The organism is Streptomyces sp. NPDC059443 (assembly GCF_042750105.1).
Lineage (GTDB): Bacteria > Actinomycetota > Actinomycetes > Streptomycetales > Streptomycetaceae > Streptomyces.
This window is the reverse complement of the sequence record NZ_JBHYVM010000008.1, coordinates 154,482-196,265: the sequence shown is the minus strand read 5'-3', so window position 1 is coordinate 196,265 and position 41,784 is coordinate 154,482. Positions and strand designations below refer to the sequence as shown.

37 protein-coding genes and 1 tRNA gene are annotated in these 41,784 nt (G+C 73.3%); 12 read left to right on the top strand and 26 right to left on the bottom strand.

Going from position 1 to position 41,784, the window contains the following annotated elements; all coding sequences use genetic code 11:
- Positions 1-145 precede the first annotated feature (145 nt).
- Positions 146-607, bottom strand: coding sequence for a GatB/YqeY domain-containing protein (locus ACFXDJ_RS10945; protein WP_384659177.1), 462 nt, complete (start codon positions 605-607; stop codon positions 146-148).
- 104 nt (positions 608-711) lie between these two features.
- Here ACFXDJ_RS10945 and ACFXDJ_RS10940 point away from each other — a divergent pair, with 104 nt between their 5' ends.
- The 3 genes from ACFXDJ_RS10940 (at position 712) to ACFXDJ_RS10930 (ending at position 2,494) form a co-directional block, all read left to right on the top strand.
- Entirely contained in the window at positions 712-1,650 is a 939-nt protein-coding gene (locus tag ACFXDJ_RS10940) for a metallophosphoesterase (RefSeq protein WP_384659178.1), read from the top strand.
- A gap of 22 nt (positions 1,651-1,672) precedes the next feature.
- Entirely contained in the window at positions 1,673-2,380 is a 708-nt protein-coding gene (locus tag ACFXDJ_RS10935) for a Pr6Pr family membrane protein (RefSeq protein ID WP_384659181.1), read from the top strand.
- A 40-nt stretch (positions 2,381-2,420) separates the two neighbouring features.
- A tRNA-Pro gene (locus ACFXDJ_RS10930) sits at positions 2,421-2,494 on the top strand.
- Positions 2,495-2,558: 64 nt separating this feature from the next.
- Here the strand turns inward: ACFXDJ_RS10930 and ACFXDJ_RS10925 are convergent.
- The 20 genes from ACFXDJ_RS10925 to ACFXDJ_RS10830 all read right to left on the bottom strand — a co-directional run bounded on the left by ACFXDJ_RS10925 (position 2,559) and on the right by ACFXDJ_RS10830 (position 24,154).
- Positions 2,559-3,503, bottom strand: coding sequence for an ABC transporter permease (locus ACFXDJ_RS10925; RefSeq protein ID WP_384659184.1), 945 nt, complete (start codon positions 3,501-3,503; stop codon positions 2,559-2,561).
- Positions 3,490-4,248 (bottom strand): ABC transporter ATP-binding protein, encoded by a 759-nt coding sequence (locus ACFXDJ_RS10920; RefSeq protein WP_384659187.1) that lies wholly within the window; start codon positions 4,246-4,248, stop codon positions 3,490-3,492. Before ACFXDJ_RS10920 ends, ACFXDJ_RS10925 begins: the two co-directional genes overlap by 14 nt.
- A 1-nt stretch (position 4,249) precedes the next feature.
- Positions 4,250-5,587 (bottom strand): sulfate adenylyltransferase subunit 1, encoded by a 1,338-nt coding sequence (locus tag ACFXDJ_RS10915; RefSeq protein WP_384659190.1) that lies wholly within the window; start codon positions 5,585-5,587, stop codon positions 4,250-4,252.
- A 2-nt stretch (positions 5,588-5,589) separates the two neighbouring features.
- Positions 5,590-6,531 (bottom strand): sulfate adenylyltransferase subunit CysD, encoded by a 942-nt coding sequence (gene cysD / locus ACFXDJ_RS10910; RefSeq protein ID WP_384659193.1) that lies wholly within the window; start codon positions 6,529-6,531, stop codon positions 5,590-5,592.
- Positions 6,528-7,094 (bottom strand): adenylyl-sulfate kinase, encoded by a 567-nt coding sequence (gene cysC, locus ACFXDJ_RS10905; RefSeq protein WP_384659196.1) that lies wholly within the window; start codon positions 7,092-7,094, stop codon positions 6,528-6,530. The genes cysD and cysC overlap by 4 nt, the downstream gene beginning before the upstream one ends.
- A gap of 3 nt (positions 7,095-7,097) precedes the next feature.
- Positions 7,098-7,922 carry a glycosyltransferase family 2 protein gene (locus ACFXDJ_RS10900; RefSeq protein ID WP_384659198.1) on the bottom strand — a complete coding sequence of 275 codons (825 nt, stop codon included), beginning with the start codon at positions 7,920-7,922 and terminating at the stop codon, positions 7,098-7,100.
- A 31-nt stretch (positions 7,923-7,953) separates the two neighbouring features.
- A complete protein-coding gene (locus ACFXDJ_RS10895; protein ID WP_384659201.1) occupies positions 7,954-9,225 on the bottom strand; it encodes an ATP-grasp domain-containing protein in 1,272 nt (423 codons plus the stop codon).
- Between the two features lie 5 nt (positions 9,226-9,230).
- Positions 9,231-10,046: a sulfotransferase family protein gene (locus tag ACFXDJ_RS10890; protein ID WP_384659204.1), complete on the bottom strand. Its 816-nt coding sequence runs from the start codon at positions 10,044-10,046 to the stop codon at positions 9,231-9,233.
- The gene (locus ACFXDJ_RS10885; RefSeq protein ID WP_384659207.1) at positions 10,043-10,894 is read right to left on the bottom strand and encodes a sugar phosphate isomerase/epimerase family protein; all 852 of its coding nucleotides are present in this window, start codon (positions 10,892-10,894) and stop codon (positions 10,043-10,045) included. Before ACFXDJ_RS10885 ends, ACFXDJ_RS10890 begins: the two co-directional genes overlap by 4 nt.
- A 1-nt stretch (position 10,895) precedes the next feature.
- Positions 10,896-11,654, bottom strand: coding sequence for a hypothetical protein (locus ACFXDJ_RS10880; RefSeq protein WP_384659210.1), 759 nt, complete (start codon positions 11,652-11,654; stop codon positions 10,896-10,898).
- On the bottom strand, positions 11,651-12,586 hold the full coding sequence (locus ACFXDJ_RS10875) for a Gfo/Idh/MocA family protein (protein WP_384659213.1): 936 nt from the start codon (positions 12,584-12,586) through the stop codon (positions 11,651-11,653). Before ACFXDJ_RS10875 ends, ACFXDJ_RS10880 begins: the two co-directional genes overlap by 4 nt.
- A complete protein-coding gene (locus ACFXDJ_RS10870; protein ID WP_384848871.1) occupies positions 12,583-14,157 on the bottom strand; it encodes an Ldh family oxidoreductase in 1,575 nt (524 codons plus the stop codon). Before ACFXDJ_RS10870 ends, ACFXDJ_RS10875 begins: the two co-directional genes overlap by 4 nt.
- Before the next feature lie 33 nt (positions 14,158-14,190).
- The gene (locus ACFXDJ_RS10865) at positions 14,191-14,586 is read right to left on the bottom strand and encodes a glyoxalase (RefSeq protein ID WP_384653757.1); all 396 of its coding nucleotides are present in this window, start codon (positions 14,584-14,586) and stop codon (positions 14,191-14,193) included.
- A 55-nt stretch (positions 14,587-14,641) separates the two neighbouring features.
- A complete protein-coding gene (locus tag ACFXDJ_RS10860; protein WP_384848868.1) occupies positions 14,642-15,928 on the bottom strand; it encodes an ATP-grasp domain-containing protein in 1,287 nt (428 codons plus the stop codon).
- A 29-nt stretch (positions 15,929-15,957) separates the two neighbouring features.
- A complete protein-coding gene (locus tag ACFXDJ_RS10855; RefSeq protein WP_384653761.1) occupies positions 15,958-17,286 on the bottom strand; it encodes an MFS transporter in 1,329 nt (442 codons plus the stop codon).
- A gap of 22 nt (positions 17,287-17,308) precedes the next feature.
- The gene (locus tag ACFXDJ_RS10850) at positions 17,309-18,088 is read right to left on the bottom strand and encodes a polysaccharide deacetylase family protein (RefSeq protein WP_384653763.1); all 780 of its coding nucleotides are present in this window, start codon (positions 18,086-18,088) and stop codon (positions 17,309-17,311) included.
- A 5-nt stretch (positions 18,089-18,093) separates the two neighbouring features.
- Positions 18,094-21,243 carry an amino acid adenylation domain-containing protein gene (locus ACFXDJ_RS10845; RefSeq protein ID WP_384653765.1) on the bottom strand — a complete coding sequence of 1,050 codons (3,150 nt, stop codon included), beginning with the start codon at positions 21,241-21,243 and terminating at the stop codon, positions 18,094-18,096.
- A 32-nt stretch (positions 21,244-21,275) separates the two neighbouring features.
- A complete protein-coding gene (locus ACFXDJ_RS10840; protein WP_384653767.1) occupies positions 21,276-22,649 on the bottom strand; it encodes a nucleotide sugar dehydrogenase in 1,374 nt (457 codons plus the stop codon).
- A 51-nt stretch (positions 22,650-22,700) separates the two neighbouring features.
- Entirely contained in the window at positions 22,701-22,868 is a 168-nt protein-coding gene (locus ACFXDJ_RS10835) for a hypothetical protein (RefSeq protein WP_384653768.1), read from the bottom strand.
- 290 nt (positions 22,869-23,158) lie between these two features.
- Entirely contained in the window at positions 23,159-24,154 is a 996-nt protein-coding gene (locus ACFXDJ_RS10830) for a helix-turn-helix domain-containing protein (RefSeq protein WP_384653770.1), read from the bottom strand.
- Between the two features lie 302 nt (positions 24,155-24,456).
- On the opposite strand from ACFXDJ_RS10830, the gene ACFXDJ_RS10825 reads away from it, so the two are divergent.
- Positions 24,457-26,211, top strand: coding sequence for a hypothetical protein (locus tag ACFXDJ_RS10825; RefSeq protein ID WP_384653772.1), 1,755 nt, complete (start codon positions 24,457-24,459; stop codon positions 26,209-26,211).
- Here the strand turns inward: ACFXDJ_RS10825 and ACFXDJ_RS10820 are convergent.
- Complete coding sequence (locus ACFXDJ_RS10820; RefSeq protein WP_384848865.1) at positions 26,151-28,313, bottom strand: NB-ARC domain-containing protein; 2,163 nt, start codon at positions 28,311-28,313, stop codon at positions 26,151-26,153. The genes ACFXDJ_RS10825 and ACFXDJ_RS10820 overlap by 61 nt on opposite strands.
- A 204-nt stretch (positions 28,314-28,517) precedes the next feature.
- On the opposite strand from ACFXDJ_RS10820, the gene ACFXDJ_RS10815 reads away from it, so the two are divergent.
- The 6 genes from ACFXDJ_RS10815 (at position 28,518) to ACFXDJ_RS10790 (ending at position 33,315) form a co-directional block, all read left to right on the top strand.
- Positions 28,518-28,934: a hypothetical protein gene (locus ACFXDJ_RS10815; protein ID WP_384656903.1), complete on the top strand. Its 417-nt coding sequence runs from the start codon at positions 28,518-28,520 to the stop codon at positions 28,932-28,934.
- A gap of 124 nt (positions 28,935-29,058) precedes the next feature.
- Complete coding sequence (locus tag ACFXDJ_RS10810) at positions 29,059-30,057, top strand: GlxA family transcriptional regulator (protein ID WP_384656906.1); 999 nt, start codon at positions 29,059-29,061, stop codon at positions 30,055-30,057.
- A 67-nt stretch (positions 30,058-30,124) separates the two neighbouring features.
- Complete coding sequence (locus tag ACFXDJ_RS10805) at positions 30,125-30,877, top strand: MBL fold metallo-hydrolase (protein ID WP_384656909.1); 753 nt, start codon at positions 30,125-30,127, stop codon at positions 30,875-30,877.
- Between the two features lie 115 nt (positions 30,878-30,992).
- A complete protein-coding gene (locus ACFXDJ_RS10800) occupies positions 30,993-31,652 on the top strand; it encodes an ATP-binding cassette domain-containing protein (protein WP_384656912.1) in 660 nt (219 codons plus the stop codon).
- Positions 31,649-32,539 carry a metal ABC transporter permease gene (locus tag ACFXDJ_RS10795; RefSeq protein ID WP_384656914.1) on the top strand — a complete coding sequence of 297 codons (891 nt, stop codon included), beginning with the start codon at positions 31,649-31,651 and terminating at the stop codon, positions 32,537-32,539. The genes ACFXDJ_RS10800 and ACFXDJ_RS10795 overlap by 4 nt, the downstream gene beginning before the upstream one ends.
- Entirely contained in the window at positions 32,482-33,315 is an 834-nt protein-coding gene (locus ACFXDJ_RS10790; protein ID WP_384656917.1) for a metal ABC transporter solute-binding protein, Zn/Mn family, read from the top strand. Before ACFXDJ_RS10795 ends, ACFXDJ_RS10790 begins: the two co-directional genes overlap by 58 nt.
- Before the next feature lie 58 nt (positions 33,316-33,373).
- On the opposite strand, the gene ACFXDJ_RS10785 is transcribed toward ACFXDJ_RS10790, so the two are convergent.
- On the bottom strand, positions 33,374-35,128 hold the full coding sequence (locus tag ACFXDJ_RS10785; protein ID WP_384848862.1) for a class I adenylate-forming enzyme family protein: 1,755 nt from the start codon (positions 35,126-35,128) through the stop codon (positions 33,374-33,376).
- A complete protein-coding gene (locus ACFXDJ_RS10780) occupies positions 35,125-36,987 on the bottom strand; it encodes a CoA transferase (protein ID WP_384848859.1) in 1,863 nt (620 codons plus the stop codon). The genes ACFXDJ_RS10785 and ACFXDJ_RS10780 overlap by 4 nt, the downstream gene beginning before the upstream one ends.
- Before the next feature lie 147 nt (positions 36,988-37,134).
- Between ACFXDJ_RS10780 and ACFXDJ_RS10775 the strand changes: the two genes are divergently transcribed.
- The gene (locus ACFXDJ_RS10775; RefSeq protein ID WP_384656925.1) at positions 37,135-38,307 is read left to right on the top strand and encodes an acyl-CoA dehydrogenase family protein; all 1,173 of its coding nucleotides are present in this window, start codon (positions 37,135-37,137) and stop codon (positions 38,305-38,307) included.
- 58 nt (positions 38,308-38,365) lie between these two features.
- On the opposite strand, the gene ACFXDJ_RS10770 is transcribed toward ACFXDJ_RS10775, so the two are convergent.
- Positions 38,366-39,475, bottom strand: a complete 1,110-nt coding sequence (locus tag ACFXDJ_RS10770) for a sugar ABC transporter permease (protein ID WP_384656928.1) — start codon at positions 39,473-39,475, stop codon at positions 38,366-38,368.
- The gene (locus ACFXDJ_RS10765) at positions 39,472-40,725 is read right to left on the bottom strand and encodes an MFS transporter (RefSeq protein WP_384656930.1); all 1,254 of its coding nucleotides are present in this window, start codon (positions 40,723-40,725) and stop codon (positions 39,472-39,474) included. Before ACFXDJ_RS10765 ends, ACFXDJ_RS10770 begins: the two co-directional genes overlap by 4 nt.
- 243 nt (positions 40,726-40,968) lie before the next feature.
- Between ACFXDJ_RS10765 and ACFXDJ_RS10760 the strand changes: the two genes are divergently transcribed.
- Positions 40,969-41,664: a hypothetical protein gene (locus ACFXDJ_RS10760; RefSeq protein WP_384656933.1), complete on the top strand. Its 696-nt coding sequence runs from the start codon at positions 40,969-40,971 to the stop codon at positions 41,662-41,664.
- Positions 41,665-41,784: the final 120 nt, after the last annotated feature.

Genomic DNA, 41,784 nt, shown 5'->3' with positions numbered 1-41,784 from the left:
CGCACCGCCCCTCCCCCTCCACCCCTCCGCGCCGCCGCCCGCGCGGGGCGCGGCCGTCTTCTCCCGGGCGGCCCACACCCCGCCCCGGCCCCCTCCCGCGGCTCTCCGGCCCGGCGCCCCCCCCCCCCCTTTGTGTCTTGTTGTGTCAGGAGAGGTGCTTCTTGACGGCGGCGGCGACGCGCCCGCCGTCCGCCAGCCCGGCGACCTTCGGGTTCACGATCTTCATGACGGCGCCCATCGCCCGCGGGCCCTCGGCGCCGGCCGCCTTGGCCTCCTCGACGGCCTGCGCCACGATCGCGCCGAGCTCCTCGTCGCCGAGCTGCTTGGGGAGGTAGGTGTCGAGGAACTCGCCCTCGGCGGTCTCGCGCGCGGCCTGCTCGGGACGGCCACCCTGCGCGAAGGCGTCCGCGGCCTCGCGGCGCTTCTTCGCCTCCTTCGCGATCACCTTGAGGACTTCCTCGTCGGAGAGCACGCGGGCTTCCTTGCCCGCGACCTCCTGGTTGGTGATGGCGGAGAGGGTCAGGCGCAGCGTGGACGAGTGCAGCTCGTTCCGTGCGCGGATGGCGGTGGTGAGGTCTTCCTGGAGCTTGGCCTTGAGCGTGGTCATGCGCCGAGTCTGCCAGGTACCACCCCTCCGGCGCCCGCCGGTTTCCCCGGAGGGCTGCATCCTCACCGGGTCAGGATGCCCACCGGGTCTGCGAACATGAGGACATGCGTGCGCGTTACGGAGTACCCCTGAAGGTCACCGCCGGGATCGCCGCGGCGGGGGCCGCCGGCGTGGCCTATGCCGCCGGCTTCGAAGCCCGGTCATTCCGCCTGCGCCGGGTCATGGTCCCCGTGCTCCCACCGGGGATGCGCCCGCTGCGGATCCTGCAGGTCTCGGACATCCACATGGTCGGCGGGCAGCGCAAGAAGCGCGCGTGGCTCCAGTCCCTGGCCGGTCTGCGGCCCGACCTCGTCGTGAACACGGGCGACAACCTCTCCGACACGGAGGGCGTGCCGGAGGTGCTCGACGCGCTCGGCCCGCTGATGTCCTTCCCCGGCGTGTACGTCTTCGGGTCGAACGACTACTACGGCCCCCGGCTGCGCAATCCCGCCCGCTACCTGCTGGAGAAGGCCCAGGGGCGGCACGGGCTGAACGGCAACGCGCCGGTCGTCGGCGCCGTCCACAACCCGTGGGAGGGCCTGCGGGACGCCTTCGACGCGGCCGGCTGGCTCAACCTCACCAACACCCGGGGCCGGCTCAAGCTCGACGGGCTGGAGCTGGCCTTCACCGGCCTGGACGACCCGCACATCAAGCGCGACCGCTACGAGCGGGTCGCGGGCGGTCCGGACACGGACGCCGACTTCTCGATCGCCGTCGTCCACGCCCCGTACCTGCGCGTCCTGGAATCCTTCACCGCCGACCGCTACCCGCTGATCCTGGCCGGCCACACGCACGGCGGGCAGCTGTGCATCCCCTTCTACGGGGCGCTGGTCACCAACTGCGACCTGGACACGAAGCGGGTCAAGGGCCTGTCGACGCACGAGGCGGAGGGACACCGCTCCTACCTCCACGTATCGGCGGGCTGCGGCACCAACCGCTTCACCCCGGTGCGATTCGCGTGCCCGCCCGAGGCGACACTCCTCACGCTGACCCCGAAGGCGTAACGAAGCCCAGTACGTTGACCCGATGCCCGCACTCAACACTCCGCTCACTCCGCTCGCTCCGCGCCTGCCGACCGCCGCCTTCCGCGCGCTCATAGCGGCCGCCGCCTTCACCGGCCTCGCCATCGAGTGCGCGTACGGCAGCGTGCCCGTCGTCCTGAGCTTCTTCACGATCTGGACGAACATCCTGGTCGCGGTCGTCTTCACCCTCTCGGCCGTCCGCACCTACCGCGGGGTCCCGGACGTGGCCCCCGTCTGGCGCGGCGGGGTCCTCCTCTTCATCCTGATCACCGGGCTGGTCTTCCACCTGGTCCTGGCCAACCCGTCCAGCCCCTTCAACGTGATCGAGGACCTGGACAAGCTCGCGGGAGCCCGCGCCGTCTCCAACCAGCTCCTCCACACGGTCACCCCCGTCGGCGCCGTCCTGGACTTCCTCCTCCTGACCGCCCCGCGCCGCCTGCTCCCGCGCCACGCCGCGCAGTGGCTGGCGTACCCACTGGCCTACGTGGTCTTCGCGCTGATCCGCGGCGCCCTCCTCTCCCCCGGCGCCCCGGCCCGGTACACGTACCCCTTCATCGACGTGGCCCAGTACGGCTACGCCCGGGTCGCCGTGAACTCCGTGGTCCTCGGTCTCGGCTTCTACGCCCTCGGCCTCGCCCTGGTCACGGCGGACCGCTACCGCCCGCCCCGCGAAAACCGGATTTCGTCTCCGGCCGAGGGTCCGCTAAAGTAATCGATGTCGCCAGGGCAGCAAGCGCTGCAAGGGTGGACATCGGGGTGTAGCGCAGCTTGGCAGCGCGCTTCGTTCGGGACGAAGAGGTCGTGGGTTCAAATCCCGCCACCCCGACTTCGTAAGACCAGGTCAGGGGCCTGATCCGCATCGCGGATCAGGCCCCTGTTTGGCGTTTGGCCTAGCCCTGCTGCTCCGGGTCGTCGTGTGTCAGGAGACCGCGAGTGCGCAGGACGCGCCGTTCGAGTGGGCGGAAGACGGATGCCTCTGTCACGACGCCGACGAAGAGGATGAGCGCCGTGGCTGCCAGTACCAGGCTCAGGCTGCCCGTCTTCTTGCCCGCGTCGAGCATCCGGCCGATACCGGGAAGCGGTGTGCTGGTGATCAGCTCGGCGGTCATGAGGGCTCGCCAGCCGAAGGTCCAGCCCTGCTTGAGGGACGTGATGATGCCCGGCATGGCGGCGGGGACCAGGATGCGGCGCGCTCCGGTGAGTCCGGTCGCGCCCATCGATCTGCCGGCCCGCAGCAGCAGGGGCGGGACCTGGTCCAGGGCGGAGAGGATCCCGACCACGATGGACGGGACGGCGCCGAGCAGCACGACGCAGAACACGGCGTTCTCGGAGTTGCCGAGGCAGATGACGGCCACCGGTACCAGCGCGGCGGCGGGCAGGGACTGGATGGCGTTCAGGACGGGGCGCAGGGGCAGGCGCAGCGCGGTGAACCCGAAGAGCAGCAGCGTCAGGGGCGCCGCTACGGCCACGGAGCAGAGGAAGCCGAGCAGGCAGCGCCGAATGCTGTGGAACAGGGCCGGAGCCAGCGTGCCGTGCCGCCAGGCGGTGGCGATGTCGTGCCATACGGCCGCCGGTGTGGGGAGGGTGGCCGACCAGTGGAGTGTGCAGGCGAGCTGCCAGGCGCAGAGCACCATGGCGAAGGCAGCCAGTGGTGCCGCCGCCTTGAAGGTGAGGTGGCGAAGGCGTGGTCCGGTGACTCGCCGCGTGCGAGCGAGGGGTGCGAGGGGTGTGGGTGTGCCGGCGGGGGCGGGCGGGGCGGCGGTCACGGCAGCGGGTCCTGCGGGGACCATCGTGAGCGTGCGGATCGGCCGGGGGATGGTGTCAGTGGCGGGCATCGCGGCCGATCTCCTCCTGTAGGCGGTCGGTGATTTCATGGGCGAGCGTGGTGACGGCGGGGTCGTCGGCCCGCCGGGGCCGGGGGGCGCCCACGGTCCATTCGCGGGCGACGCGGCCGGGGTGCGAGGACAGCAGCACGACGCGGTCCCCGAGGCGTACGGCCTCGTGGACGTCGTGGGTCACGAACAGCACGGTGAGCTGCCGGTCGGCCCAGACCCTGGTCAGTTCGCCGTGGAGCAGCTCGCGCGTGATCGGGTCCAGGGCCGCGAACGGCTCGTCCATGAGCAGGACTTCGGTCCCCTGGGCCAGAGCGCGGGCCAGCGCCACCCGTTGGCGCATGCCGCCGGACAGCTCGTGCACCCGCTGCCCGTACGCGTCTCCCAGCCGTACGAGGTCCAGCAGTCGCCCGGCCTCCGCGACCCGGTCGGCCTTCGCCACGCCGCGCAGCCGTAGCGCGAGCTCGACGTTCTCGCCCGCGGTCAGCCAGGGGAAGAGGGCGTGGTCCTGGAAGAGCATCGCCGGGCGGGGGCCGCACACGCGCACGTCGCCCGACGACGCCCGTTCGAGTCCTGCGACCAGGCTGAGCAGGGTCGACTTGCCGGAGCCCGAGGCGCCGAGGAGGCAGACGAACTCTCCTGCCGTCACCTTGAGGTCGACGCCGTCGATCACCGTCCGGCGCGTGCCGGCCGGACCGTACGCCTTGGACACGGTTCGCAGGTCGATCGCGATGCTGCTCGCCGTCATGTCAGAAGTCCCAGCTGTCATCGCGGACGGTGGTGGTGGCGGTGGTGGCTGCGAAGGCCTCGCCCGACATGCCCGCCGCCAGGGTCGTGCCGTCGGCCGGGTCGATCAGCAGGAAGGAGCCGGTGCGGCGCGAGTCGGCGTACGAGTCGAGGGCGAGCGGCTCGGCGGTGCGCACCAGGACGCGGCCGATGTCATTGGTGACCAGCTGCCCCGGGTTCGGGTGCTGGGAGAGGTCGTCCAGGGTCAGCCGCGAGGGGATCTCCTTGACGATGGCCTTGACCGTGCGCGTGGTGTGCTTGAGCAGCACCCGCTGCCCCACCGACAGAGGCCGGTCGGCGACATGGCAGACGGTCGCGGCCACGTCCTGAGTGGTGGCGGGCGCGCCACCGCTCGGCACGATCAGGTCGCCGCGCGAGATGTCGATGTCGTCCTCGATCAAGAGGGTGACGGACTGGGGGGTCCGGGCCTCGTCCACCGGCTCGCCGAGCAGGTCGATCCCGGAGATCTTCGAGGTGCGGCCCGAGGGCAGCACGGTCACCGGCTCGCCGACCCGGAACGTCCCGGCGGCGATCTGCCCGGCGTAGCCCCGGTAGTCGCGGTGCTGGGCGGTCTGCGGCCGGATCACGTACTGCACGGGCAGCCGGGCGTGGGCCCCGGTGAGGCCGTCGCTGACCGGAACCGTCTCCAGGTGCTCCAGAACGGTCGGGCCGCCGTACCAGTTCATGTGCGCGGAGGGCTCGACCACGTTGTCGCCCGCGAGCGCCGAAACCGGGATCGCGGTGATCTGCGGGATGCCCAACTCGCCCGCGTACGCGGTGAAGTCCGACACGATGTGCGCGAACACCTGCTCCTCGTAGCCGACCAGGTCCATCTTGTTGACGGCCAGGACCACGTGGGGGACCCGGAGGAGGGCCGCCACGGCGGCGTGCCGGCGCGTCTGCTCGACGACACCGTTGCGCGCGTCGACCAGGATCACGGTGAGGTCGGCGGTGGAGGCGCCGGTGACCATGTTGCGGGTGTACTGCACGTGCCCGGGGGTGTCGGCCAGGATGAACCGGCGCCGCGTGGTCGCGAAGTAGCGGTAGGCGACGTCGATGGTGATGCCCTGTTCCCGCTCGGCGCGCAGGCCGTCGGTGAGCAGTGCGAGGTCGGGGGTGTCCTGGCCGCGCTGGGCGGACACCGCCTCGACCGCGTCGAGGGTGTCGGTGAGGATCGACTTGGAGTCGTGCAGGAGGCGTCCGACGAGCGTGGACTTGCCGTCGTCGACGGAACCGGCGGTGGCGAAGCGCAGCAGGGTGGTGGCCGACAGGTCGGCGAACTGCTCGGTGGCGGTGGTCATTTCTAGAAGTACCCTTCGCGCTTGCGGTCTTCCATCGCGGCCTCGGACATCTTGTCGTCGGCGCGGGTCGCGCCCCGCTCGGTGAGGCGGGAGGCGGCGATTTCGGTGATCACGGCGTCCAGCGTGGTGGCGTCGGAGTCGACGGCGCCGGTGCAGGACATGTCACCGACGGTGCGGTAGCGGATGAGGCGGACTTCCGGGGTCTCGCCGCTCTTCGGGCCGCCCCATTCGCCGGCGGTCAGCCACATGCCGTTGCGCTTGAAGACCTCGCGCTCGTGGGCGAAGTAGATCTCCGGCAGTTCGATCTTCTCGCGGGCGATGTACTGCCACACGTCGAGCTCGGTCCAGTTGGAGAGCGGGAAGACGCGCACGTGCTCGCCGGGTGCGTGGCGGCCGTTGTAGAGCTGCCACAGCTCGGGGCGCTGGCGGCGCGGGTCCCACTGCGAGAACTCGTCCCGGAGACTGAACACCCGCTCTTTGGCTCGGGCCTTCTCCTCGTCCCGGCGCCCGCCGCCGAACACCGCGTCGAAGCGGTGGCTCCGGATGGCCTCGGTCAGCGGCACGGTCTGCAGCGGGTTGCGGGTCCCGTCCGGGCGCTCGCGCAGCGTGCCGGCGTCGATGTACTCCTGCACCGAGGCGACGTGCAGCCGCAGTCCGTGCTCGGCCACCACCCGGTCGCGGTAGTCGATGACCTCGGGGAAGTTGTGCCCGGTGTCCACGTGCAGCAGCGAGAAGGGGACGGCCGCCGGGGCGAACGCCTTCAGCGCCAGGTGCAGCATGACGATGGAGTCCTTGCCGCCGGAGAACAGGACCACCGGCTTCTCGAACTCGCCCGCCACCTCGCGGAAGATGTGCACGGCTTCCGATTCCAGGGCGTCCAGGTGCGGGATCCCCCGTGCCGCCGTGACGGGTTCGTGCCGGGTGAGCATCGCGACCGCCGTCATTTCCGTTCCCCTTCGTGTACGAGTCCCCGCTGGGTGAGCAGGGCGTGGAGGGCCTCGACCGAGTCGCGGAGGCTCTCCCTGTGCGTCTCGATCCGCAGATCCGGCGCCCCGGGGGCCTCGTACGGGTCGTCCACCCCGGTCAGGCCGCTGAGCTCGCCCGCCGCCTGCTTGGCGTACAGGCCCTTCACGTCGCGCGCCGAGCAGACGTCCACCGGCGTCGCGACGTGCACCTCCAGGTACGGGGTGCCCTCGGCCCGGTGGCGCCGGCGGACCGCCTCGCGGCTGTCGGCGTACGGGGCGATCACCGGAACCAGCGCCAGCACCCCCTGGGAGGCGAGCAGTTCGGCGACGAAGCCGATGCGCTGGACGTTGGTGTAGCGGTCCGCGCGGCTGAAACCGAGGCCCGCCGACAGGAACGTGCGGATCTCGTCCCCGTCCAGCACCTCGACCCGGTGGCCCTCGGCGCGCAGCCGGCCGGCCAGCTCGTGCGCGAGGGTGGTCTTGCCCGCGCTCGGCAGCCCGGTCAGCCAGATCGTGGCCCCGGTCTCTCGCTGCGCAGTCATCTCTCAGCCCACCGGAAGCGTAGTCGCGAGTGAATTGGCCATCTGGAGGCTGATGTTGAGCCCGGCTGCCGACGGGTCGTACGACCAGGGCTGGACCTTGGCGCTGGCGGTGAGCCTGCGCAGCGCGGTGGCCGGAGTGCTGCGCGGGGCCAGCCGGCCCGCGCGCCACGCCTCGCGGAACGCGATGCCCGCGCCCTTGCTGTTGCGGTGCGCGACCCGCAGCGCCGGTACGAAGAACACCCGGCCGCCCTGTTCCGCCAGCCGCTCCACGAGTCCGTTGTCGCTGGCCGTGACGACGTCCGGGAAGCCGTCCGCGGCGCGGAACAGGTCGGTCCACACCGCCGAGTTGCCGCCCGCGAAGAAGGTCACCTCGCTGTGGGCCGGGTGCTGGGCGTAGCGGACCTCGTAGCGGTACTGGCGGGCCCGTGCCACCACCCCGCTGTCGAAGGGGAGCACCCGGCCGGTGACCGCGGCACGGTCCTCGGTCAGGGCCTCGTCGAGGACCTCGAACCAGTCCGGCAGCGGGCGCGCGTCGTCGTCCAGGAAGGCCAGGACATTGCCGGTGGCCTCCTGTGCGGCCAGGTTGCGGCTGGCCGCGGCGCCCAGCCGGCGTGCGTTGCGCAGCACCCGTACGGGGAACGGGTGCTCCGACGCGTCGGCCCGCAGGGGGACGTCCGAGGCGTCGTCCACCAGCAGCACCTCGTGGACGGTGCCGGTGTCGCAGGCGGCGATCGCGGTCAGCAGGCGCTCCACGTCCGACGGCCGGTTGCGGGTGGCGATCACGATCGAGGTCCGCTTGTGGCGGCCGGTCCCCGCTGTTGTGCTCATTGCCTTGCTCCTTGGAGAAGTTCGTAGGGGGTCAGGACCGTGACGCCGGACCGAAGGGGTCCAGCACCTCGTCGACTTCGTCGAGGAGGTCGCCCAGGGTGGCGCGCGAGGGCTCCGGCGCCGGTTCGGTGGCGATCACGACGCGTTCGGCGGCCTCCCGGGCCAGCCGGATCGCGGTGGGGGCATCGGCGGCGTGCGTCATCACGTAGCCGCAGCGGTCCTCGGACCAGCGCAGCTCGTGGACGGTGTCGCCCGGGGCGACCTGGACGTCGATCTGTACGACGCCCTCGGACGCTTCCGCGTCATCGGCCCCCGTCACGGTCGTGACGATGCCGGGTGCGGCGGTCAGGAAGCGGATCGCGGCCGCGCCCTGGGCGGTGGGAGCGCCGGGCAGGGGGGCGGACTCCCCGGCCAGCCGGTAGGTGGCCTCTTCCAGGTCCACCCCGTGGACGAGGCGCACCAGGTCGTTGATGCGGTCGCCGCCGCGCCTGCTGTGCGCCTCGACCACCCGGGGGCCGTCGGCGGTGAGGATGATCTCGGTGTGCGCCGGGCCGTCCACGAGCCCGACCGCGTCGAGCATGGCGACCACCACGTCCCGTAGGGCACCCGCCTCTTCGGCGGCGACCGACGCGGGAACGACGTGGCCCAGCTCGACCACTCCACCCCCGGTGTCCTTCCCGGTGACGGCGATGATCTCGTGCCGGCCCGCGACCGAGAAGCTCTCGACGCTCAGCTCATCGCCGACGAGGAGCTCTTCGGCGAAGAAGTCGGACATGGCCAGCTCCTCCCGCCAGGCCCAGGCCTCGTCCACCTCGCCGACGGAAGCGATCTTGCGCACGCCCAGGCTGCCGGAGCCCATCGTCGGCTTGATCACGGCCGCGCCGTGCGTCTTCACGAACGCGCGCAGCTCGTCGAGCGTGGGGGCGAGCGCCGTGGCGACGGGGCTGATGCCCTTCTCGTTGAGCAGCGCGCGCAGCGCGGGCTTGTCGTGCAGCAGGCGGGTGGTCCTGACGCCGTTTCCGGGCAGCCCCAGTGCGTCGGTGAGGTGACCCGCGACGACCTGGGCCGCCTCGGTCTGGGTGAACACCCGGGAGAAGGGCTTCTGTTCGTGCAGGGCGGTCACCAGCGCGGTCACCGTCGGCACGTCCTGGTAGTCGACGATCAGCAGCTCGGCACAGTGGGGCACGACGGCCGGGTCGAAGGCGGACGGCTTCTGGACGTGCACCACCTCGAAGCCGAGGTCCGCGGCTTTGCGGACGATGCCGGCCTTGCCTCCGAGAACGAGAATGCGGGGTCCGTGCACGGGGGTCACCTCGGGGTGGTCGTGGCGAGCAGGGGTACGGGGGCGGTCGCGGCCAGGAGCGCGTCCCAGACGGCAGCGGTCCGCTCCGGGAGCCCGGCTTCGAGCGGGGCGGCCGGAGTGCGGGGGTTCAGCCCGGCCAGGTAGGGGCGCAGGTCGAGCCCGGTGAACTCTTCGAGGCGTCGGGTCTCCTCGCCCCGGCACAGCGCCTGGTACTCGATCACCAGCCGGCGCCCGGCCGGGATCCGGTCGGCGAAGGCGAGCCATTCACGGTTCCAGGACGTCCACTTGGCCAGCGCCGCCTCGCGGGTGACCGGCACCCACGGCCGGTCGCCGGTCCACCGGAGCATGGACCTGGCGGCCTCTTCCGGGTGGCGTACGAGCATCACGTACCGGGCGTCGGGCAGCACCGCGTCCAGATGGGGCAGGTGGAGCAGGTACTCGTTGTACTTGTCGCCCCAGTGCGGAAGGCCCTGAGCGGCCTCGGTGAGGATGCGCCGCGCGAGCGCGACCGGGTCGTCCCCGGCCGTGCCCTCGGCGACCTCGCGGGCCGCTGCCCGCAGGCTCCGCTCGACGCGCTCGCGCCAGCGGTCGGCGCCGGCGCCGTCGGCGGGCCGCCGGTCCAGGGCGTACAGGATCTCGTCCGCACGCAGATGGCGGTGGGCCAGGTCGTCCGGGCCCAGCCAGCGGTGCAGCAGGTAGGGGAGCTTGCCGTTGACCGTGAAGTGGCCGCCGGCGTCGTGGAAGGCGAGGTTCATGGCGTAGGCGAGCGCGGTGGTGCCGCAGCGCTGGCCGCCGAGCAGGATCACGGGCGATGTGGTCATGCGACGGCCTCCACCATCTCGCGCAGCAGCTTCATGCAGATGCCGCTGGCCTCGAAGCCGCCGCCGGTGAACTCCTCGCCCCACGGCTCGTCGCGCTGCCGCTGGGTGAGCGGCGGGCGTCCGATGCGCCAGTGGGTCTCCAGCGAGATCCAGCCCCGGTAGTCGTCCTCGGCCAGCGCGGTGAGGATCGCGGGCCAGGGGAGGTCGCCCTCGCCCAGTCGTACGTAACTGTCCTGTCCGTCGGGGTCCTTCACGTGGACGTGCCGGATCCGGTCCCGGCCCGCCGCGTAGTCCTGCGGGAAGGGCGCCGGGTCCCAGCCGCTGAAGACGCTGTTGCCCGGGTCCCACAGCACGCCGAGCCGGTCGTCGCCGAGCTCGTCGAGGAACTCCAGGGTGTGGCGCATGGTCGGGCTGTTGGTGCGCATCCCCGTCTCCACGAGCAGGGGGACACGGTCGGCGGGGACCCCGTCGAGCACCTCGCGGGCCGCCTTCGCGGCCCCGCGCGGATCCGGGTCACCGTCGCGGTAGAAGGTGAAGATGCGGACGAAGGGCGCACCCAGCACTTCGGCCCGGCGGACCGCGTCCACGACCAGTTCGCGTACGGAGCCGATCTCGGCGTCCGTGCGGGGCAGCGCGCACTTCAGGGCGGGCGGATCGAAGCCCGCGACTTCGAGGCCGTGCGCGGCGACGGACTCCCGGAGGGAGCGCAGCTGGTCGTCGCTCATCCGGTGCGGGGCCACGCCGCCCGAGGAGCGGAGTTCGAGGCCGGCGAATCCGAGCCGGGCGGCTTCGGCCGCGGCCGTGTCGATGTTCTGCGACAGCTCGTCGTTGATGACGGCGAGTCTCACGTCAGGGCCTTTCGCTGAGAGCAGGGGAAGAAGCGGGGGCGGGGGCGGGGGCGGGGGCGTACCAGTCCAGGAGCAGGGCCATGTCCTCGGCCAGCGCTCCGGCCTTCGACTCGACGGTGACCGCGCGCAGCGGGCCGGCCGCCGCGAGCAGCTCGCGCGTCGGCCCGGCACAGGAGAGCGCGAGCGGCAGGTGCCCGTTGGACCCGGGAGAGGCCCAGTCGAAGCCCTTCACCTGGGCGTACGAGGTCCAGGGCGCGAGCCGTGCGGCGGCCGCGGCGGGATCCGGGTGGATCCTGGCCAGACCCAGGGAGTCGAGCAGGATGCGGACGCCGGTCCGCTCGCACAGTTCGAGGAGTTCGGGCACGGGGGCGTAGCCGTGATGCGTCTCGACCAGTACGCGTTCGGTGCCGCCGACGCGTGCGGCCAGCTCCTGGATCTGCTGTCGCGTCCGGTCGAAGGCCTCGGGCGCGGTGCAGCCCTCGGCCGCGAAGACCTTCACCGGCAGACCCGGCTCCAGCTGGTCGAGGTCCGCGGCGGCGGGCAACGGATGCGCGGCTCCGCCGAGCACGGTTCCGATTCCGACGAAGCAGACGCCGACCCCGGCTGCGCGCAGCCCGGCCAGTCCGCCCTGCTCCCAGGCGTGTCCCTTCCCGGCGCGCACATCGACGGCGGTGCCACCGAGCTCCAGGGTCAGCCGTGCCAGCTCGGCCGCCCCCAGGGCGGGGGCCGAACCCGAGGAGAGCCCCACCAGGGTGGTCATACGATCACCACCGGTTCCCGGGTGACCGAAGCCAGGATCTCGGTCACCCCACGGGCGCCGTCCAGGTGGCAGCGGCGCGGCGGCCGGCCGGTCGCGACGGCCTCGGCCATCTCCCGGTAGACCGCACCGCGCAGCTCGGCGGTCGGAACCGTCGGCCAGGTCTCCTCCGTATCCCCGATCCGGGTGTTCACCAGGCCGTCGACGACGGTCAGGCTGCGGTCGGGGCCCAGTACCTGGAGCCGCTCGGTGCGGGTGGCCGACTCCGCCGTCACGGTGAAGGCCAGGGTGGCCCCGCCGTGGAACTGGATCACGCCGGTGACGCGGGCGTCGATGCCCGGGGCCAGCTCCCTGGTGGGGGCCAGCTGCACGGTTTCGGGGCGGCCGAGGAGCTGGCAGGCCAGGTCCAGATAGTGCACGCCCAGGTGCGCGGCGATGCCGCCGAAGGCCGACGCGGGGTCGCTGCGCCAGCCGGCCCGCCGGTAGTGGGCCGGCGGCCGGAACCGCGACACCTCCAGGACGGCGGTGACCGCGGGATCCGTCCAGTCCGCGGCGAGCGCGGCGTCGGGCAGCCGCAGCCGGTGCTGGAGCATCACCCCGACCGGCTTTCCGGCCCGCGCGGCGGCGGCCGCCAGCTGGTCGATCTCCGCCCCCGAAACGGCGGGCGGCTTCTCCAGCAGTACGGCCTTGCCGGCCTCCAGCGCCTCCACGGCGAGCCGGGCACGGCCGCCGGGCGGCACGCACAGCGCCACGAGACCGACCCGCGGGTCGTCGAGCAACTCGGCCCAGGAACCGGCGCGTGGGATCGCTCCGGTGTCCAGGGAGGCGTCCTGCTCAAGGACGGCGACCGCGCTCGCCTCGGTCAGCCCCTCCAGGGCCGCGGCATGCTGGCGGCCGGCCACCCCGTACCCGACGATCCCCACACCTAGGCTCATCGCTCGCCCGCCGTGGTGGTCAGGGCCCGGTCGGAGATCCAGCCGAGCTGGTCGGCGACGGAGGCCGGGACGGGCACACCGTGTTCGCGGGCCGCCGCTTCGGCCAGCTCCTCCTGCTGTTCGGGGAGATGGACCGGTGGAGCGCCGTGCGGATAGCCCGCGGAGATCGCCCCGGACAGCACCGCCAGCAGCTCGTCCACCGGCGGGTTGCCGAAGGCCGCGGGCGAGAAGGCCAGGAACAGCTGCGAGCAGTCCATCGACCGCTCCGGCTCCGCGCGCTGCTTGTGGACCAGCGGGCTGACCGTGCCGCCCGCCAGAATGCCGGCCAGCACCTCGGTGATCACGGCGACGCCGAGTCCCTTGTGGCCGCCGAACACCGGCACCGCGCCGCCCCGGTCCAGCTCCTCCGGGTCGGTGGTGGGCCTGCCCTGACGGTCCACCAGCCAGGTGTCGGGCACCTGGTCGCCCCGGTGCGCGGCATGGCGGATCTTGCCGCTCGCCACCGTGCCGGTGGCGAAGTCGACGACGAGGGGCCGCTCGTCCGCTCGCGGAACCACCATGCACACGGCGTCGTTGCCCAGGGTCGGGCGCCCGGCTCCGGGGGCGGCCACGCTGGGGCCGGAGATGTTCAGGACCAGCCCGATCACGCCGTGGCGGACGAAGTGCTCCCGGTAGGCGGCGAGCATGCCGATGTGGTTGTTGCCGCGCACCGCGACGGCGGCGAGACCCGACTCGGCCGCCCGAAGGGCGCAGGTGGCGGCGGCGAGTTCGGCGGCCACCTGGCCGAAGCCCCCGCGTGCGTCGAGCACCTGGACGGGGCCTTCGTCGCGGACCCACACGGGTTCGGCGGCCGCGTCGATGCCTCCCTTGGCGAGCCGGTCCAGGTACATGGGCAGCAGCCCGACGCCGTGGGAGAAGTGGCCTCGCACATCGGCGTCGACCAGGATCCCGGCCACCAGTGCCGCGCGCTCGGCGTCGACTCCGGAGTCGGTGAGGGAGCCCGTGGCGGCGTCGGTGAGCGCGGCCACGGTGAAACGTGCCTCCGGCTCCTCCGGCTGCTTCGCCCGTACGGGAGCGTCCAGCGCTACGACGCGGTCGGCGGTCCGGGCCGTTTCGGCGTCGGCGGTCACCAGCAGCACGGCGTCGCCGTGCCGGGCGGCCGTCCGCGCGAGCTCAGCGGGCGCATCGTCCGTCAGGTGCGGACCGGACGCGTCCACGACCACCACGCGGGGCGAACCGGCGGCAGCCGGCCGGCGCTGACCGGCCCGCGGAACGGCCTTCTGACCGACCCGCAGGACGGTCACGCCGGCGGGGCGGGCCGGAGCCACGCGGCGGGGGGTTCCCTGGGAACCCGTGGTGATCGCCCCGTACTGGGCGCGCCGGCGCCCGGCGAAGACGTCCGCCAGCGCGGACGCCGATGCGGCGTCCTGCGCCTGTACCGCGACGATCTCACCGGCGGCCACGGAAACGGTCAGGCCCGGTATCAGGATGCGCTCGGCGCCCTCGGGCCCCTCGGCCACGATCAGGTCGGCGACGCGAAGCGCGGGCTTCCTGGTCGGTGTTGGGGTCATTGCTGGCTCCTCGGAGTGCGGTGGGGGGTTACGTCAGGACGCGCTCTGCGGCTCAAGGAACTCAAGGCGGTTGCCGAACTTGTCGAAGGCGTAGAAGCGGTCGTGGCCGGGGAAGTTGTCGTCCCACACCACCTCGTGGCCGTGGGCCTCCAGGCGCTCGGCGAGGCCGCGCAGGGAGCGGACGAGGATGCCGGGGTGCGCCTTGGCGGAGGGACGGAAGTCCTGCTCCACGCCGAGGTGGACCTCCAGGCCGCCGCCGCGGAACCAGCAGCCGCCGCGGGCGGCGAGGACCGGGGGCTTCTGCAGTTCGGTCATGCCGAGCGCCTCGCCCCAGAACGCGCGGCACAGGTCCTCGGAACCGGCCGGGATGGCGAGCTGGACGTGGTGCAGGCCGCCGAAGGAGTAGTCGGCGGTGTTCTCGGTGGTCATGACGTTCTCTTTTCTCTCGCTGTCAAAGGAAGTTGAGGGGATGTGAGCTGATGCTTCAGGAAGCCAGCGTTTCGTGCCGGGCCGCCATGCCGTCGGTGCGCACGGTGAAGGAGAGCCGGCGAACACCGTCCTGGGCGCGCTTGAGCGCCTCGTCCTGGGTGGCGCCCACCGCGCAGACGTGGGCGGCGCGGGCGAAGGACCCGGTGACGCCCTTGAGCCGCTTGCCCGGCTCGCGCAGCACCTCGACGTCGGTGACGCCCTCCAGCGCGCGGACCTCGTCCTCGCCCGCGACGGAGACGATCTCGCCGACGGCGTCGGGGCAGGCGTACCAGATCGCCGCGCAGCGCGGCCTCTCCTTGCCGTCGGCCAGCGCGGCCCGGACCTCGTCGAGGACCTTGAGCCCGACGGCCTGACGGGCGACCACGTCGATCAGGTCGACGCCGGAGACACGCGCCCACAGCTCGGGGATCTCGTCGCCGGCCGGGCGCAGGTGGGTCTCGACGATGTGCACGGCGTCGGCGGAGACGATGACCTCGGTGTGGGTGACGCCGGTACGGACGCCCAGCGCGGCCAGCATGTCCCGTACGGTCGCGGCGATGCGATCGGTGTCGGCGGCCGGCAGCGGCGCCGGGACGACGTGTCCGACCTCCACGAAGTGGTCGTGCTCGGAGATCTTGCGGGTGACGCCCACGACCAGGTGCTCGCCGTCCTCGCTCACGCACTCCACGCTGTACTCGTCACCGCTGAGGAACGGCTCCACCAGCAGATCCGCCGAATCCAGGTCGCCGGCGCCGACGGCGCCCCAGTCGAGGGCGCGCTCGATGTCGGCGGGCCCGTCGATCCGGGTCACGCCCTTGCTGGCGACTCCCCGCACCGGCTTGCAGATCAGCGGGTAGCCGGTCTTCTCGGCGACCTTGAGGATCCCCTCCGCGTCGTGCACCAGCTCGGCGATGGTCTCGCTCACCCCGGCCTCGGCGAGCACCCGCCGCATGGCGCACTTGTCGGCGACGGCCCGTACGGTCTCCGGGCTGTGCCACTCCAGTCCGAGCGCGCCCCCGATCGCGGCGGTCTTCTCGGTGTCCTTCTCGGTGAAGTTGGTGAGCCGGTCCACCGGGTCGACGGCGTGCACGAAGCGCGCCGCCGCCACCCACTCCTCCACCGGCGCGTCCTCGCGCAGCACGATCAGCCGCTGGAGCTTCTCGCGGCTGCGCAGCCGGGGCACGACCTCGGGCCGGCAGATCACCGTGGTGCGCAGACCCGGCCGGGCGTCGCGGGCCCGGTCGGGCAGATCGCGGCCGCCGCTGACGATCAGCAGGTGCATGGTGTCGGGTGTGTCGGACATGGATTCCTCCGTCGGGCGGGATACGAGGGTCAGGAGCCGGTGGCGGCGGGTACGGGAGCGGAGTGGGGCGCGTGCTCGACGGCCTCGACGGCCTCGGCGGCGGGCTCGACGGCCTCGGCGGCCTCGTCCCTGGGGCGGGTGCCGGCCCAGCTGAGGGCCGCGGCGAACGGGAAGCACACCGCGAGGGCCAGCCAGCCGGCCGGACCGGCCTGGGCGAGCAGCCACAGCACCACGGCGGGACCGGCGATCTCCGCCGCCGAGAAGCCCACGTTGAAGAAGGCGAGGTAGCGGCCCTGGGCGGCCTCCGGCGACAGGGCGAAGGAGATCTCCCAGGAAGAGGCCGAGTGCAGCAGCTCGGCCACGGTCAGCAGGAGCAGGGCAGCCATCAGCGCGATCGCGGCCCACCACGCGGACTCGGCGAAGCCGCTCGCGGCGAAGGCGAGGCAGGCGGCCGACAGCAGGACCGCGGAGCGGTTCGTGGCCCGTGCGGCGGTGGCCAGGCTGTCGATGTGCTTGGTGACCCGGACCTGGGCCAGCACCGTGATGACGGTGTTGGTGGTGATCAGGACGGTGATCATCCAGATCGGGGAGCGGGTGTGCTCGGCCACCCACAGCGGGAGCACGGTGATCAGGATCGCGTCGTGCAGGAACAGCACGCCGTTCGAGGCGGTCGCGGCCACGAACCGCCAGTCGCGCAGCGGCGGGATGACCGGGCCCGAGGGCTTCTCCTCGTCCGCCTTCTTCGCCGCGACGGGCGCGACGCGGGGCAGCATGCTGATGCAGGCGAAGACGAACAGGAAGCTGATCGCGTTGCCGATGAACAGCCAGCGGAACGCGGTCGCCGACCCGGTCGTCAGCGCGATGCCGGCGACGGAGAACCCGACGGTGAAGCCGAGGTTGCGCAGGGAGCGGATGAACCCCATGGTGCGGTTGCGTTCCGTGCCGGTGATCAGCTGCCCGACCATGGCCTGGTTGAGCGGCTGACCCGCCCGGTCCATGACGAACAGCAGGGAGGCCGTCACGACGAACTGCGTGAAGTCGTGGACGGTCAGGTAGGCCAGGTAGCCGACGCACCGCCACACGCAGACGATCAGCAGCATGTTGCGCGGGCCGAACCGGTCCGCGAGCCGCCCCATCGGGACGGCGGTGATCAGGCCGACGATACCGGCGATGGCGAGGCCCAGGCCGAGCTGCGTCTCGCTCAGACCCGCGAAGCGGGTGAAGTAGAGGGCGGAACCGGCCAGGAACATGCCGGTGCCGACGGATCCGACGAGTGCGTTCACCGCGATGATCCGGGATGCCCGGGTGGCGGGCAGCGCCCGGATGAACCGGTCGCGCAGGGTGGTGTGTGCGGACATGGGTTTCCCCTTGTGGAAGTGGTCAGGACAGAGCCGGGCTCGGCTCCCATTGGCCGCGCCAGTGCCGCACCAGGCCGTCCCAGGTGCCGGCCGCCCCGGAGGGCAGGTAGGTGCGGCGGATCGCCTGCGGGCTCGCGCTCCACGGTTCGGCCGGCGAGCGGACCGTCCCGAAGGCCAGGACGTCGCCGGGCAGGCCGGGGTCGTCGGGAATGCCGCCGTACGGGTAGGCGAAGAGGCGGGCCGGACCGGGTCCGTACCAGCGCGAGATGGTTTCCAGCGACTGGACGGACTCCCGCCGCGCCGCCTCGACCGGCAGCGTGTCGAGGTGGGGGTGGGTGCAGGTGTGACCCCCGATCAGATGACCGTCGGCCGCGAGCCCGTCGCACTCCTCCCGCGTCATGTAGTCCTCACGGGGCCGCTCACTGCGCTGTCCCAGCAGGCCGGTGCAGGCGAAGAACACGGCTCGTACCCCGAGCTCTTCGAGCAGGGGACGCGCGTACGTCGTGTTGTCGCGGTATCCGTCGTCGAACGTAACCAGGACGGTGGGCCGTCCGGGCTTGACGGGACCGCCCTCGGCGAGCAGATCCGAGGGCTCGTACGGATCGAAGTCCTCCAGCACCCGCTCCATCCCCCGCCGGAACTCCTCCGGTGTCAGCGCGGTGTAGTGCCGCACATCGGGGTGGACGTGGTGGAAGTACAGGACCAGCGGCCAGCCGGGAGCACTGCCCGTCGCGGGCTGGTGCTCGGCCGGGATGCCGGGGACGTACGGAACGGCGGCGGCGGGCATGCTCATCGTGCTCATCGGGTTCATCGCGCGACCGCCGTTACCAGGGGAGCGCCGGCCTGTGCCAGGACCTCCGTCATGACCTGCTGGATCTCTTCGCCCAGCGCTTCGATCTGCTCGGGCCGCCAGTGACCGGTGGAGTACTTCAGGCTCATCTCCAGCTCGCCGTCGATGATGTCGCCCTCCACCATCAGCAGATAGCGCTCCTGTTGCAGCGGTGAGCGGTGGGCGCCGAAGCTCTCGGTCGCGGCCGTGAGCGCGGCGCCGGGAGCCCGCTGTTCGAGCCGCAGGAGGTGTCCGCGGAAGTTGAGGCGGACGGTCGGGCGCGGACACGACTGGAGGGCGTCCCGCTCGGCCGGGTCGGGGGAACCGAAGCGCAGCGCGTCGAACCCGTAGCGCCTTTCGGGCAGTCCGCAGAGCCCGGCGAGGGCATCACGCAGCGCGTTGATTCCTTCGCCGCGCCAGGTCAGCACGGCGGGGAAGGTGCTCTGTACGTATCCGACGGAGCGCGACAGGTCGAGATCCCCGGCCGACACGTCGCGGCTGTGCGCGTAGACGTCCACGCCGTGCACGCTCTCGCCGGTCCACCTGGCCAGCCCGCCCACCAGGCAGCCGAGCGCGAAATCGTGCGGAGCCAGCCCGGACCTGGGCAGCTCGTGGGTGACGAGGAGGGTGGCGTCCGCCGTCAGACGGCGACGATGGGTGCGCAGCGTCGGCAGGAGGGCGGGGCCGTCCAGCGCGGGGCGCAAGGCGGTGAATCCCTGGACCTCGCGGGCCCAGTCGGCGGCGTCCTGCCGCGCCTGGGCACTGCTCGACCAGGAACGCAGCGCCGTACCGACGGCCCGTGGGCCCGTCGCGGACGGCTCCGGCGCGCGGCCGTCGAGCAGTGCCTCCAGGTCGTCGACGAGGAGCCCCATCGATACGCCGTCCAGCACGAAATGGTGCACGGTCATGAGCAGGCGGGCCGTGCCGTCGCCCAGCTCGGCGTACAGCAGACGGAACACCCGGCCGTCGGCGAGCGACATGGTCCTCTGGGCGGCGGCCAGCGCGTCCTCCAGACGGTCGGTCTGACGGGCGCCCGGGACCTCGCGGAGGTCCAGACGCTCCACCGTGCGCGTGGCATCCGGCTCGGCCAGGGAGACCGTGCCGTCCTGGTGCAGCACGGTGCGCAGGGCCGGGTGCAGCCGCAGCAATTCCCGTACGACCGAGGCGAGGTGACCGTGATCCAGTCCCGGCGCCACGGCGAACAGGGCGTTGAGGCAGAAGTGGTCGCGCTCCGGCAGCTCACCGTCGTACAGCCAGCGCTGCTGGGCCGGCAGCAGGTCCAGCGGTCCGTCCGGCTCCTGGCCGCTCGCGGGGACCGGCGCCGATCGCTGTGCGGCCCGGTCGACGGCGGCGCGGGCGGTGCGCAGGGTCAGCAGGTCGGCGGGGTGCATGGCCAGGCCGCCGGCGCGCATCCGGGCGCAGACGCGCATCGCCATCAGCGAGTCACCGCCGTAGGCCAGGAAGTCGTCGTCGGGGCCGAGGGCGGGGGCCTGGAGCAGTTCGCGCAGCACGCGTACGACCGTGTCCAGCGGGGAGAGGGCGGAGTCCGTCTCCACGGCCGCGTCCACCGCCGCGTCCACGGTGTCGAGCAGCGCGGCGGCCTCCGAGGCGGCTGCCCGCCGGTCGATCTTGCCCGAGGTGGTGAGCGGCAGCCGGTCCACCACGACGATGCGGCCGGGCAGCAGATAGCCGGGCACGCGCTGCCGCAGATGGGCGCGGACGGCCTCCGGACCCGGGCCGTCGCCGGTACGGGTGAGGGCGGCGGCGAGCAGCCGGCCGCCCGCCCCGTCGTCCAGGGTGAAGCAGACGGCCGCCGTCACGCCGGGCGTGTCCATCAGGTGCCGGTCCACCTCGTCGAGCTCGATCCGGTGACCGCGCACCTTGACCTGGTTGTCGACCCGGCCGAGGAACTCAAGGTTCCCGTCCGGCAGTTGCTGTACGAGGTCTCCCGTGCGGTACATCCGTGCAGCCGGGGCCTGCGCGAAGGGGTCGGGCCGGAAACGCTCCGCGGTGCGGTCCGGGTCGTGGAGGTAGCCGTCGGCGAGCAAGGGGCCGCCGATCCACAGCTCGCCGGGTGCGCCGGGAGCGCAAGGGGACCGGCCTTCGTCCAGGACGTACAGCAGGCGCTCCCCGACCGGGCCGCCGATGGGCAGACCGGCGGTGCCGGGCACCGGCCCACCGGCCGGGATCACCAGAGCGGTCGCGGTGACGACGGTTTCCGTCGGCCCGTATCCGTTGACGAGCACGGTGTGCGCGAGCGGGGTGCGCTGGTGGGCGCGGGCGTCGGCGGCGGTGGCGTTCTCGCCGCCGATCACGACCGTGCGCACCCCCGTGAAAGCGGGGCCCGCGGCGCCGTCGAGCTCGGAGCAGAGCATCCGCCAGTAGGCGGTGGGGAGTTGGAGCACCGTGACGCCGAGGTCGCGGACGACGGCCGAGAGTCCGTCCGTATCCAGGATCCCGCCGTCGCGGAAGGCGAGGGTGCCGCCCGCCGCCAGGGTGGGCCAGATCTCCTCCTGTGCCACGTCGAAGCCGATGCTCGCGAACTGCAGGACGACGTCGCGCCGGGTCAGCCCGAACAGTTCGACGGAGGCGGCGACATGCCCGGCGAGTGCCTCGTGGCCGACCAGGACACCCTTGGGGGTCCCCGTGGAACCGGAGGTGTAGATGACGTACGCGGGGCCGCCGCCGGCCACCACCGGCACGGACTTCGCGGTCTCGCCGCCGGTCAGGGACCGGACTCCGCCCCCCGCCCCGATGTCGATGAGCGCGACCGCACCGGAATGCGCGAGCAGGTAGGAGCGCCGCTCTTCGGGCGTGGCCGTGTCGATGGGCAGGAACGCGGCGCCGGACAGCCAGGTCCCCAGCATGGCGGTGATCGCATCGGGGCCGGAAGGAAGGTGGACGGCGACGACGTCCCCGGGCGAGACCCCCGCTCCGCGCAGCTTCCGGGCGGTGGCCGTGGCACGCTGCCACAACTCGGCGTAGGTGACGGTGCCGTGTGCGGTCCGCAGTGCGACGGCCGACGGCTCGGCCGCGGCATGCGCACGGATCAGCTCGGGTACCTCGGGTACATCGGGTACATCGGGTACATCGGGTACATCGGGTACGCCGACGGTGTGTGTCTCCATGGTCCTTTGCCTGTCGGCGGGTCGGTGACGGTTCACGAATGCGCGGTCTCGACGGTGGTGGCGGGTCCGCTGGGGTCGAGCAGCAGCCGGGCCTCGGCGAGCAGGTCGTCGCCGTACAGCCGGTGGCGCTGGACGACCACCGTGAGGTCGGCCTCGGCCAGGGCGGCGCGCAGGTCGGGGCTCGCGGGCACGTCGAGGCCGCGCGCCGAGAAGGTGTCCACGTAGGGGTCGTGGAAGGTGACGTTCGCCCCGAGGCCGAGGAGCTCCGCGGCCAGCGGCTCGGCGGGCGAGTGGCGGATGTCGGCCACGTCGGGCTTGTAGGTGACGCCGAGGAGGAGCACGCGGGCTCCGCGGACACCGATGCCGCGGCGCACCAGCAGGTCCCGGGCGCGCGAGGCGACCCACACCGGCATCGAGTCGTTGACGCGCTGGGCCTGCTCGGCCATCCGGAACGGCACGCCCTCCTGCGCGGCCCGGTGCACCAGGTAGAGCGGGTCGACGGGGATGCAGTGGCCGCCCACTCCGGCGCCCGGACGGAACGGGGTGAAGCCGAAGGGCTTGGTCGACGCCGCGTCGATGGTGTCCCAGACGTCGACCCCGAGTCGGTGACAGATCTGCGCGAACTCGTTGATCAGCGCGAGGTTCACCTGGCGGTAGGTGTTCTCCAGGATCTTCGCCGCCTCGGCCTCACGGGTGGACCGGGTGACGTGGACCTGTGCGGTGAGCTCCCGGTAGAAGGCGGCGGCCCGGGCGCGGCACTCGTCCGTCAGCCCGCCGACGACCTTGGGGGTGTTGTGGAAGCCGAAGTTCTGGTTGCCCGGGTCGACGCGCTCGGGCGAGAAGGCGAGGAAGAAGTCCTCGCCGGCCACGAGACCGGACTCCTCCAGGGTCTCCCGGACCACTCCGTCGGTCGTGCCTGGGCTGACGGTGGATTCGATGATCACCAGTTGTCCCGGGACGAGGTGGTCGCACACCGTGCGGGTCGCGGCGAGCAGCGGCCGGAGGTCCGGTACGCCATGGGCGTCCACCGGGGTGGGAACGCACAGGGCGATCACCGAGCAGTCGCGCAGGAACGCCGGGTCCGTCGTCGCGTCCAGCAGACCGGCCACGGCGCTCAACTGGGCCTCGGTCACGGTGTCGACCGGCGGCCGGCCGATGTTGACCTGGGCCACGAGGAGGTCGTTGAGGTCGAGTCCCCGGGTGCGGTGTCCGGCGCTCGCGGCGGCCACGGCCAGCGGCAGCCCCGCGTAGCCGATGCCGACGACGGCGACTTCCGCGGTGCGGGTACGGGCGCGGTCGCTGCTGCTGGTGCTGCTGGCGCTGCTGCTGTGGCGAACGGCGATCCGACGGCCGCCGGGGGCGGTCGGCGCCTCGCATACGGGTGGCACGGTGGCGATCAGATCCATCACAGGCTCCTCAAAAACGGTGGGCGGTGCGCTGCTCGACTGCGGCGCGTCCTACCACCAGCCGTTCTCCGCCAGGGTGGTGGCCACCACGACGCTCTGCGGGGCGGCGGCCCGGCTCTCACCGGCGGCCGGCTTGGCGTCCGAGGCGGAGAGGGCGATTCCGGCCAAGGCGAGGGCGGCGACGGCGGCGGTACAGAGGGCGCGGACGACTGCAGACATGGGTATCCCCCGGAATGTGCGTTTGAAGAAGAAAATGCTGGTCAGAGCGGCCTCGGCGGGTGAACCCCGGCCGGGCTCGCACGACCATGCTGCTGGGCGCGATCCCGCTGATCAACGATTCGGGGCGGCGATGACCAGCCATGGCAGGCGGCCGACAGCACATCCGATCGTCTCGGCATATGAGACGCGCCGGGTGGGGGGAAACGGAACCGGCGCCACCGATGCCCACAACGCCAGGAGGCGGGCCACCCGGTCAGGGGCGGCCCGCCTCCTGGCGGTGATGGCGCGGGTCAGCCCAGCAGCCCCGACTCGGCGATCCGAAGAGCGGCCTGGAACCTCGTCTGTACGCCGAGTCGCTCCAGCAGACCGGACACGAGCCGGCTCAGCGTCCGGGGGGAGACGCCGAGATGGCGGGCGATCGTCTCGTCCTTCACCCCGTCGGCGAGCATCCTGACGATGACGAGGTCCTGGCTGCCGAGCACGGGCTCGGCCATGGAGATCTTCTGGGCCTGCTGCACCGGTGTGGCGTTGTGCCAGCAGTAGTCGTACAGCGCGTGCAGCGACCTGACGAGTGCCTCGCCGTGGATCGCGAAGGCTCCCTGGCTGCTGTCCTGCGGATCGATGGGCAGCACGGCGAGGTCGTCGTCGAAGAGGATCATGCGCAGCGGCAGGTACTCCGCCGTACGCGCCTCCCGGCCCGGGCGCACGGCGTCCACCAGGTAGGCGCTCATGTAGGGGATCTCGGCGGTGCGCCGCAGGTACAGCCCTTCCACGCTGATGCCCCGGCCCTCCATCTCCTTGTCCCTCAGCAGCATGTCGTCCATGAGGTCCTCGGGCGGCGGCCCACCGGGATGCATCGCGCGCAGCCGCGTCCTGGCCATGCTTCCGGCATCGTCCAGGAAGGCGTTGACCAGAGCCGGGGTGGCCAGCGTCTCGATCTCGACGGCCTCGCGCCGCTCACCGCGCAGCTCGGAGAAGTCGTGGACCAGGGACGAGATCGAGGACCGGATGTCCGACAGGTGCCGCAGATGTGCGGCGGTCTGCCGCTCCTCCGCCGAGAAGAGGCGGGCCAGGGCGGCATCGGGGTCGACGGTCGCGTAACCGCAGGGTGAGGCGGGCGCCGGCGAGAGCAGCCCCATCCCGCTCAGCCGGTCGCACACCTGCTCCGCCTCGGCGACCGAACACCCGGCCTCCGCGGCCACTGCCTCAAGGGCCCAGGCGGGATTCCGGTAGATCAGCCCGTAGACCTTCCGGTCCGTCGGGCTCGTCCCCTTGTTCACGCGCATGGCCACCCCCTCATGGTGCAGTTACGAATCGCTGCAGGTCAACACGTGCGGACGCGGACCGGCACACCGGAAAGCGTCCCATGTGCCCGCCCATGAGGACCTTCTGGACAGCGCCGGTTGCCGGCTGGCAAGTAGCCTTCCGGGGGAAGAAGGTGGTGACGCGGTTGCCAAGCACCCACGAGCATGCTAAATGGCCAGCCGGGAGCCGGGAGCCGGGAGCCGGGAGCCGGGAGCCGGGAGCCGGGAGCCGGGAGGCCTCTGACCTGGTTGTGTGCCATCCTGCCCTCGGGCGGAGGTACGCGATGGAGTCCGACGAGCGCATTCTCGTCCCCGTGGGGCCCGACGCCGCACGCTGGCGGACCTTCGGTGGCGAGCGGACGGTCGTGGTCGCCGCGCGGACGGTGACGTCGCTGGTGCGCGTGCTGGACGTGGTGCCCGAGATCCTGCACGACGATCCGCGGATCACAGTGGTGTTCGCGTACGACCCCACGTCCGCTTTCAACGACGGCGTGCTCGACCTGCTCCGGTCGCTGGGCTGCCGCACGCTCCCGTGGCCCCAACTCGCGGAGATCGCGCCCGACCTGCTCATCTCCGCCTCCGAGAACATCAAGGTGCCGCCCGGCGACTATCCGGTGCTGGTGCTTCCGCACGGGGTCGGGTTCCAGAAGCAGGTTCCCGATTCCGCCGGACCGGGCACCCGCCTCTCCGGGCTGGCGCACGACGACTTGCTGGCGGCCCGGCGGGCTTGGCTCGCGGTGTCCCATCCCGACCAGGAGTCCCAGCTCGCAGCCGCCCATCCCGGCACGGCCGGGAGGACGGTGCTGGTCGGCGACCCGTGTCTCGACCGGATCCGGGCGAGCGTCCGGTGGCGAGAACGCTACCGTGCGACCCTCGGCCTGGTTCCGGGGCAGCAGCTGGTCCTGGTGAGTTCGACCTGGGGCGAGGAGTCGCTGGCAGGGTCGTCGCCGGGGCTTCCGGCGGATCTGCTGGCCCAACTGCCGGCCGACGAGTTCCGGGTGGCGCTGGTGCTGCACCCGAATGTCTGGTCGGGGCATGGAGCCTGGCAGGTCCGGGTCATGCAGCAGAGCGCTCTGGAGGCCGGACTGATCGCCGTCGATCCCACGGACGGCTGGCAGCAGGCCTTGGTGGCTTCGGACTTGGTGATCGGGGACCACGGGTCCGTGACGCTGTACGGAGCGGCGCTCGGACGTCCCGTACTGCTCGGCGCGTTCGGATCGGAGGCCGTTCCCGGGACCGCCGGGTACGCGCTGCGTACGGCCGCGGGGCGGCTGGAGGAGGGCCGGCCGCTGCTCGCGCAGGTGGAGGCGGCGGTGGCTGATCACAGGGCGGACCGGTACGCCCTGGTCAGCGCGGCGGCCTTCGCCGAACCCGGCCGGGCCCTGCCGAGGCTGCGGGGGCTGGTCTACCGCCTCCTCGGCCTTCCCCGGCCGAAGCAGCCGAGCCGTGGTCCGCGCGCCTTCCCGATCCCGGCCCCGGACATCCGCCGGACGCGGTCGCTGATGGTGCACACCTCCGTCGTACGGGGCGCCGAGGGCGAACTCCGGGTGGAGACGCGCCGCTTCCCCGCCGCGCTGGCCGGAGAGACGTCGGAGAGCGCCACCGCGTTCTGGCACCTGGCCTGCGATGTCGACGAGCCGGACACGCGTCTCACCGAAAGCGCCACCGTCGTCTGCTCGGCGTCGGAGGTCCTGCCGTCCGACGCGGGACGGCAGCGCCTGGAGTCCCTCCTGGACGAGTTCCCAGGGGCTCGGATCGCCGCGCTGCCCGTTGAGGACGGCTGCGCCGTCGGGATGCGCGACGGGCGGCTCATCCAGGTCAGTGCTGCGGAGGGGCCGAGCACTGACCCCGGTACGGCCGCGGCGGCGGTCTACGTGTGCCTGCGGCTCGGCGTTCCTCTGGACGCCACCGCGGTCGTCGTGGTCCACGGCACACAGAGGCAGCGGCTGTTGCTCCGTACGGCGCCGCCCGCCGCGGATCAGCCGGCGGTGAGCCGGGCCAGGACCGCCGTGGCCCGGGGGCTGCCGCCCTCTTCGTAGACCGCGAGAGCACGGCGCAAGCAGCTCCTGGACTCTTCCGGATCGTCCAGCAGGTCTGCCAGGTCTTCCAAGGCCCGGGCCTCGTAGTGCGAGGCCTCACCCTCGTGCAGGTCGGCGGCGGCCCGGGACAGGGCGGCCGCTGCCTCCGCGCGCGCACCGGTACGGGCCAGGACCCGGCCGGTGTCGGCCAGGGATCGCGCCGCCATCCGCTCGTCGCCCAGGGAGAGGAACGCCTCCCGGGCCCGGGCCAGGGCGGTGAGGGCCGTGGCGTGGTCGCCGGCCGCGCTCTGCGCGCAGCCCAGGAAGTACCGTGCCAGGGCCTCGCCCCGCTTCTCCCCCGCCTCGGTGTTGAGTGCGAGCGACGTGCGGTACGCGTCCACCGCACGGGCCGGGTCGTGCAGGTCCCAGTAGCGGCCGAGGAACTCCTGGACCGAGGCCTGCAGGACCAGATGACCCGACTCCACGGCGAGCTGCTCGGCCGTGTCCAGTTGTGCCTTGGCCGCCTCGTCCTGACCCAGGTCGAGGAGCGGTCGGGACAGGAGGCTGCGCAACCGGGCCTCGGCGGCAGGATCGCGGTCGCGCCGGGCCGCTTCGGCACCCAGCTCAAGGGATTCGCGCCAGTCCGCAAGGTGGCGGTGGTGGAGGAAGAGGACGGTGAACGCCTCGGCCGTCTGCCACACGGGGCGGTCGAAGCCGAAGCCGGACGCCGCCCGGAGCACGGCGAGGATGTTGGCCCGTTCCGCCTCCAGCCAGCTGACCGCGTCACGGCCGGGGTCGGTCGCCCCGGCGAACGGCCCGGTGTCGGCACCCGGGCCGCGGGTCCCGGCCGGTTGGGCGATCCGAAGGCGGTCGGCACGCACCGCGAGGTCCGCCGCGGCGGTCAACGCGAGGTAGTGGGCCGCCACCTTGCGGACCGTCTCTCGCTCCGTGTCGGGCGGATCGAGGGCGCGCGCGGTGTCGCGGGCGTGCAGCCGGACCAGACCGTGCAGGGCGTACCTGCGGTCGTCCGTGACCGAGAGCAGGCTGGCGGCCTCCAGTACGTCCAGTGCCTCTTGGGCACGGCCCGTCGTGGGCAGTCCGGCCGCCGCCGCGGCGACGGCGGTGTCGAAGCTCAGGCCGGGCAGATGTCCGAGGATCCGGTACATGCGGGCGGCGGCCTCGGGGAGTTCCCGGTAGGCCAGTTCGAGGGCTGCGGACACGGTGCGCTCCTCGTGGGCTGAGGACACGGAGATGCGACGGAGACGGCTCTGTTCATCGGACAGTTCCGAGACCAGCGCGCTGATCGTGAGGCGGCGGTGGGTGAGCAGCCGCGCGCCGCAGATGCGCAGGGCAACGGGCAGGCCGCCGCAGAGTTCGACCAGCCGGGCTGCGGACTCGGCTTCTTCGGCGATCCGCCGGGCGCCGCAGAGGGCCGACAACAACTCCAGGGCACTCTCGGAATCGAGCACTTCGAGCTGGAGCAGGGATGCGCCGTCGAGGACGAGCTCGCCCAGGCGCCACGTGCTGGTCGCCAGCACGGCACTTCCCGAACCTTGCGGAACGAGGGCCGTGACCTGTGCCGGGTGCGTCACGTCGTCCAGCACGACCAGCATCCGGTGCTTGGCGGACAGGTCCCGGTAGAGGGCCATGCGGTCGGCACGTCCTGCGGGCAGGTACTCCTCTCGTACGCCGAGGGCGCGCAGACAGATGGCGAGGGCTTCGGAAACGTCCCCGCCGACGCCCGCACGCAGGCCCGCGAAGTCGACGAAGATCTGTCCGCCGGGAAACCGCGGCTTGTTGGTGTGGGCCCATTGGCAGGCGGCGGCCGTCTTACCGATCCCGGGGAGACCGCTGAAGACGCCGATCGGGCAGCCGACGGTATCGCCGGACGCGAGTAATTCGTCCAGTTCGGCCAGCGGCTGTTGGCGGTTGACGAAACCACGCGGCGGCCGCGGGACCTGGTCGGGGCGCCGGTCCGGCTGCGCATCCTGCCCTGCGTGGTAGTTGAAGGTGATGTCACCGTGGACCACACCGGCCTGAACCAGCTGCCCCTCGACATTGCCGGGGAGGTTGTTGGTGATCCCCGGCGGCCCCGGGCGCTGCGAACCGTCGTGCGCGCTCATGAACCACCGCCTCTTGGGATCTCCAGCCCTTGGTCACCGTACTGGACCCGGGCCGATGAAGGAGGGGTTCCGCGCCCGCCGCGAGTCCGAAGGGAGCAACAGGACGGGACGGCCGTCCTGACGTGGTTGTGCCGGAACCACCACGGGAGGCCGTGAGGCCGACCTAGGGTGGGACGACCCGTCACCGACCGAGGGAGTCCCGGCATGGACCCGATCACCGCAGCGGCCCTCGCCGCGCTGGCCGGCAGTCTCGGCGGCGAAGCCGGACGCCAGGCGTGGCAAGGACTCGCCGCGCTGGTGCGGCGCCCGTTCGGGCGAGCCACGCCTCAGGTCAGCTCCGGCGAGCTGGAAGTCGCCGCGCTGGAGACGGACCCCGCCGACCCGATGCGCGCGCAGGCACTGGCCACCGCCCTCGGCGTACGAGCGGCCCTGGACGGAGAGTTCGGTGCGCTGCTGGAAGAGTGGTGGCAGCGGGCACGGGCCGGCTCCTCGGGCGGCGACGTGCACAACAGCATCGGCGGCAACGTCGAACGCGGCGCCACCGTGGTCCAGAGCCGAGACGTCTCCGGCGGCCTCACCTTCAACATGACACGCACCACGGACTCCTCCGACAGGGACTGACCGGCAAGGGCTCACCGGAGCTCCGACGATCGGACGTCGGCTTCCTTCCGTGCGCTCGGGCATGGCCGGATCTTGCAGAAGGGTGTCATTGCAGACACCCGCGCGGGGGGCGGATATTGGGGGCATGAACTCCCCTCTCTCCGGGCCCCACTTGGTCGTGTTCGCGATGTTTCCCGGGATCGACGCACTCGATGTGACCGGTCCCGCCGAGGTCTTCGCGATGACGAACCTCGTCCTGGCGGGTCGGCGCCCCGGGTACGAGGTGCGCTTCGCCGGCGAGCGGATCGGCCCGGTGAGTACGTCCGCCGGGGTACGGCTGCACGTGGAGGAGCTGTTCGACGCGACCCGGGGGCCGGTCGACACGCTGATCGTTCCGGGCCGGATACGGGTGGGCCCCGACGGGCCGGAGCCGCACGTCGACCCCGTGGTGGTCGAGTGGGTGGGCAGGGTGGGGGCGCGGGCCGGGCGCGTGGCCTCGGTCTGCGTGGGGGCCCACGTCACGGCCGCGGCCGGACTGCTCGACGGACACCGCGCGACCACCCACTGGGCCACGGCCGGACGGCTCGCGGCCGATCATCCCGCCGTGGAGGTCGACCCCGATCCCATCTTCGTCAGGTCGGGGCGGATGTGGACGAGCGCGGGCATCACCTCGTCCATGGATCTGGCCCTGGCGCTGGTGGCCGAGGACCACGGTGACGAGACGGCCCTGAAGGTCGCCCGCATCCTGGTCATGTACCTCCAGCGGCCCGGCAGCCAGAGCCAGTTCAGCGTTCCCCTGTCCATGCCGGCCGGCAGCCGCGAGGACCTGCGGGACCTGCGCCGCTGGATCGGCGAGCACCTGGACGACGACCTGTCCGTGCCCGCGCTCGCCGCGCGGATGTCGATGAGCGAGCGGCACTTCGCGCGGGTCTTCCGCGCCGAGACCGGCTCCACCCCGGGGGCCTTCGTCGAGAGCATGCGGCTGGAGGCGGCCCGGCGGCTCCTGGAGCGCACGTCCCGGCTGGCCCCCGACATCGCGCGTGCCTGCGGATTCGGCTCCGTGGAGTCCCTGCACCGCGTCTTCCGCGACCGTCTGAACACCTCTCCCGGCGAGTACCGCAGCCGGTTCCGCACCGCCGCCTGACCCGTCTGACCCGTCTGACCGTCCCGTACTCCTTCCGTACTTCCTCCGCCTGATTTGGAGCACTCCCGTGAAGTTCACCGTCACCCACATCGGCACCGCCACCGTCCTGCTGGAGATCGGCGGTCTGCGCCTGCTGACCGACCCGGTCTTCGACCCGGCGCCGGCCGAGTACCGCATCGGCCCCGTCGTCCTGAACTCCACCGTGGGCCCGGCGGTCGCGATCGAGGACCTTCCGGAGATCGACGCGGTGCTGCTCAGCCACGACGACCACCCCGACAACCTGGACGACACCGGGCGCACCCTGCTCCCCGGCCGCCCCGTCCTGACCACCGAGAGCGGCGCCGGCCGCCTCGGCGGGCAGGCGGTCGGGCTCGCGCCCTGGGCCACGTACGAACTGACCGTGCGCGGGACCACCTTGCGGATCACCGCCACCCCGGCGCTGCACGGCCCGATCGGCGACGTCGTCGGCTTCGTGATCCAGGCGGAGGGCGAGGACGAGGCCCTCTACATCTCCGGTGACACCGTCTACACCGAGGAACTCGACGAGATAGCCCGCCGGTTCACCATCGGCACCGCCCTGCTCCACCTCGGCGCCGCCCGCTTCGCCGCCTTCGGGGGCGGCCGGCTCATCTCCATGGACGCCGCCCAGGGCGCGGCCCTGACCCGCTCCCTCGGCGCCCACACCACCATCCCGATCCACTACGAGTCGTGGGAGCACTTCGCCGAGGACCGCGACCAGATCACCGCCGCCTTCGAAACCGCCGGCCTCGCCGACCGCCTCCAGTGGCTGACCCCGGGGACCCGGCAGAACCTGGGCTGAGCCCGCGCGGCCGCCCGGGCAGATCGATCGCGGTCCCCCGGGAACCGGCGGGGTCCGTCCCGCGACTACGTCCCCGCGCGCGGCACACGGCCCGTGCGGGACGGAAGGGCGCGGGATGGGCGGACTGGACGTGCGGATGGCGGGGGTGGGCTGCCGGCACGGCCGGGTCGAGGCCGTGACCGGCGTGGATCTGGAGATCGCGGCCGGTGAGCGCGTCGCGCTGACCGGCACCAACGGCTCCGGCAAGACCACGCTGCTGCGCGCCGTACTCGGCCTGCACCGGCAGGTCACCGGCTCGATCCTGGTCGGCGGCTCGGTCATGACCGGCGGCTCGGTCATCGCCGGGTCCAAGCACGCCGACGCGGCCTGGCGGCGCCGGGCGTGCGCGTGGATCCCGCAGAAGCCCGCCGCCGGGCGGTTCCCACTGCTCGGCGGCGAACTGCTCGCCAGCGGCGGGGACGCCCTCGCCGCCGCCGAGGCCGCGGACCGGCTGGGCGTCGGGGCGCTGACCGGGCGGCCGCTGCACACCCTGTCCGGCGGGCAGCTCCAGCGGATGTACCTGGCGCGGGCCATCGGCTCCGTGGCCGCCGGGGCAGGAGTGCTGCTCGCCGACGAGCCGACCGCCGCCCTCGACTTCGCCGGTCAGGACGAAGCGGCCGACGTACTGGCCGGGCTGCCCGTGACCCTCGTCGTCGTCACCCACGACCGGGCGCTCGCGGAGCGCTGCGACCGCGTCCTGGAGATGGCCGCCGGACGGCTGCGGGAGGTCCGGTGAGCACCGTGACCCTCGCGGGCGCCGACCTCGGCACCCTGCTGGAGCTGGTCCCCGTACAGCGGGCGGGCATCGCGCTGCTGCTGGCCGCCCTCGGACTGCCCGTGATCGGGGTGGTCATCGTCGGGCTGGACATCATGCCGGTGCGGTTCGCGATGATGCACGTCGCCCTGCTCGGCATCGCCGTCGGCCTGCTCACCGGGCTCGACCCCATGCTGTGCGCACTGGTGGCCTGCGCCCTGGCCGGAGCGGGGGTCGCGCCGCTGGCCCGTACCCCGGACGGGCTGTCGGGGGCGATGGGGCTGCTGATGAGCCTGGCGATCGCCGCCGCGCTGCTGGTCCTCGCGGTCTCCGGGGTCAACGCCTCCGGTGCGTTCGCGCTGCTCTGGGGGTCGATCCTCTCCGTGGGCACCGCCGATCTCGTGGTGCTCGCGGCGCTGGCCGTCCTCGTACCCGGCCTCTTCTGGTGGCGGCGGCGCGAAGTGGCGCTGCTGCTGTACGACCGGGAGCTCGCGCAGTGCTCGGGCGTGCCGGTGCGGGCGCTGACCGCCGTACTTCTCGTACTCGTCGCGGTCGCCGTCGCCGGAGCCATCAAGCTCACCGGCGCCCTGCTGGTCGACGCCCTGACCCTGCTGCCCGCCCTGGCCGCGCGCCGGCTGGGCACCTCACTGAAGTCCATCACCGGGTGGGCGGTCGGGATCGGGGTCTTCGTGAACCTGACCGGCTTCCTCATCGCCCTGCGGCTGGACTGGCCCCCGGGGCCGGTCCTCGTCCTGACCGCGGGGATCCTCGTCCTCGCGGTGCACCTCGTTCCCGAACGGAGAATTAGCTCATGGCGTCGCGATCCCGCGTCCGCATCCCTGCCCGTGTCCCCTTCTTCCTCGCACTGAGTACGGGGCTGGCCCTCATGACCGGCTGCGGAGCCAGCGGCGGTGGCCACGATGGCGGTGCTCACGGCGGTGAGGCCTCCCCGCATTCCGGCAAGCCGCCGGTCGTCGTCGTGACCACCACCTGGGAGGGCGCCTTCGCCAAGGCCGCGGGCGCCGAGGACGTCAAGGTGATCGTGCCGCAGTCCGTGCGGCACGCGCCGGACTACGACCCCAAGCCCTCCGACCTCGTCGCCGTCTCCAAGGCCGACTTCGTGCTGTACGCGCCGTTCGAGCCCTACGCCCCGAAGATCAAGGAAGCCGCGGGCTCGAAGGCCCAGCTGGTGGAGGTGGGCCTCGACAACGACCCCGACAAGGTCAAGTCCGAAGTCACCCGCCTGGGCAAGCTGTTCGGCACCGAGGCCGCCGCGGCGAAGTGGACGGCGTCCTTCGACACCGAGTACGGCCGGGTCTCGAAGGAGGTCCAGGCCTCCTGGCCCGGCGGGAAGAGCCCGGCGGTCATCAGCCAGGTCTTCTCCACCTGGTCCGCGAAACTGGCCGGCGCCACGACCGTGGGCACCTACGGCCCCGAGGCGGTCACCCCGGCCCAGCTGGCGGACCTGTCGGCGAAGAAGCCCCTGCTGGTCCTGGACAACGCCCACATGTCGACGGGGCCCGTCCTGCCCGGCTCGGGCGCGAAGCAGGTGGAGATCGTCAACTACCCGGCTGAGGATCTGGACTTGCTCCCCGTCTACCGCAACGCGGGCGCGGAGCTGAAGAAGGCCATGAGCGGATCCTGAGGCGGGGCGGGTTCCTTGGCCAGGGGCCGGGCGGTGACGCCCGGCCCCGCGTGCGCGCCTACGCGCTCAGCCTGGCCCGGGTCCCGGCCCCCGACCGCGCGAGCTGCTCCCGCAGGGCCGCGCGGTCGGGTTTGCCCGCCGGGGTCAGGGGCAGCTCCGGCACCACCAGCAAGTGCTCGGGATGCTTGCGCCGTTCGAGGCCGCGCCGGGTGAGGTGGGCGCCCAGCGAGTCGAGCGTGGGGCTCTGCGCACCGCGCGGGACCACGCAGGCGGCGAGGCGTTCGCCCATCAACTCGTCCGGTACGCCGACGCACACGACATCGCGCACCTGGGTGTGCGAGGAGAGTTCCCGTTCGACCTCGGCCGGGCTGATGTTGGCTCCCCCGCGGATCACGATGTCCTTGAGGCGGCCGACGAGGCGCAGGATCCCGTCCTCGTCGATGAAGCCGAGGTCTCCGGTGCGGACCCAGCCCCCGGAGGTGCGGTAGCGGGCGTCCAGGTCGGGGGAGGCCACGTAGCACATGGGTGTCATGGGGCCGCGGGCGATGATCTCCCCGACCTGACCGTCGGGGAGCGGGGCGTGCGTCTCGGCGTGGGCGATGCGGATGTCGGCGACCCGGGGGTCGGGCCGCCCGGCCGCGATGCCCGCGCCCGATCTCCCGCCACCACCACCGCCCCCGCCCGGGGTGTCGCCGGTCGCGCCGAGGCCGGTGTGGCAGTTGACCCCGTCGGCCGAGCCGTAGAGGTTCACCACCGGGCAGCCGAAGGCGCGGCCCGCGCTCTCGGCGGTGGTCTCGTCGAGGGGCGCCCCGCCGAGGATCACCGCGGTGGGGGCGGGCACCCGGCCCGCGCCGCGCCCGTCCGCCGCCCCGACGTCCCCGTCCGCCGCCCCGGTGTCCCCGTACCCCCGTTCCGCCTCCAGGCGGTCGACCATCATGCGGATCATCGTCGGCACCCCGAGGATGTGGGTCGGCCGGTGCTCGCGCACCGCCGCGAGGGCCGCTTCGGGCGTGAAGTGGTCCAGGAGCACGAGCGTTCCGCCGTGCCGGGCGAGGGTGACGGCCGTGCCGCTGGAGCCGAAGGCGGAGGCGAGCGGAACCAGGAAGAGACAGCGGGGCCGCGTCCCGCCGGGCATCAGCGCGGCGAGGAAGTTGCCGCGGCCGCCGGCGAGCGCGTTGTGGGAGTACGCGATCATCTTCGGCTCGGCCTCCGAGCCCGAGGACACCAGGATCCGGGCGGCGCTGTCCGGATCGGGCCGGGCGGGCGCGAAGGCGGCCGGGTCGGAGCGCAGCAGCGTGGAGAGACGAATCGTTCCTTCAGGCTCCGTGCCGGCCCGTCCCGCCGCGATGACGTGCCGCAGCGCGGGCAGCCCGGACGCCAGGTCCCGCAGCTCCGCCGCGTGGTGGCTGCCGCGGTGCTCCACGGCGGCGATGACCGCGACGGCCTCCGCGCGGCGCAGCAGGCACCGGGCCTCCCCGCCGCCCCGGCCGACCGGGAAGGGCAGGGCCACCGCGCCGAGGGCGGCCAGGGCCAGGTCCGCGATGACCGCGCCGCGCCCGCTGGGGAGTTGGACTCCGACCACGTCGCCCGGCCCGATCCCGAGCTCCCGCAGACCCGTGGCCAGACATCGCACCTTGCGGTCCAGCGCGGTGTAGCAGAGCGCGCCCTTGGCGTCGATGATCGCGGTGTGGTGCGGGTCGGCGATCCGGCGGGCCCGGAAGAGGCTGTAGAGGTCGAGGTCGGGGCAGGTGCCGTCGGCCGCCCAGGAGCGGCGCAGGCCTGCGGGCAGCAGATCGTGCAGTGCGACGGTCATACGAAGCTCCAGGGGTCGGGAACGGCAGGGGCACCGTGCGCGTCGCGGCTGATCGAACCGGCGAAGCGCGGGTCGTGGTGCAGGTCGGCCAGGTCGGTGGTGACGGCGGTGGCGCTCAGGCCGCGCGCGCGAAGCCCTCGTAGGGCCTCTTCGGTGGACAGGCCCGCGAAGCCGGGGGCGGCGGCCGCCGCCGCGCAGGCCTCGGCGTCCGCGTCGGCGGGGGCGATCCAGCCGTCGGCGGTCCGCAGGGGCGTACGGAAACCAGCGGGCCGGCGGGCGCGTTCCCCGCGCCGGGACCGGCTCAGGGCCGGGCCGGTGACCAGATCGGCGGCTCCCCGCAGCGAGGAGTCGACGCGCACCCCCCGCCCGGTGCGCTCGCGCAGCAGCAGCCCCGCGAGGACGGCCTCGGCCCCGAGCAGCCCGCCCATCACGTCGAGCAGGGTCATCAGGGACGGCGCGGGCACCTCGCCTTCGGGCCGGGCGGCCTCGCCGACTCCGGTACGGGCCTGGACCATGAAGTCCGTACCCATCGGGGCGTAGTCGTCCACCGGAGCCCCGCCGGTCGGGCCACCGGTCGGGCCGCCGGTCCCCCAGCCGCCGGTGTACGCGTACACCAGCCCGGGATTGACCGCCGCGAGGTCCTCGGAGTCCAGCCCCAACTTCGCCGCCTTCCCCGGAGCCCAGTTGTGCAGGAACACGTCCGCCCCGGCCGCCAGCTCCCGCAACCGGAGCCGTTCCGCGGGCGACTTGATGTCGATCTCCACGGCCCGCTTCCCCCGGTTCAGCGCCAGCCAGCGCGCGGAAACCCCCGAGCAGGCGGGCGGCATCCCGCGCAGCGGATCCCCGCCGGGCGGCTCGATCCGGACGACCTCGGCCCCGAGCAGCCCCAGCAGATGCGCGGCGAGCGGCGCCTGGACCCGCCGCCCGGCCTCCAGGACGACCAGGCCCGCGAGGGGCCGTTCGGGGGTGGGGACGGTTCGGGGCGCCGTCCGCGGGCTTCGGCGGCGCTCGTGCTCGTACGGGGACAGGTGCCAGGGGGCTGCGTCCTCGTGCTCGGCGGCCCGCTCGGCCAGGCTCCGCAGTCGGCAGACCTCGGCCCCCGAGGCGGCCGCCGCTTCCCGGATGCGCTGCCATCCGCACGCCCGGGTGGTGGTGTGCAGGGCCTCGGGGAAGGGGGCGCACGCGGTGGCGTACCGGAACTGGAAGGGCCGCCAGCCCGCCCGCATCGCCTCGGCCGGGGCGCCCAGGGCCCGCCAGAAACCGGCCCAGGCGCCCGGGTCGAGGGTCTCCAGCTCGAAGCGGACGCCGTCGACCGAGGTGAAGGGCGGTCCCCCGGGGGCCAGTTCGGCGGCCTCGCCCTCGTCCGCCCCGGCCGCGGCGAGGTACTGGGACACCACCAGCAGCCCGGCCCGGTCCACGTACGTACGGACGTCGGGGGCCCGGCCGCCCCTGGCCCGCGCCAGCAGCCCGGCGAGCAGCCCCTGTGTGGTGAGCACCGCGGTGGCGGTGACGGCGTAGTCGACGGCGAGAGCGCGGGGGCCGCCGTCGCGGCGGCCGTGCACGGCCATGATCCCGGTGGCGGCCTGCGCGGTCGCCTCGTCGGTGACACCGGCGGAGCCGGCCGGGCCGGCCGACCAGCCGATCGTGGCGTTGGCGGTGGCGGTGCCCTGCTCGGACAGGGTGACGCGGGCCGCGCGGCCCGCCCCCGGCCCGGCCGGGCCCGGACCCCCGGCGGCCCCGGTGACCCCCAGCAGCCTCAGGTGCTCGGTCAGCGGGCCGGTGAGCTCGGGCGGGCCCTCGGCGGTGAAGTGCAGGCCGTCGAGCGGGCGAGCGGTCCGGGTGACGGCTGGTGACGCCATGCCTCTCCTCTTCTACCGGCCCGGCGGCGAGCCGGGACCGCGGGTGATCCGTCCACGGGAACCAAGGGGCGTGCGCACCCGACCAGTTCCACGGAAGGGCAGTCGGACTGCCGTTCCCATGGGTTCCCGGCAGCCTGGAGGAAATTGATGGAAGACCGAGCGGCGCAGAGCCGGGCGGAGTTCGAAGGGCTGCGCACCCGTGTGGCCGAGTTCGTGAGGGACCGGGTCATGCCCCGCGAGCCCGTACTGGACGCGGGCGGCCCGGCGGCGGCCGCCGCGCTGCGCGAGCTCCAGAGCCAGGCGAAGGAGGCGGGCCTGTGGGCGCTGCCCATCCCCCGGGAACTGGGCGGCCAGGGAGTCGGATTGGAGCGGTACGCGCTGCTCGCCGAGGCCGAGGGCGCGAGCGACCACGGGCCGGCCGCCCTCGGCTCGGCCACCCTGCTGGACGCGACGATGCTGTGGCGCCACGGCAGCGACGGGGTGCGCGCCCGCTATCCCGGGCGGCTGACGGCCGGCGAGCTGCGCGCCTGCTACGCCATGACCGAACCGGAGACCCCGGGCACCGACCCCTTCTCCACCGCCACCCGCGCCACCGAACGGGCCGACGGGAGCTGGAGCGTGAGCGGCCGCAAGTGGTTCATCTCGCACGCCGCCGAAGCCGATCTGGTCACCGTCCTCGCCCGCACGGACGGGGAGCCGGGCGACCGGACCGGCCTTTCCCTGTTCGTCGTTCCCACCTCCGCGCCGGGGTTCCGGGTGGTGCGCGAACTGCCCGTGCTGGGCGCGTCCGGGCAGTGGGAGATCGAGTTCGACCAGGTCCGGGTGGCGGCCGACCACCTCCTCGGCGGCCGCGGCCAGGCCCTCGCCATCGCCGGGGAACGGCTCCAGCTGGGCCGCACGCTGCGCTGCCTGCGCTGGCTCGGCCAGGCGCAGCGCGCCTTCGACCTGATGTGCGGGCGCGTGGGGGCCCGTACGGGATTCCGCGGCCCGCTCGGCGGGCACCAGCTCGTCCAGCAGCACGTGTTCGAGGCGCTCCTGGCCCTGCGCACCACCCGCCCGCTCGTCCACGAGGCCGTGGCCAGGATCAGTGCGGGGCTGGACGCGCACATCGAGGTGGGCCTGGCCAAGGTGGCCGCCGCCCGCATGCTCCAGCGGGTGACGGACTCGGCCATCCAGATCCACGGCGCGGCCGGCCTGGGCCCCGACACCGCCCTCCCCGCCCTCCATCGCTCCGCCCGCACGGCGCGCATCCTCGACGGGCCGGACGAACTCCACATCACCACGGTGTCCCGCCGGATCCTGCGCGCGTACGAGCCGTAGCGGACGAGGCGTCGGGACGGGGCGTCGCGGAAGGAGCGTCGGGACGGGGGACGGCCCGTCAGACGGCCCGGACGTCGGCCAGTCCGGTCAGCGCGGCCAGCCCCAGCGCCAGGAAGAAGTCACCCCACACCAGCTCGTGCCGGACCGCGACGCCCTGCTCGGCGTCGTAGCAGCCGTCCAGCAGCCTGCCCCGCACGAGGTGCCGGGTGGTCAGGCGTTCCAGCATCGCGACCGCGCGCTCCTCGTACTCCGCTGCGCGGGGACCCGGCATCCGGGCGAGTTTCAGCAGGGCGACGGCCATGACGGCGGCGGCGGAGGTGTCCAACGGCCCCTCCGGCCGTGCCGTGTCGGCCGGGGGCACCAGGGCCGCGCCCGGCCCCGTCCACAACCCGGCGAGCCGCTGCGCCGACGCCTCGGGCCGTTCCGGCAGCAGCCCGGCCACGGCGGGCCGGTGCGCCGCGTCGGCCACGGCCAGCAGCAGCCACGCCCGCCCCCGGCTCCAGCCGCCCGAAGGCTCCGCGGAGGCCCGCCACCCCGCCCCCGCTTCGAAGACCCGCTCCGGCACGAAACCCCCGGCCCCGCCCTCGCCCATGCACAGTTCAAGGTGGCGTCGCAGGTGGGACGCGGCGGCCGACGGGGACGCGGCGGCGAGCAGCGGGACCATGCCCGGCACCCCGTCCACCCGGGCCCGCATCCGGGGGCCGCCGAACGCCGATCCCCAGGGGACCAGGCCGAGACCACCCGGTTCCGGGTCCAGCGCCGCAAGGCAGGCGGCCGCCGCCCGCGTACGGAGCTCTCGCGCTCCGGTGTCTTCATCGGCCAGTGCGGTGGCGTACCAGAGGATCAGCCCCCGCGTGGAGGTGTCCACGTCCACCCAGCCCGCCAGTCGCGCCGTGCACGCGGCGGCCGCCGCCCGGTCGGACCGGGCTCCGGTGTGCCGGGCGCGGAGCCAGAGCAGCCCCGCCCAGAAACCGCCGGCCCACGAGCCCCGGCCGGTGGTCGTCCAGCGGCCCGTGTCGGGGTCGGCGTACAGCGGGAACCGCTCCCCGGCTTCGGCCGCGGTGGCGGCCACCCGGTCGAGGACGTCCGCGAGCGCCCGTACCGCCCACGACGGCGAGGCCTGCGGGGTCGGCGGGGTCGGCGAGGTCGGCGAGGTCGGCAGGGTCATGCCGGAACCACCTCGCGCCCACGCCCACGGCCACGGCCACGCCCGCGCTCCCGCCGGTCCCGTACCGCCCAAGTCGTCGCGACCGCGCAGGCCACCGCGAACTCGGCCGCGACCAGCAGCCACCCCGCCCCGTACCGGCCCGCCTCCGCGAGCGGCCCGAACAGCGGCGGTCCGACCGCGAATCCGGCGAAGAAGCCGGCCGCCACGAGCGCGGAGTCCTGACCTGCCCGCCCCGGCGCGGACCGCTGCATCACCAGCACCATCGAGACGGCGTTGGCCGAGACCGCGAACACCCCGACGGCCACCGCCGCCGCCCAGACGAGCGGAGGCACGGAGAGGGCCGCCGCCAGGAGTCCGGCGGCCGCCACCGCGCCCAAAGACAGCAGGCCCGGCAGCCACTCGGCGCGCCCCGCCCCGGCCGCCCTCGACCAGCCCACCCGCCCGCCGACGCCCGCGACCCCGAGCACCGCGACGAGCGCGCCGGCCGCGGTGGGACCCATACCGAGCCGCTGCGCGCCGAACAGGGCCACGTACGTGTTGACCGAGGCGATCCCACAGCCCAGGAACAGCGAGAACACCGCCAGCCAGGCGATCGCCCCACGGGGTACGAGCGAGGTGCGCGGAGCCGCCGTCTTCGCCGGAGGGTCGGCGGGCAGTGCGCGCAGCGCCCACAGCGCCGCCAGTGCGGCGGTGGCCGCGGCCGTCCACACCGCCCCGCGCCAGCCGACGCCACCGGCCAGCGCCGTGAGCGGCAGCCCGGCCGCGAAGGCCCCCAACTGGACTCCCGACTGCTTCATGCCGGTCACCGGCCCGCGCCGGTCGGGGGCCACGGCTGCGAGGATCGCCTTGTTGGTCGCCGGATTGGCCAGCGCCTGGGGCAGCCCGCCCAACGCGACGGCGGCCAGGAGGAATCCGGGTCCGGGCGCCGAGCCGATCAGCGCGAGCGCCACGGCGGACACCGAGAGCAGGAGCACCAGGGAGCGGCGCGGTCCGACCCGGTCCACCAGCCGGCCGCCGACCGGCGACAGCAGCGTGGCCGTCCCGAACCCGACCGTGGTCGTCAGACCGAGCAGGGCGGGAGAGACACCCACCTCCCCCACCAGCCTGGGCCCGAGCGCGCCGAGCAGGAACAGCTGGAGCATCGAGAAGGCCATGGCACCGGCGAGCAGCGCCGTCAGCCCTACGGTCCCTCCCGTCTCTCCCGCCTCTCCCGCCTCTCCCGCCCGGGACTCTTGTGGCGTTCCTGCCATTCCTGACTCCGTCCCCGCCGCCGGCCCATCGTTGCGGAGCAGGAGTCGTAGGCGCGAACAGCCGAGTTCCCAGCGGATGTTGTGGCGCGTGCCACAACCACTCGCACGGAACTCGCACACCACTCGCACGCCGCTTATCCGATCGTGCTGAAAATCCGGCGTCCCTTGTCGCCACCGCGGGGCCGGTGCAACGATGACCCCGCCATGACTCCGGGTCGGTGTTGCCGCGCGTTTCGGGCCGCGATGTTCGCGGCCACCTGCGTGCTGCTCGCCTCCCTCGGGCACGTCCTCATGTCGGGAACCAACGTCCCCTGGTGGACGATGGCGACCGCGTTCGGCGCGATATCCGCGACCGGCTGGTTACTCGCCGGCCGTGAACGCGGCCTGGGTGCCATCACCTCCGCGACCGTCGCGGTCCAAGCCGTCCTGCACAGCGGGTTCGCGCTGGGCCAGGCAGCGGCGGCACCCCACGGCGGCACCTTCTCCTCACTCGCCCGGCAGTGGGCCCGATACCTGCTCAACGCCCCGGCCCCGGGCGGCCACGCCATGCACGGCACGACGTCATCGATGTCCGCATCCATGCCGATGCCCATGCCGATGCCGACGTCCATGCAGATGCCGATGCACATGGCGGCGACCGGACACGGCACCAGCGACACGGGTTCCATGTCCCCGCTCGGCATGCTCGCCGGCCACCTCCTCGCCGCCCTGGTCTGCGGACTCTGGCTCGCCCACGGGGAGCGCGGCGCCTTCCGCGTCCTGCGCTCCGTGGCCGGCCGGCTCCTCGTACCGCTCCTGCTGCTCTCGCCCCTCCCCGCGCCCGCGCACCGGCCCCGCGTCCGCTTCGGCCGGGACCACCGGGTCCGGGTGCCGCGCGGGCTGCTGCTCGCCGACGCCCTCGCCACGCGGGGGCCACCCTTCGGGACCGCTGTCGTCTGACAGCCAGCTCCCCGAAGCACGAGGTGCTCCACGCACCGCGCTTCGGGCATCGGTCATGCCGTCCGGCAGGGCCGTACCCGCTCACCGGTCCCGCCGTGCTCCCGCAGGCCCGAGTGCCCC

What these genes read in the sequence shown, in the direction of transcription:
- ACFXDJ_RS10945 (WP_384659177.1), bottom strand. Translation starts at nt 607, where the DNA reads ATGACCACGCTCAAGGCCAAGCTCCAGGAAGACCTCACCACCGCCATC.
- ACFXDJ_RS10940 (WP_384659178.1), top strand. Translation starts at nt 712, where the DNA reads ATGCGTGCGCGTTACGGAGTACCCCTGAAGGTCACCGCCGGGATCGCC.
- ACFXDJ_RS10935 (WP_384659181.1), top strand. Translation starts at nt 1,673, where the DNA reads ATGCCCGCACTCAACACTCCGCTCACTCCGCTCGCTCCGCGCCTGCCG.
- ACFXDJ_RS10925 (WP_384659184.1), bottom strand. Translation starts at nt 3,503, where the DNA reads ATGCCCGCCACTGACACCATCCCCCGGCCGATCCGCACGCTCACGATG.
- ACFXDJ_RS10920 (WP_384659187.1), bottom strand. Translation starts at nt 4,248, where the DNA reads ATGACGGCGAGCAGCATCGCGATCGACCTGCGAACCGTGTCCAAGGCG.
- ACFXDJ_RS10915 (WP_384659190.1), bottom strand. Translation starts at nt 5,587, where the DNA reads ATGACCACCGCCACCGAGCAGTTCGCCGACCTGTCGGCCACCACCCTG.
- cysD (WP_384659193.1), bottom strand. Translation starts at nt 6,531, where the DNA reads ATGACGGCGGTCGCGATGCTCACCCGGCACGAACCCGTCACGGCGGCA.
- cysC (WP_384659196.1), bottom strand. Translation starts at nt 7,094, where the DNA reads ATGACTGCGCAGCGAGAGACCGGGGCCACGATCTGGCTGACCGGGCTG.
- ACFXDJ_RS10900 (WP_384659198.1), bottom strand. Translation starts at nt 7,922, where the DNA reads ATGAGCACAACAGCGGGGACCGGCCGCCACAAGCGGACCTCGATCGTG.
- ACFXDJ_RS10890 (WP_384659204.1), bottom strand. Translation starts at nt 10,046, where the DNA reads ATGACCACATCGCCCGTGATCCTGCTCGGCGGCCAGCGCTGCGGCACC.
- ACFXDJ_RS10880 (WP_384659210.1), bottom strand. Translation starts at nt 11,654, where the DNA reads ATGACCACCCTGGTGGGGCTCTCCTCGGGTTCGGCCCCCGCCCTGGGG.
- ACFXDJ_RS10875 (WP_384659213.1), bottom strand. Translation starts at nt 12,586, where the DNA reads ATGAGCCTAGGTGTGGGGATCGTCGGGTACGGGGTGGCCGGCCGCCAG.
- ACFXDJ_RS10870 (WP_384848871.1), bottom strand. Translation starts at nt 14,157, where the DNA reads ATGACCCCAACACCGACCAGGAAGCCCGCGCTTCGCGTCGCCGACCTG.
- ACFXDJ_RS10865 (WP_384653757.1), bottom strand. Translation starts at nt 14,586, where the DNA reads ATGACCACCGAGAACACCGCCGACTACTCCTTCGGCGGCCTGCACCAC.
- ACFXDJ_RS10860 (WP_384848868.1), bottom strand. Translation starts at nt 15,928, where the DNA reads ATGTCCGACACACCCGACACCATGCACCTGCTGATCGTCAGCGGCGGC.
- ACFXDJ_RS10855 (WP_384653761.1), bottom strand. Translation starts at nt 17,286, where the DNA reads ATGTCCGCACACACCACCCTGCGCGACCGGTTCATCCGGGCGCTGCCC.
- ACFXDJ_RS10850 (WP_384653763.1), bottom strand. Translation starts at nt 18,088, where the DNA reads ATGAGCACGATGAGCATGCCCGCCGCCGCCGTTCCGTACGTCCCCGGC.
- ACFXDJ_RS10845 (WP_384653765.1), bottom strand. Translation starts at nt 21,243, where the DNA reads ATGGAGACACACACCGTCGGCGTACCCGATGTACCCGATGTACCCGAT.
- ACFXDJ_RS10840 (WP_384653767.1), bottom strand. Translation starts at nt 22,649, where the DNA reads ATGGATCTGATCGCCACCGTGCCACCCGTATGCGAGGCGCCGACCGCC.
- ACFXDJ_RS10835 (WP_384653768.1), bottom strand. Translation starts at nt 22,868, where the DNA reads ATGTCTGCAGTCGTCCGCGCCCTCTGTACCGCCGCCGTCGCCGCCCTC.
- ACFXDJ_RS10830 (WP_384653770.1), bottom strand. Translation starts at nt 24,154, where the DNA reads ATGCGCGTGAACAAGGGGACGAGCCCGACGGACCGGAAGGTCTACGGG.
- ACFXDJ_RS10825 (WP_384653772.1), top strand. Translation starts at nt 24,457, where the DNA reads ATGGAGTCCGACGAGCGCATTCTCGTCCCCGTGGGGCCCGACGCCGCA.
- ACFXDJ_RS10820 (WP_384848865.1), bottom strand. Translation starts at nt 28,313, where the DNA reads ATGAGCGCGCACGACGGTTCGCAGCGCCCGGGGCCGCCGGGGATCACC.
- ACFXDJ_RS10815 (WP_384656903.1), top strand. Translation starts at nt 28,518, where the DNA reads ATGGACCCGATCACCGCAGCGGCCCTCGCCGCGCTGGCCGGCAGTCTC.
- ACFXDJ_RS10810 (WP_384656906.1), top strand. Translation starts at nt 29,059, where the DNA reads ATGAACTCCCCTCTCTCCGGGCCCCACTTGGTCGTGTTCGCGATGTTT.
- ACFXDJ_RS10800 (WP_384656912.1), top strand. Translation starts at nt 30,993, where the DNA reads ATGGGCGGACTGGACGTGCGGATGGCGGGGGTGGGCTGCCGGCACGGC.
- ACFXDJ_RS10790 (WP_384656917.1), top strand. Translation starts at nt 32,482, where the DNA reads ATGGCGTCGCGATCCCGCGTCCGCATCCCTGCCCGTGTCCCCTTCTTC.
- ACFXDJ_RS10785 (WP_384848862.1), bottom strand. Translation starts at nt 35,128, where the DNA reads ATGACCGTCGCACTGCACGATCTGCTGCCCGCAGGCCTGCGCCGCTCC.
- ACFXDJ_RS10780 (WP_384848859.1), bottom strand. Translation starts at nt 36,987, where the DNA reads ATGGCGTCACCAGCCGTCACCCGGACCGCTCGCCCGCTCGACGGCCTG.
- ACFXDJ_RS10775 (WP_384656925.1), top strand. Translation starts at nt 37,135, where the DNA reads ATGGAAGACCGAGCGGCGCAGAGCCGGGCGGAGTTCGAAGGGCTGCGC.
- ACFXDJ_RS10770 (WP_384656928.1), bottom strand. Translation starts at nt 39,475, where the DNA reads ATGACCCTGCCGACCTCGCCGACCTCGCCGACCCCGCCGACCCCGCAG.
- ACFXDJ_RS10765 (WP_384656930.1), bottom strand. Translation starts at nt 40,725, where the DNA reads ATGGCAGGAACGCCACAAGAGTCCCGGGCGGGAGAGGCGGGAGAGGCG.
- ACFXDJ_RS10760 (WP_384656933.1), top strand. Translation starts at nt 40,969, where the DNA reads ATGTTCGCGGCCACCTGCGTGCTGCTCGCCTCCCTCGGGCACGTCCTC.